Genomic DNA, 55,548 nt, shown 5'->3' with positions numbered 1-55,548 from the left:
CTCCTTCCTGCCACGGCCTGTGGTGCGCGGACCTCGTACCCCGTGCGCGGCGGGCCATGTGGGAGGGGCCGTGCGGGACGCGGGCGGGCCGCGCAACGGCGGGTGGGTGCCCCGCGGCCGGGCCGCGGGGCACCCACCCGGGATGCCGCCGAGTGATTACTCCGCCGTGGTGGCGTTGCTGGTCATGCAGCCCTTGGTCTGGCTGCCCGCACTCGGGAGCAGACCGCCCAGCAGGCCGGGGTTGACGTGCTCGGAGCACATCTGGACGCCCGACTCGGGGCTGGTCGAGGCGGCGGTGGCGGCGGGGGCGGCGGCGAACAGGGCGCAGCAGAGACCGGCACCGACCGCGGACACGCGGACAAGACGACGCATGGGATCAATCTCCTTCGAGACGTTGGGGACTTCCACCGTGACCCCGGCGTGGCCCGGCCGCGCGGCGGCCTGCTGCATTCGGCCCCTCAAGTCACCCGCAAGTATTTGTCGATCTGTCGCTCTACAGCCCTGTCGCCCTACCGTCCTGCCGCCCTGCCGCCCTGCCCGGCGGGCGCCGCGGCGAAGTCCTGCCGGTGGGCCGGGATCCGCGCCGGGCCTTCCCGGTACCGGACGGACGGCGGCCGCCTCGTGCGGGTCCCTTGCGGACCCGCCGGGCGGCACGTCCTCCTCCCGGGCCCGGCTTCCTCGTCCAAGGCGAGCCGGAGTCGGGGTGTCTCGGCTCGTTTGGGGGCCGGCCGGAGAAGGGAGGAGCCGGCGGCCGATCTGTGCGGGGGACGGACACCCGGCCGCCGGCGGCGTCAGCGCATGGAGATCCGCTGACCGATGTGACTCCCTTGCGGGTTGTGTCCTTCGCGTACCCGCCGTTCACGGTCGCACTCATACGGATGGCAACCGGATGCCGGGCGGGCGCCGGGCGGGTGCGGCGGGTCCGCCCGGGCGGCGGCCGGCACCGTCGCGGCGCCGGACCGCCGCCGGGAGCGGGCCAGGGCGCGGCCGCCGGCGGTGTACCACTGCACGGCCAGGACGACGGCCAGGGCCAACTCGACCAGATCGCCGCCGTAGTACATCAGCCGGGCTCCGGTGTGCAGGTCGGCGGGGGCGAAGCCGGTGCCGTACGGGGGCGCGGCGTAAAGGGACTTGGCGAGCGCGGCGTGCGCCGCCCCCGCGCCCAGCAGCGCCGCGCCGCGCCAGGCCGGGCCCCACCGGCGCCGTACCGGGTCGAGCCGGCACACGGCGAAGGTGAACAGCAGTCCCGCGGCCAGGACATGGAAGTGCACCGCCGCCTGGAGGAGGGGCCGGTCGTGGGAGGCGGACCACAGCGGTGTGCGGTACAGCACCCACAGGCCGCCCACGTCCAGCAGCGCGGCCAGGGGCGGGAAGACCAGCCAGGCGGCGGGCCGGGAGTGCGCCGCGGCCAGCAGGGCGCGCCGGCGGCGGCCGGGGGGCAGTACGCGCAGCGCGAGGGTGAGGGGCCGGGCCAGGACCAGCAGCAGCGGCGCGGCCATGCCGACCACCAGGTGCCGGGCCATATGGGCGGTGAACGGGCCGCCGGGCGGTGTGACGACGGCGGCCGAGGCCAGAGCCGCGCCACCGGACGCGAAGCACAGGTCGCGCGCGTACGGCCAGATGTCGCCGCGGTGCCGCAGACGCGTGGCGGCGAGCAGGTAGCAGGCGACCGCGAGCAGCGCGGCGGCGGCGAGCAGGACCGCCGGACCCGGGACCGCACCGGAGGAGTGGACGTGCTCCGGCGTCACCGGGAGGGCTCCGGCGGCTTGGAGGGCCCGGGGCGGCCGGGCGGGCCGGAGGTGCGCCCGGCGCGTACGGCCAGGACCGCGCCGACGCCCAGCAGCGCCAAGCCGAGGCCGTTCCACGCCAGGTCGTAGGGGAGCAGATCGGCGCCGTAGCGGATCTGGTGGATGCGCAGCACCTTGTGGTCGACGATGCCGTCGAAGAGCTGGAAGGCGCCCAGACCCAGAAACAGCCCGGCCCGGGCATGGGCGGGGGAGAGGGTGCCGCGGCGGCGCATGTCGGCGTGGAGCACGAAACCGGCCACCAGGCCCAGCAGCTCCGCGGTGTGCAGCAGCCCGTCGGAGAGAAGCCCGATCGGCGGGGTCGAACGGTCGTAGAAATGGTGCCAGTTGAGCAACTGGTGGAAGACGATCTCGTCGACCGCGGCCATGAGCGCCGCGCCGATCAGCGCGCAGACCGCCAGCGAGCGGCGGGGCCGGAGCGGGGGCCGGGAAGGCGGGGCGGCGGGGTGCGGGGCCGGTTGGGTCATCGTGGTGTGCTGCCCTTTCCGGGAGGGTGCGTGCCGTGCCCGCATACGCGTACCCGCTTTCCCGCGCCGCCCCCGGCCGCCGTACGCCGGCCGTCACGCGCCGGACGAGGAAACCCTTCCGGCGAGCTCGCGCAGCCGGTCCACCGGCACCGCGGGCACCGTACGGCCCAGCCGGCCGGTCGTGGTGACCGCCGCGCACAGGGCGTTGAGCACCGACTCCTCGACCGCCCGGAGGACCGCGCCGAACAGCGGGTCGAGGCAGCGGTCGGGCACCGCCGCCGGCACGCCGCCGCGAAGGGGGGAGGTGCTGAACGCGAGCCCGTAGTCCCCGCTGCCGTGGCCGTAGGAGGCGCCGACCCGGCCCAGCGCGAACACCGCGCGCCGGGCCAGCCGGCCCAGCTGCCGGGCGTCCAGCGCGGCGTCGGTGGCGACGACCACCATGCACGAGCCGTCCTCTCCGGGATCCGGGTCCGCGGGCGGGCCGGCCGGCTCCGGGAGGACGGCGGCACCGGCGATCCGCAGCGTCCCGCCGAAGTTGGCCTGCGTCAGCACGCCCACCCGGACCGCGCCCGCCGGCTCCAGAGAGACCCGCCGGGAGGCGGTGCCGATCCCCGCCTTGAACCCCAGCGCGCAGGTGCCCGTGCCCGCGCCGACACATCCTTCCGCCACCGGCCCGCCCGCGGCCCCCTCGATCGCGGCCAGCACGTGCTCCTCGCGCACCGGCCGGGCCCTGATGTCGGAGAGGTACCCGTCGTTGCACTCGCCGACCACCGGGTTGAAGGAGAGCACCCCGGCGTGTTCGGGGCGGGCGAGCATCCAGCTCACCACGGCGTCCGCGGCGCGGAAGGCGCTGAGGGTGGAGGTGAGGACGACCGGCGACTCCAGCTGCCCCAGCTCGGCGAGCTGGGTGGCGCCGACCAGCTTGCCGTAGCCGTTGGCGGTGAACAGCGCGGCGGGCAGCACGGTGCCGCCGGGCCGGGGCCCGATGCCCGCCGGGACGACGGCGGTCACCCCGGTGTGCACATCGGGCTCCCTGCGGACGGTGGTGTGTCCGACCGCGACGCCCGGCACGTCGGTGATCGCGTTGTACGGGCCCGGCTCGTCGCCGTCCGCCACGATCCCCAGCTCCCGCGCCCGTTGGGAATGCTGGAAATAATGTGCCATGCGCCGTCCTTCCGTCGTCTCCCGTCACGGGGGCCTCGTGCCGCGGGGCCCTCCGTCCGCGGCGATCAGGATGCCATCGGGGAAACCGCCGAGTGCGTCAGCAGCTGCGCGGCTTGGCCCAGGAGCACTCCAGTTCCGCGGGGGGAGTGCCGGGCGGTGCGGAGCGCGGGGCGGCCCGCTCCACGCCGTTCCCGCCGTCCCCCTCCCGCCCGCCGTGCGAGGCCAGGGTGACCGCGACGGCGTCCTCGACGTCCTTCACGGAGGAGGCGAGGTGGTTGTTGAGGACGACGCTGAAGAACATCTCGCGCCCGTCGGCGCCGGTGACGTAACCCGACAGGGACGAGGCGCCGGTCAGCGAGCCGGTCTTGGCGCGCACGTTGCCCGCGGCCGGGGTGCCGCACATCCGGGAGCGGAGGGTGCCGCCCACCATGCGGTCCCTCTCGCAGGCCACCGGCAGGGAGTCGTACCACTGGCCGAACCACGGCTCGTCCCGTACCGACGCCAGCAGCCGCGCGAGCTGCCCGGCGGGCATGAGGTTCATCCGGGACAGGCCCGAGCCGTCCACCTGGCGTAGGGCGGCGGTGTCCAGCCCCTCGCTCTCCAGATAGCCGGTCACGGCCGACAGCCCCGCGCTCCAGGTGCCGCGGCCCGAGGTCTTGTGGCCGATGGCCTTGGTGAGCACCTCCGCGTGGTTGTTGTTGGAGAGCTTCATGAACGGCAGGAGCAACTCCCTCAGCGGCATCGAGCGGTGCTCGGCCACCTCCTTGGCGCCGCGGGGAGCGGCCCGGCCCAGGAGGGTGCCGCCCGAGACGCGCACCCCGTGGTCGGCGAGCGCGTCGGCGAAGACGGCGGCGGCGTAGCCGGTGGGCTCCCAGACGCTGGTCCAGGAGACCGTGGGATCCGCCCCGACGGGTATGTCCCCGTCGACCACGATGGTGTTGCCGCCGTGCTCGCGTTCGATGGAGAGGGTGTCGGGCCCGCCCTCGGCGACGGTGGTGCCGCGTACGTCGACGGTGACGTAGTCGTTGGGCGGCGTCAGGGTGACCTCCGGCCTGTCACCGGGGTTCTCGCCGGGGACGGCGCGGACGCGGACGGTGCCGGCGTCGTAGTCGGTGTCGGGGGCGACGGTCAGCGGGGAGATCTGCGCGGAGTAGTAGGCGGACTCGTCGTCGGCGGCCCAGGCACGGCCCAGGCGCCGGTCGTCGAAGCGGGTGTCGTCGGCGACCAGCCGGCCGGTGACGCGTCTGATGCCCGAGGCGGCGACCTCGGCGGCGAGCCGGTCGTAGTCCTCGGCGAGCATGGTCGGGTCGCCGGTGCCGCGCAGGTACAGGTCGCCGTGGAGCACCGGGCCGTGGCGCCGGCCGTCGGTCAGCACGTCGGTGCGGAAGCGGTACCCGGGGCCGAGCAGTTCCATCGCGGCGGCCGATGTCGCCAGCTTGGCGTTGGAGGCGGGCATCAGCCGGTCGCCGGGCCGGCGCTCGTAGAGGACGCGGCCGGTCTCGGCGTCGCCGACGACCACGCCCGCCGCGGCGCCGGACAGCCGGTCGTCGGCGAGGACGCGGTCGAGCGCGGCTGCCAGCCCGGCGTCGGCGGGGTCCTCCGCTCCGGCCGGGAAGCTCCAGGTGAGGGTCAGGGCGAGGCCTGCGGCGAGCGGCCACCAGCGGGCTTTGGCACGGAGTCGTGTTCCTGCGCTGCGTCTGGTCATGGAGCGAGGATCGCGCAGTTCCCCGGCCCGCGACAGAAGGCCGGAACCGCCCGGCGGGCCGGGCGGTTCCGCGGCGGCCGTCGGCGTGTCGGGGCACGGTGCTGGTGCGCACGGGTGACGCGGCGTGCGAATCCCCCGGTACGGCCGGGGGATGGGGGAGGGTTGGGACACCGGGTCCGTCCCGCGCGGCACGGGCCGTCCCGGCGGAACCCGACCACGAAAGGTGCGGAAGCAACGGTGCGCGGCTCTCGATCCCCCGGAGGGGCGCGGGTGGGCGGGAGCCGGACGAGGGACCACGCCCCCGCGAGGCTCGGCTCCCGGACCCTGGCGGCCCTGCTCGTCGTCGTGACGCTGCTGGTGGTGGTGCCCGACTACCTGACCGACCGGGGTCTCGGGCTGGTCCCCCTGCTGATCTTCCTTCCGGCCTTCGTCGCGGGCCGCGGTACGGCGCGGCAGACCGCCGTCGCCGCCGCGTGGGTCGTCGTCGTCCTGGTGGGGCTGCTGGTCTACGACCCCTTCCAGACGGTCTCCGCCAACATCTCGACGGTCGCCTTCACCGTGGTGCTGGGCGGGCTGAGCGTCGCCGGGGCCTGGCAGCGGAGCCGCAGGGACGAGGAGATCAGCCGGCTGCGTTCGGCCGCCGCCGCGCTGCAGCGCCAGATCCTGCGCCCTCTTCCGCTGCTCACCGACCGGCTCCTGGCCGACGGCGTGTACGAGCCGGTGGAGGAGGACAGCAGGGTCGGTGGCGACATCTACGAGGTCATGCCCTCGCCGTACGGCACCCGGGTGCTCATCGCCGACGTCCAGGGCAAGGGGCTGCCCGCCATCGGGACGGCCTTCGCGGTACTGGGCGCGTTCCGGGAGGCCGCCGGCCGGGAGCCGGAGCTCACCGCTGTCGTGGAGGCACTGGAGAGCGCGGTCGTCCGGCACAACGCCTTCGAGGCGCAGACCGGGGAGCCCGAACGCTTCGTCACCGCGCTCGTCCTGAACGCAGACGGCGGACGGGAGGTCCAGGTGGTGGACTGCGGGCACATCCCGCCGTACCTGCTGTACCGGGAGCGGACCGGGCCGGCGGTCCGGCCGGTCCCGTTGCGGAACTCCGGGGTGCCCCTCGGGCTGGGCTCCCTCGCGCCGGAGTCCCGCACCGTCGAGCGGTTCCCTCTTCCGCCCGGCGCCATGCTGCTGCTCTGCACGGACGGTGTCACCGAGGCGCGTGACTCCGCCGGAGCCTTCTTCCCCCTGGAGGAGCGCCTGGCCGGCTGGGTGGACGCCTCTCCCCGCGAGGTGGCCGCGGGCCTGCTGGACCAGCTGGCGGCCCACACCGGGGGCAGCCCGGCGGACGACATCGCCCTTCTGGTCCTGCGCCGGAGCGCGCCGTCGGCGCCGGAGCGCGAGGACCCCTCCGGCAGCGGCGGGCCCGGCCCCCCGGCCGCCGGTTCCCGTTAGGCGGGGTGCACACCTGCCCGGGCCGCGGCCGGCCCGGAGTCCTCGGGCCGGGGGCCGAACCACTCGCACAGCAGGACCGTCGCGTCGTCCTGGAGCCGGCCGCCGTGGTGGCCGAGTACGGCGTGGACCAGACGGCGCAGGGTCTCGGGCACGGGCAGGCCGTCGGCGTGGTGGCGGATGAGGAAGTCGAGGAAGCGGGAGAGGCCGAACTCGCGGTCGCCCTGTCCGCGGGCCTCGGTGATGCCGTCGGTGTAGAACACCACGCGGTCGCCCGGCTCCAGCTGCTCGCGGCACAGGGTGCTGGCCAGGCCCAGTCCGGTGCCCATCGGATGGGCGGGCGGGCAGCGCAGCAGGGTGGACCAGCGTCCGCCGCGGATGACGACCGGCGGGTGGTGCCCGCGGTTGACCCAGGAGAACACACCGGTGCGGGTGTCCAGGGCGGCCAGGATCCCGGTGGCGTAGCGGGTGTTGCCGAACTGCCGTACCAGGATGTTCTCGATCGCCTCGCCGGTCTCGGTGAGCGTGGCCCCCTGCCGCCGCAGGTTGCGGTAGGCGGCCACGGCCAGAGCGGCGGTGAGCCCGGCCGCGGTGTCGTGGCCCATGGCGTCGAAGACCGACAGGTGGACGATGGGGCCGGCGGTGGCGTAGTCGTAGGCGTCGCCGCTGACGAGGTACGCCGGCTCCAGGGCGGCGCTGATCACCACCCGGCCGTCGGCGTAGGTGCGCGGGGGCATCAGGTGCCACTGCATCTCGGCCGCGACGTTCATCTCCCGGGTGCGCGCCAGCCGGGCGGAGGTGTCGCTGGTCCTGCTCTTGCTGTCCAGCAGGAGCGCCGTCAGGGTCGCCAGCAGCCCCATGTGCTCGTGGGTGCGGTCGTCGTCGAGGGCGGTGCTGACGTTCAGCACCCCCAGGCGTTCGGTGCCGTCCAGCAGGGGGACCCACCACCGGTAGCCGTGCGGCCCGGCTCCGGCGGCGGGCAGGGTCTGGCCGTACTGGAAGGCCCGGCCCGGCACGGTTCCCTCGACGGCCAGTTCCCTCTCCTCGGTGTCCGGGAGCGGTTCGCGGCCCGGCAGCAGGCGCAGCGAGTACTGCTGCAGGTCGGCCAGGTAGATCCGTACGTCCTGGAGTCCGGCGGTCGCCGCGTGCTCGGCCACGGTGACCGGCAGCATCTCCAGGGGAGTCATGTGACTGGCTTTCAGCAGGCCGGCGAGCATGAGGCGGACGGCGGAGTCCCGTTCCGGCACAGTGGCTCCTTACGGTCGTCCGCCCGGCCGTGGGGCCGCTTCGGCGGCGGTGGCGGGCGGTGGGGACGGGCAGCGGTGGCGGGCAGGGGGCCGGGTGCGCCGGGAGCGGCCGGTGACCGCCGGGAGGGGGACCGCCGGCCACCGGTGCGAGGGCGCCCGGGCGCCTGTTCGCGACTCCACCTGTCGGCGCCCGGACGCAACCGTCGCCTACCCCGGGACGCGCGCGGCACGCCTGCGGCCGCGGGGCGCCGGCGCGTGGAGGGGGCGATCGCCCGCCCGGGGGTAATCGGGGTGCGCCGGGGGCCGTGCCGATGCCAGGATGCGCCGTCGTGGAGAGCAACGATCCCGTCATCCGCCGTGCCCGGGCCCGCGACGCCGCCGCGGTGGCCGAGGTGTGGCTGCGCTCCTTCGCCGCGGCGCTCCCCGGTGTCCGCCGGGCGCACGGAGACGAGCAGGTGCGGGCCTGGTTCCGGGATGTGGTCGTACCGTCCCGCGAGACGTGGGTGGCCGTGTGCGGGGGCGCGGTGGTGGGGATGATGGTGCTCGGCGAGGGGGAGCTGGAGCAGCTCCACCTCGACCCCGGGTGGCGGGGCCGGGGGCTGGGCGACCGGCTCGCGGACCTGGCGAAGCGGCGGAGGCCGGACGGGCTGGAGCTGTGGACGTTCCAGGTCAACGGTCCGGCGCGGCGGTTCTACGAGCGGCACGGTTTCGTCGCGGTGGAGTACACCGACGGCCGGCGCAACGAGGAGCGCGAGCCCGACGTCCGGTACGTGTGGCGGCCTTCCCCCGCGGTCCGGGTGCGGGAGCTGACGGCCGACGACTGGGCCGACTGGCGCGGGCTGCGGCTCGCCGCCCTGGCGGAGGCGCCGTACGCGTTCGGGGCCCGGCTCGCGGACTGGCAGGGCGACGGCGACCGTGAGGAGAGGTGGCGGGCCCGGCTGGGTGTCCCCGGTGCGCATTTCACCGCTCTGCTGGAGGGCCGGCCGGCCGGCCAGGTCAGCGGCGTCGCGGAACCGGACGGGGAGGCGGCCGAGCTGATCTCGATGTGGGTCGGCCCGGGTGCGCGGGGCCGGGGCGTGGGGGACGCGCTGGTACGGGCGGTGGCGGGGTGGGCCCGGAAAGCGGGGGCGAGGGAGCTGCGGCTGTCGGTGATGCCGGGCAACGAGCGCGCGGCGGCCCTCTACCGCCGCCACGGTTTCGAGGACCTGGGCCCGGTCGGCGACGAGCTGCCCGACGGCCGCCGGGAGCACATCATGGTCAAACCGCTCGCCTGAGGCCGGACCCGAGGGCGCGGGGTCTCAGCTCCCGCCGCGTGCCGCGGACCGCCAGTGCGCGGGCCGGGCCAGCCGCCGGGGCAGTGCGGTCCGGGCGTCCCCGCGGGCCGCGTCGACCTGCGGCTGGGTGAGGAAGACGCTGCCGGTCAGGTCGGCGCCCCGCAGGTCGGCATCCCGCAGGTCCGCGCCGATCAGGTCCGCCCCGCGCAGGTCGGCGCCGCGCAGGTCGGCGGCGATGAGGTACGCCCCGCGCAGGTCGGCCCCGCGCAGGTCGGCGCCCTTGAGGCGGGCCCCCATCAGATCGGCCCGGCGGTGGTTTCGGCGGCCCCTGCGGTGGCCGGGGGCGGTGGCCCGTACCAACTCGCTGGTGCGCAGCAGCAGTTCGTCGACCCTGCGGCGGACCTCCGGTACGTCCAGGTCCGCGAGCTCCCCGGCGCCGGCGCGGGTGAGGCGCCCGACCTCGTCCAGCGCCCGGCGCAGTTCGCGGCGCAGCGGGCGGGCCGGCGGCAGCTCCAGCGCCTCGGACAGGTACCACAGGAACTCGTGGAGCTGCCGCATGACGGGGAAGACCTCGAACATCCGCCGGGCGGTGCGGGGGTCCTCGCGCCAGTGCCGTCCGCCGAAGGTGACCTGGGAGACCTTCTGGCCCGCGCCGAAGCACTCGAAGACGGTGCAGCCGGAGAAGCCCTCCTGCCGCAGCCGGGAGTGGATGCCGCAGCGGAAGTCCTCCCGCAGGTTCCCGCACGGCTGTCCGGCGTCCTTGCCGACGGCGAAGTCGGCCGAGGGGGCGAAGGGCAGTGCGACGCAGCACAGCGCGAAGCAGGAGCCGCAGTCGGCCCGCAGCTCCGGATCCGGGGCGGGATTCGGAGCGTGGCGGGGTGCGGGCCGCCGGCCTGTGCGGTCCCGGCCGTCGGCGGGCGGCTGCCGCCGCCTCTCGGGTGAGGTTCTGGGGGACACCGGGCGCGTTCTCCTGCCGTGCGGGCGGGCACCGTCTGCCGGGCCCGGGAACGGGCACCATTGTCCCCTGCCGGCAGGGGACCCGCGGCAGGGCGGGCCGCCGTCGTATCCGCCGTACCGGTCACATCGCCCTGATCCGCATGTACCGCACCAGGGAGGGCGCTCCCGCCGCGGCGGTCGCCGCGGCGGCGGCCAGCAGGACGCCCACGGCGACGCGCACCACGGCGGCGGGGATGAAGAGGCCGTTCCTCACCGGTTCACCTCCTTCCCGGTGTTCTCCGTGAGCACTTCCTCCACCAGGGACTCCACCAGCTCGACGGCCTCGCCGACGGCCCGTTGCACGGGTTCGCTGAGCCCGACGGCGACATCCGGTTCGTCGCCGCGCATGCGCACCAGCGGTTCGCAGCCGACGACCAGGACGCGCGGCAGCCCGGCGCCGCCGTCGGCCGCGAGGCGCCGGGCCAGGGCCAGCGTCCTGACCGGGTCCATGGCGTGCACCTCGGGCGCGGCGTGGGCGTCGTCGAAGGCGTCGGCGTCCGGTTCGATGACCGACACCGTGCCGGGCGGCTGCCCGTGGGGCGCGGCGTCGACCAGTACGGCCGTGTCGTACCCCTCCAGCAGCCGGTAGGCCAGGTCCATCCCGCGGATGCCGAAGTCGGCGACGTGGACGCCGCCGGGCAGGGGCCGCTCGCGCAGCGCCTCGGCCACCGCGGGGCCGAACCCGTCGTCGGCCAGGAAGACGTTGCCGATCCCGGCCACCAGGATCCGGGCGCGGGGCGCGGCCGGTTCCCCGGGCGGTCCGGCCGGTTCCAGTTCCTCGGGGGAGAAGAAGAAGCGGTGGCCCACCTGCCCGACGGTGCCGAGGTCGATCCCCGCCGGGTCGTCGTCGAGGACCACCGCGACGTGGAGGCGGCCCTCCATGTCCTCCTCGACCGCGTCGATCTCGGCGGTGCGCCCGGTGAGGGTGAGGTCGAGGATGTCGGCGCCGGGGGAGGGGCGCAGCCGCACCCGTCCGCCCCTTCCCAGCCGTACCCCGCCGACCGGTACCGTCCTGTCCCTCACGCCTCCTCCCCCACGGGCCGGAACTCGCGGATGGTGCCGTGCAGGGCGAGCAGTTCGTCGGGGCCCAGACCCGCGCAGCGGTCCAGGATCTCCCGCGCCCTGGGGTCGCAGGCCCGCGCCTCCCGTTTCTCCTCCTCGGTCAGGCTCATCACACCGAGGATCAGCAGCCGGTCGATCTCCGTGCCGTCGAACAGGTCGCCCGGGCTCTCGGGCGCCACCTCGGGGAAGTCGTACAGGGTGACGGGGGAGGAGAGCACGGTGCGGGCGAACGACCCGTCACCTGAGCCGCCGCTGTCCGCGCCGTCGCCGTCGCCGTCACCGGAGCCGGTGTCGGTGTCGTCGTCCACGAGAACGGGCCAGGTGCCCTGGTTCTCGCACCGCGAGACCGCCTCCCGCAGCCGTCCGGGCGGGTCCAGGAGCGAGACGAAGCGTCCGGTGCGGCTGTGCAGCACGGTGTGGGTGGAGACGAAGGCGTAGGCGCAGGCCGCCTCCCGGGCGCCCCGGTCCACGGGGTCGGGCGCGGGGCAGGGTGTGGTGTTCTCGACGCGCACGGTGAGCCGGAACACCCCGTCCGCGACGGGCTCGGCGCCGACCTCGACCGTGCCCCTCAGCGCGTTCCACCGGCGGACGAGAGCGCCGGCGGCGCGGCCCGACGCGTCCAGGACCGGTTCGCGGTCGGTGCCCGCGGGGACGTCGACGCGGGTGCGCACCGTCCGGCCGAGGACGGTGTCCAGCCGCACGGGTACGGACACCTCGCGTTCGGTCGCCTCCTGCCAGGCGAGGTGGCGCTCGCCGTCCACGGTCAGCTCGTCCACGGCCTCGGGACCGCCGGGTCCCTCCCTGACCACGCCGCGGTCGACGACGTGCAGGAACCGCACGCGTACGGCCACCTCGGTGCGGTCGGCCGGGCGGCCGCCGGTGTCGAGCAGCACCTGGGTGCGCATCCGGTGCGCCTCGCCCAGGGTGTCGGCGCACGAGCGCGGGAAGACCCCGCCGAAGGTCCAGCGCTTGGTGTTCTTCAGCGCGGATCTGCGGTACGGCCAGAGCAGGTAGCCCTCGTACAGGCAGGTGCGCACGATCTTCTCGGCCTTCCCCGCGGGCTCGTCCGTGCGCTCCGCCGGTGTCACGTCGTCCATGGTGCTCCGGTGGTCTCGGGTGTTCTGGAGGTGCTGGGGGTGTCGGAGGGGCCCGAAGCGGCGGGGGAGGGGGCACGGCGGCCGTCCGCCCGGTCCAGCAGGGCGCCGACGGCGTCGTCCAGGGTGCCCAGCGTCAGGCGGGCGCGGTAGGCGTCGAGCCGGTCGTGGGTCTCGCGGGACAGCCGCAGCCAGGGGCTGCCTCCGCAGTAGCGGTCGACCAGCGCGTGCCACAGGGCGGCGGGCAGCCGGTAGCCGGCGTCCTCGGCCCAGGAGATCTGGGCCGTTCTCAGACGGCCCTGACCGCCGTCGAAGAAGACCGTGCCGCTGAAGAGGAAGTCCAGCGGCACCTCCCCGTCGGGGACGGCGCGCAGGTACTTGGTGACGGCCAGTTCGGCGTCGCAGGCGCACGGCACCGTCAGGCCGATCGTGGTGGCCCCGTCGAACGGGGGGACCACCGCCGTGGTCCGGGTCCAGGCCAGCGGGCGCAGGGTGGTGGCCCACCGCTCCGGCTCGCCGAACAGCTCGGCCAGGGCCGCCCGCGCCCGCTGGTCGTAGTGGCGGCGGGTGACGTCGATCCTGATCGCGGTGGTCAGGCTGACCGAGCGGACCGGGCCGCCGCCGGTGCGGGTGATCTCCACGTCGAAGCGGAGTGTGGGCACGGCGGCGTGGCGCTCGGGCTCCGCGCCCGTGACGTCGAAGGAGAGGGCCGGGATGAGGTGCCGGGACGGAGCGCCGGCCGGCTTCGCGTACGGCGCGGTCATGACGGGGAGAGGTTCGGCATCCCGGGCATCACCGGGTCGCGGCGCCCGGCGTTGACGCCCGTCGACCGGCGGGCCGTGGAGCGGTCGCCGGGCAGGAGACCGGGGGTCTTGCGGTAGGAGCCCTTCTGGTTGCCCTGCCTGGTGCCCTTGACGTGGGCCGCCCTGTCGGGCCTCACATCGGCCTTGCCTACGGCGATACGGGCCATGACGCCTCCTTCAGGTGGTGGACGGGGGGTCGGTGGGGGTCGGATCGGTGTGCGGGGGACCGGTGTGCGGACCGTGGGGCGGGCCGGGGGAAAGGCCGCGGAAGAAGTCCCCGACGTGCCGCCACACCTCCGGCCCGCCGCCCAGCCCCTTCCAGTGGGTGCGTACGACGGCCGCCAGGCGGTAGCAGTCGTCCAGCGGGACGATCCACCGCTCCCGCGCGCCGCCCGCCCGGTTGACCAGCAGTGCCTCGACGTCGTCGGCCATCGCCGCGACGGCCGGGTCGGCGGCCTCCACCGCGCGCCAGCGTTCCGCCTCGACGGTGGAGCGCAGCAGACCCAGCGGGCTGGGATAGCCGGCCGTGACCTCGCCGCCCTCACCGTCGCGGGTGAAGAACGCCAGACCGACCGGCACGCCGAGCGAGGCCCACAGCGCGTCGTCGAACCCGTCCTCGTCCAGCCGGGTCCTGCGGAGCGGCAGCAGCCGGTAGTGGGCGCCTCCCGCCTCCTTGCGGTCGAACAGCAGGGAGCAGGCGCGGCAGGCGCAGTCGACCGCGCCGGCGCGGACGTCCAGCAGGTGGCGGTGCGGCTCCGGCAGCGGCTCGGAGCACAGGTCGCACCGCTGACGCCCGGGCGGGCCGCCCTCCGCACCGTCCGCGCCCGGTGCGCGAAGGCGGGCCGGGCGGTGGGCCAGGCGCCGCAGCCGGGGTGTGGTGATGGGTGCGGACACGGCGGCTCACCCGCCCTGCTCGGCGGTGAGGGCGGGGCGGCGGAAGAGGTCGCCGACCGGGATGAGAGGGGCGGGCGGCCGGTTCGGGGCCGTGCCGGCCTCCACCTCCACCCGTTCGATCTCGGGCGCGGCGGCGGCCACCGCCTCGCGCACCGCCTGTTCCAGGGAGCGCGGGGCGGAGGAGCAGCCGTGCCCGGTGCCGCCGAGCCGGATGCGGGCCGTCTCCTGCGAGATCCCGGTCAGCTCCACCGCGTCCTCCCCGAGCCGCCGTTGCGACCTCAGGCCGGCCAGGGCGCGGCGCACCCGGGTCTCCACCGGGTCCGGGTGGAGGCCGTGGACCAGCAGCAGATGGCCGACCAGCTCGTCGCCGGCCAGCCGGCGCACCGCGTCTGCGCCGCCCTCCTCCCGGCCCAGTCGGTCCACGATCCGGGCCAGGCAGTCCCCGTAGAGGCCGACCAGGGTCTGGACGGTGTCGGCGGCGCGGGCGGCCGCCGCGCTGTCCGGCAGCGACTCCAGCGCGGACAGCAGTTCCTCGGCACGGGCCGCCTGCCCGCGCGCGTACTCGTCGTCCCAGGGCATGTCCGGCCGCCCGCTACGAGACCTGGCCGAAGGTCGGCGAGTGGGTCCGGCGCAGGGTGCGCCCGCCGCCGAGGTACATGTGGACGCCGCACGGCAGGCAGGGGTCGAAGCTGCGCACGGTGCGCATGATGTCGATGCCCTTGAAGTCCTCCGGCCCGTTCTCCTCGAACAGGGGGCAGCCCTGGACGGCGTCCTCGTACGGGCCGGGTGTGCCGTAGAAGTCGCGGGGGCTGGCGTTCCAGGGGGTCGGGGGGTAGGGGTGGTAGTTGGCGATCTTCTTGTCGCGGATCACCAGGTGGTGGGAGAGGACGCCGCGCACGGCCTCGTGGAAGCCCACGCCGACGCCCTCCTCGGGGACGTCGAACTCCTGGAAGACCCTGGTGCGTCCGGCCCGCACCTCCTCCATCGCCCTGTCGACGAAGTGCAGGGCCATCGCGGCGGCGTAGGCGACGAAGTACATCCGCGCCCGGTTGCGCTCGATGGTGTTGGGGAAGGGCGGCGGGGTCCACTCCAGCCGCATCTCCGGCATGGCCGGGGTCTTCGGCAGGTCGATCTCGACGCTGCGCCCGGTGGAGCGGACGTAGGGGGTGCGTACCTTCCCGGCCAGGGCGGTGGCCCACAGCCGGGCGATCGGTCCGCCGCCGGTGTCCAGGGCGAGGAAGTCGCCGGTCCTCCTGTCGTACCAGCGGGGGCTCATCACCCAGCTGTACTTCCCGCCGTCCAGGTCGCGCTTCTGGGGGGCGGGCAGGGTGGTCTGGTTCCACGGGTGGCGGGGGTCGACGGGGTTGCCCAGGGGGTCCTTGTCGACGTAGGTCTCCTCGCCGATCCAGTCCTCGTAGTAGGAGCTGCCCAGCAGGATCCGCATGCCCAGGTTGATGTCCACCAGATCGGTGGTGACCAGTTCGCCGTCCACGACGATGCCGGGGGTGACGAACATGGCGCTGCCCCACTCGTTCATCGTCCGGTAGTCGTAGTCGACCGCCTCCGGGTCCTGGAAGGCGCCCCAGCAGCCCAGCAGCGTGCGGCGGCGGCCGACCTCCTCGTAGCCGGGCAGGGCCTCGTAGAAGAAGTCGAAGACGTCGTCGTTCATGGCGACGGCCCGCTTGACGAAGTCCATGCAGCGCATCAGCCGCACCAGGTAGTCGGTGAAGACCTGGGGGGTGGCCACGGTGCCGACGCCGCCGGGGTAGAGCGTGGAGGGGTGGACGTGCCGGCCCTCCATCAGGCAGCACATCTCCCGGGTGAGGCGGCTCATGGTGAGGGCCTCCTTGTAGGTGGCGCCCTCGAAGGGGTTGTAGGAGCGCATGATGTCGGCGATCGTGCGGTGGCCGTGCACGTCGCCGCGCGGGGCCGCGGTCCGCTCGGCGCGCTCCAGGACGGACGGGTTGGTCTCCTTGACCATGCGCTCGCAGTAGTCGACGAAGACCATGTTGTCCTGGAAGATCGTGTGGTCGAACATGTACTCGGCGGCCTCGCCGAGGTTGATGATCCACTCGCCCAGGGGCGGCGTCTTCACCCCGTACGCCATGTTCTGCGCGTAGATCGAGCACACCGCGTGGTTGTCGCCGCAGATGCCGCAGATGCGGCTGGTGATGAAGTGGGCGTCGCGGGGGTCCTTGCCCTTCATGAAGACGCTGTAGCCGCGGAAGACCGAGGACGTGCTCCGGCACTCGACGACCTCCCGGTTGGGGAAGTCGATCCTGGTGTAGATGCCCAGGTTGCCGATGATCCTGGTGATGGGGTCGAACGCCACCTCGGTGAGGGTGCGCTGCTCGACCGGGACGGTCTGGCTGGTCGTCACGGAGCGGTCCTTTCGAGCCTCTCGGGCGTCCTCGGCACCGGTGTGCGGTGCGTCGTCACCGGCCCGACCACCGGGGGTCGTAGCCGGAGGTCAGCTCGGCGCGGTTGTGGCGCCACCTGGGCTCCTTGTTCACCGTGCGGTTGGTGACGGCGCGCAGGGAGCGCACCAGCGGCCCGTAGGTCCGGCTGAGCAGCCCGGAGGAGACGCTGCCTCCGGGCGGCTCGTCCATGAAGGGCATGAACTTGTCGGGGAAGCCCGGCATGGTGCAGGCGATGCAGATGCCGCCGACGTTGGGGCAGCCGCCGATGCCGTCCATCCAGCCGCGCTTGGGCACGTTGCAGTTCACCACCGGGCCCCAGCAGCCGATCTTCACCTGGCACTTGGGGGAGTTGTAGTCCAGCGCGAAGTCGCCCTGCTCGTAGTAGGCGGCCCGGTCGCAGCCCTCGTGGACGGTCTTGCCGAACAGCCAGGTCGGGCGCAACTGGTCGTCCAGCGGGATCGGCGGCGCGAGTCCGGCCGCCTGGTGCAGGACCCACAGCAGGGTCTCCATGAAGTTGTCCGGCTGCACCGGGCAGCCGGGCACGTTGACGATCGGCAGCCCGCCCGCGGAGCGGAAGTCCCAGCCGAGGTAGTCGGCCAGGCCCATGCAGCCGGTGGGGTTGCCGGCCATGGCGTGGATGCCGCCGTAGGTGGCGCAGGTGCCGATGGCCACCACCGCGTACGCCTTGTGCGCCAGGCGGTCGATCCACTGGTTGAGGGTGATCGGCTCGCCGGTGTCGGGGTCGTTGCCCATCGACGTCCAGTAACCGTCCCCGTTGATGTTCTCGTTGGGGACGGAGCCCTCGACCACCAGGACGAACGGCCCCAGCTCGCCGGCGGCCGCCTGGTGGAAGGCACGGGTGAAGCCCTCGCCGGTCTCGTAGGCCAGCACCTTGTTGTGCAGGTGGACCTTGGGGATGCCGGGGATCGCCCCGAGGACGACGTCCTCCAGGCTCGGCAGTGTCGCGGCGGTGACCGAGACCGTGTCGCCGTCGCAGCTCATGCCCTCGGAGGTCCACAGGATGTGGACCTCGTCGACGCCGCCGGGGGCCAGCGTGTCGGTGCTCATGGAGCCTTCCTTCCCTGCGGGTGGCGGGGACCGGAACCCGGGCCCGGGGCGGGCGGCGAGCCGCGTGCTCAGGGCCGCCGACCGCTCCACGAAGCGTGACATTTCCAACAAACCCCTACAACTCAAACGTGCTGTGCCGGGGAAGCGCCCTCCGGACGCGCCGGGGCCTCCGGAGGGCGCCCGCCGCCGGTGGACGGCGGGTGCGGCGCCTGGGCTGTACGGGGGAACTCGCCCGGGGCCCGGACCGGCGGCCCGACGGGGAGCCGGGGCGGATGGCTAGCGTGACCCCCCATGCACGAGCTGTCGATCGCCGCCGCCGTGGTGGAGAGCGCACAGGACACCGCCCGCCGCCACGGCGCCTCCTCGGTGGAGGCGGTGCGCCTGCGCGTGGGCGAGTTGTCCGGTGTGGTCGCCGACGCGCTGCGGTTCTCCTTCGAGGTCGTCACCGAGGGCACGGTGCTCGCCGGCGCCGAACTCGTCGTCGAGGAGGTCCCCGCCCGCGCCCGCTGCACGGCCTGTGCGCTGGAGTTCGCCCCCGGCACCCCGCCGCGGCTGTGGTGCCCGGAGTGCGGGGAGGGCGCGACGGAACTGGTGGCCGGACGGGAGCTGGAGATCGTCGACGTCACGCTCCCCCTGGCCGGCGCGTCCTGCCGGGGTGGTTCGGCGCCGCAGGGGGAACGACAGGAAGGAGCCGCGTGATGTGCCGGGTCGTGGACGTGCGGCAGGCCGTACTGGCAAGGAACGACGGACTGGCGGCCGGACTGCGCCGCGAACTGGACGGCCGGGGGATCACCGCCGTCAACCTCCTGTCCAGTCCGGGCAGCGGCAAGACCGCCCTGCTGGAACTCCTCCTGACCCGCGCCGCCGGGCGCGGTGTGCCGGCGGCGGCCCTCACCGCCGACCTGGCCACCGAGAACGACGCACGGCGCCTGGCCAGGTCCGGCGCGCCGGTCAAGCAGGTGCTCACCGGCGGGCTGTGCCACCTGGAGGCCGCCCAGATGCGCGGCCATCTGCGGGGCTGGCCGCCGCAGGGCACCCGGGTGCTGTTCGTGGAGAACGTGGGCAACCTGGTCTGCCCCGCCGCCTACGACCTGGGCGAGACGCTGCGCGTGGTGCTGATGTCGGTCACCGAGGGCGAGGACAAGCCGGTGAAGTACCCCACCGCCTTCGGTCTGGCGAACCTGGTGGTGCTGAGCAAGGCCGACCTCGGCGAGGCCGCCGGATTCGACGGCGACGCCTTCGCCGAGAGCGTCGAGCGGGTCAACCCCGGAGTCGGGGTACTGCACACCTCCGCCCGCACCGGGCAGGGCGTCGACGAGTTCCTGGACAGGGTGCTGGCCGTGTGCGAGGGCGCCCGCCCCCACCGGCCCCCGCTCGCCGGGCGACACCTGCGCGAGCACGGTCATGAGCACGGTCACGGGCATCCCCGCGACCACGAGCACCCGCACGCGCACCCCGGCGGGGAAGACGCGCCGCCCGCTGCCGGCCTGCCCGCACGGTAGCGGTGGCGGAGAGGAGCGCCATGACGGCCGCCGTCGAGGGCCGGCCGGGGCCGGACGCCGGAGCGGACCGCGTACGGCGGCGTCTGACCGTGCGCGGAACCGTCCAGGGCGTGGGCTTCCGCCCCTTCGTCCACGCCCTGGCCTCGCGGCTGGGGCTGTCGGGCCACGTGGCGAACAACGCCGACGGTGTGGTCGCCGAGGTCGAGGGTGCGCCCGGGGCGGTGGAGGCGTTCTGCCGGGGACTGGTGGAGCAGGCGCCGCCTCTCGCGGCCGTCTCCTCGGTGGCGGCCGAGGACGTGCCCCCGCTCGGGGCCGGTTCCGGCGCCGGCCCGCGCCGCGCGGAGTTCTCCATCCGCCCCTCCGAGCAGGGCGGGGGCCGCACCCGGATCCCGCCCGACACCGCCACCTGCGACGACTGCCTGCGGGAGCTGGCCGACCCGGCCGACCGCCGCCACCGGCACCCGTTCGTCGCCTGCACCCACTGCGGCCCGCGGTTCACCATCGCCACCGCGCTGCCCTACGACCGCGCGACCACGACCATGGCCGCCTTTCCCCTGTGCCCGGCCTGCGCGCGGGAGTACGCCGACCCGGCCGACCGCCGCTTCCACGCCCAGCCGGTCGCCTGCCATGACTGCGGCCCCCGGCTCCGGCTCACCCGTGCCCGCGGCGCGGCTGCGGTCACGGGCGCGGGCCCGGGCGCGGTCACGGGCGAGGAGGCGCTGGCCGGGGCCCGCCGGCTGCTGGCCGAGGGCGCGGTCGTGGCGGTCAAGGGCGTTGGCGGCTACCACCTGGCCTGCGACGCGACCGACCCCGCCGCCGTCGCCGTCCTGCGCGCGCGCAAGGCCCGGGACGCCAAGCCCTTCGCGGTGATGTGCCCCGACGTACGGACCGCCGCGCGGCTCGGCCGCGTCGGCCCCGCCGAGCGCCGGGCGCTGACCGGGCGGCCGCGTCCCATCGTGCTGCTGCGCCGCCACCCGCCCGGCGAACGGCGGGACGGCCCGCTGGCGGACGGCGTCTGCCCGGGCAGCCCGCACGTGGGGGTGCTGCTGCCCTACACCCCGCTGCACCGGCTGCTGTTCGGCCTGCCCGGCGACCCGCCCGGCCCCGAGGTGCTGGTGATGACCAGCGGCAACCGCTCGGGCGAGCCCATCGTGACCGGCGACCGCGAGGCCCTGACCCGGCTGGCGGGACTGGCCGACGCCTGGCTGTGGCACGACAGGCCCATCGCGGCGCCCTGCGACGACTCGGTGGTGCGGGTGCGCGCGGACGGCGGCGAGGTGGTCCTGCGCCGCTCGCGCGGGTACGTTCCCGCCCCCGTCGAGCTCCCCGTGCCGGTGGAGCCCTCCCTGGCCGCCGGCGCGGACCTGAAGAACGCGATCTGCGTCGCCGAGGGGCGCTCCGCCTGGTTCTCCCCCCACATCGGGGACCTGGACGGCCTGGCCGCCCTGCGCGCGCTGGACGGCGCCGAGGAGCGCATGCGCGCCCTCACCGGTGTGGAGCCCCGGCTGCTGGCCGCCGACCGCCACCCCGGCTACCGCTCCACGCGGTGGGCCCGCGCCCGTGCCGGGGGCAGGCCGCTGCACCGGGTGCAGCACCACCACGCGCACATCGCCTCGGCCATGGCCGAGAACGGGCTGGACGGCCGCACCCCGGTCCTCGGCGTCGCCTTCGACGGCACCGGCTACGGCGACGACGGGGCCGTGTGGGGCGGCGAGGTGCTGCTCGCGGGCTACGGCGGCTACCGGCGGCTGGCGCACCTGGCGTACGTGCCCCTGCCCGGCGGCGACGCCGGTGTGGGCAACCCCTGCCGGACGGCACTGTCCCACCTGCGCTCGGCCGGGATCCCCTGGGATCCCGCCCTGCCGTGTGCCGCCGCCTGCCCGCCGGAGGAACGACGCGTGCTGGAGCGGCAGTTGGAGCGCTCACTGGCCTGTGTGCCCACCTCCAGCATGGGGCGGCTGTTCGACGCGGTGTCCTCGCTGGCCGGGGTGTGCCACCGGGCCGGGTACGAGGGGCAGGCCGCCGTCGAACTGGAGGCCGCCGCCGCGGCGGCGTGGCAGGAGCGCGGACCGGGATACTCCTTCGCCCTGCGCCGGCCGGCCCCGGACGGCACGGGCGCGATGGTGCTCGACCCGGCGCCCGTGCTGCGCGAGGCCGTCCGCGACCTGCGCTCCGGCGCCCCCGCCCCGGTCGTCGCCGCGCGGTTCCACCTGGCCGTGGCGGAGGCGGTGGAGGCCGTCTGCCACCGGGCGCGCCGGGACACCGGGGCGGCGGCGGTCGCCCTGTCCGGCGGGGTGTTCGCCAACGCACTGCTGGACGAGGAGTGCGGACGGCGGCTGCGCACCGCCGGGTTCACGGTGCTGCGCCACCACCGAGTGCCGCCCGGGGACGGAGGCCTGGCACTCGGCCAGCTGCTCGTGGCGGCGCGCGCCGGGGCTCCCTGACGGGCCGCGGCGGAATCTGACGGAAGACCGGGGAGAGACCGGCGAACGGACCGGCGACGGACGGAGGACACAGATGTGTCTGGCGGTGCCCGGCAGGGTGACCGGGATCGAGGAACGGGACGGCACGCGCATGGCGCGCGTCGACTTCGGCGGGGTGGCCAAGGACGTGTGCCTGGCCTACCTGCCCGAGACGCAGGTCGGCGAGTACGTGATCGTCCACGTCGGCTTCGCGCTGCAGCGGCTGGACGAGGAGTCGGCCAGGGCGTCACTGGAGCTGTTCGAGCAACTGGGTCTGCTGGACGAGGAGTTCGGCGACGCATGGGAGCGGGCGGCGGCCGAGGCCGGGGAGGACCGGCCGGGGACGGCCGAGGCGGAGGAGGTCACCAGGTGAAGTACGTCGACGAGTTCAACGACCCGGAGCTGGCACGGCGGCTGCTGGAGGACATCCACGCCACCGCCACCCGCCCCTGGACCATGATGGAGGTCTGCGGCGGCCAGACCCACTCGATCATCCGGCACGGCATCGACCAGCTGCTGCCCGAGCACATCGAACTCATCCACGGCCCCGGCTGCCCGGTGTGCGTAACCCCCCTGGAGATGATCGACAAGGCGCTGGAGATCGCCTCCCGCCCCGGGGTGGTGTTCTGCTCCTTCGGCGACATGCTCCGGGTCCCCGGCACCGACCGCGACCTGTTCCGGATCAAGAGCGCCGGCGGGGACGTACGAGTGGTGTACTCGCCGCTGGACGCCCTGGAGATCGCACAGCGCCACCCCGACCGGGAGGTGGTCTTCTTCGGCGTCGGCTTCGAGACCACCGCGCCGGCCAACGCGATGACCGTCCACGAGGCGCGACGGCGCGGCATCCGCAACTACAGCATGCTGGTCTCGCACGTGCGCGTACCGCCCGCCATCGAGGCGATCATGCGGGCACCGCACTGCCGGGTCCAGGCGTTCCTGGCCGCCGGCCACGTGTGCAGCGTGATGGGGACGGAGGAGTACCCGGGACTGGCCGACCGCTTCGGCGTGCCCATCGTGGTCACCGGCTTCGAGCCGCTGGACATCCTGGAGGGCGTGCGCCGCACCGTCCACCAGCTCGAGCGCGGTGAGCACCGGGTGGAGAACGCCTACCCCCGGGCGGTGCGTGAGGAGGGCAACCCCGCCGCGCGGCGGATGCTGGAGGAGGTCTTCGAGGTCACCGACCGCGCCTGGCGGGGCATCGGGGTGATCCCGGCCAGCGGCTGGCGGCTGTCGGAGGCCTTCCGCGAGTACGACGCCGAGCACCGCTTCGAGGTCGGCGCAGTGAGGACCCGCGAGTCCGGGGTGTGCCGCAGCGGCGAGGTGCTCCAGGGGCTGATCAAGCCGAACGAGTGCGCCGCCTTCGGCACCACCTGCACCCCCCGCAACCCGCTGGGCGCCACCATGGTCTCCAGCGAGGGCGCCTGCGCCGCCTACCACCTCTACCGGCGCCTGGGCGGCCCGGCACGCGGCACCGAGCCGGCGAGGGAGGCGACCTCCGTTGGCTGACACCACCGGCACCACCGGCACCACCGCCGAACCCGTGAACCCGGCCGACTGGACCTGCCCGGCCCCGCTGCGCGACCACCCGGTGGTCGTCATGGGCCACGGCGGCGGCGGGGCCCTCTCCGCCGAACTGGTGGAGCACCTCTTCGTCCCCGCCTACGGCAACGACACGCTGGCCGGACTGGCCGACTCGGCCGCCCTGTCGCTGGGCGGCGCGCGCCTGGCGTTCTCCACCGACTCCTACGTGGTGCGCCCGCTGTTCTTCCCCGGCGGCTCCATCGGCGACCTGGCCGTCAACGGCACCGTCAACGACCTGGCCATGAGCGGCGCGCGGGCCGCGTACCTGTCGTGCGCCTTCATCATCGAGGAGGGCACCGCACTGCCGGTGGTCCGGCGGGTCGCCCAGGCGGTCGGCACGGCCGCCGCGGCGGCCGGTGTCACCGTCGCCACCGGTGACACCAAGGTGGTCGACGCCGGGCACGGCGACGGGATCTTCGTCAACACCGCCGGCATCGGACTGATCCCCGAGGGCGTCGACATCCGCCCGCAGCGCGCCGAACCCGGTGACGTGGTGATCGTCAGCGGGCCGGTCGGCCAGCACGGGGTGGCCATCATGAGCGTCCGCGAGGGCCTGGAGTTCGGGGCGGAGGTGTGCAGCGACACCGCGCCCCTGGGCGGCCTGGTGCAGGCGATGCTCGAGGCCACCTTGGACCTCCACGCGCTGCGCGACCCCACCCGCGGCGGGCTGGGCACGGCGCTGAACGAGATCGCCGCCGCGTCCGGCACCGGCGTCGTGCTGGACGAGCGGGCTCTGCCCGTGCCGGAGGCCGTGTCGGCCGCCTGCGGCTTCCTCGGCCTGGACCCGCTGTACGTGGCCAACGAGGGCCGTCTGGTCGCCTTCGTCCCGCGCGAGCACGCCGACGCCGTGCTCGCCGCGATGCGGGCGCACCCCCAGGGCGCCGAGGCCGCGGTCGTCGGGGAGTGCGTGGAGGACCATCCGGGCATGGTCGTGGCCCGCACCGGATTCGGCGGCACCCGCGTGGTGGACCTGCCGCTGGGCGAGCAACTGCCCCGCATCTGCTGACCGGAGGGGACGCCTTCCGTTTTCCGTGAGCCGTGTCGCGGCCGGCACGCCGGCCGTCCGGGGCCGGTGCGGTCCACACGCTCCGCCGCCGCGGGGTACGGACGGCACCGGCCCCCGGGGACCTTCGGCCCTGCCGTGGGGATCGGCGCGGGAGGAGTCTGAAGGTGCCACGACGGCAGGAGGAAACCATGAACCGATCGCAGATCCGTCCCCTCCCGGAGGTCAGGGTCGAGGTCCGGGGCGAGGTGCCCGGGGACGCGGCCGAGTACGCGCGGACCAAGGTGCTGGCGGCCCTGGGCAAGGTCGGGGAACCGGTCCTGGGCACCAGGGTGAAGCTGAGCCAGGCGGCCAGCGCCTCCGTGCGGCACCCGGCGCACGCCCAGGTGAACGTGGACGTCAACGGCCACCTGGTGCGGGCCCACGTCACCGCCGACACCATGCCCGAGGCGATCGACCTGCTGCGCGACCGGCTGGCGGGCCGGCTGTCCCGCGTCCACCGCCGCGGGCACCACGGCGGCGGGCCGCGCCCCGGCTCGCGCATCGGGCAGGGACGCCGGGTCGTGCGCCGCCGCGCCCACGGCCCCGCCCGGCTGACCCCGGCGCAGGCGGTACGGCGGATGGAGGACCTGGGGTACGACTTCCACCTGTTCACCGACGCCGACTCCGGCGTCGACAGCGTGGTCTACCGGGACGGAGAGGGCGGCCAACGGCTGGCCCGCGCCCGCAGGGACGTGGCCGCGCCGGTGCCGTCGGGCCTTCCGCCGGCCGCCCCGCTGGGGATCAGCGGGATCCCGGCGCCCCGTATGGGGGTCGAGCAGGCGGTGTGGCGGCTGGAGACCACCGGCCTGCCGTTCGTGTTCTTCGTCGACACCGCCACCGAGCGCGGAGCCCTGCTCCACCGCCGCCGTGACGGCCTCTACGGGCTGGTCGTCCCGGCCGAGTGACCCGGCGTCCGCCGGCCGGGGCCCCGGCCGGCGGACGTCACACGAGCCGGCGCACGAGCCGGTTCAGCACTTCTTCCAGGCGAGTTCGAACGAGGCCTCGGGTGAAGACCCCGCGCCGTCCGGGGCGGACGGCCTTCGGCTCCGGACGTGGGAGCGCTCCCGTTGTAGGGATGCGCCTTCCGGCGCGGAAGGCGGGAAACGACCTCCCCACTCCGTATGACGAGGGATGGGGGCCGCGGCCGAGCGGACCACGGGCCATGCACGAGACCGCTGCCGACGCCCCCTCCCGGAGCCGGGCGCGGGCATGGGCGGGCGTCGTGTGCGGGCCGTGGTGCGGCGGTGTTCGGAGGCGGCCGCGGCGGGTCGGCCGGGCGTACGGGCGCGCGGTGCCTACCGTCGCGGTATGCCTCTCATCCGGATCGAGCGCCGCACGCACCTCCTGGCCGGGGAGGCGTGGCGTCGGCTGACCACCTGGGAGAACCACGCCCGCCATGTCCCGCTCACCGCGATCACGGTCACCACCGCGCCGCCCACGCGCGTCGGCACGCGCTTCACGGCGCGTACGGGAGCCGGGCGCGCCGGGTTCGACGATCCCATGGAGGTCGTGCGCTGGGAACCGCCGGCCGGAGGCCGTCCCGGCCGCTGCCGCGTGGAGAAGCGGGGCGGGGTGGTGCTCGGCTGGGCCGAGGCGGAGGTGGTCCCCGTCGAGGGGGGATCGCTGGCCGTCTGGCGCGAGGAGGTGCGCGTACGGGGGGTGCCGCGCCTGCTGGACCGGCCCACGGCCTGGGCGGCCCGCCTGCTGTTCGGCCGGGTGGTCACGGGACTGCTGAGGGAGCGGTGACCGCCGCGCCCGGGGGTCCGGACCCGGGCGGCCCGGCCCCTGGGCGGGGCCGCTCACACCTTCCGCCCGCTCACACCTTCCGCACGGTCACGCCGGCCGCCTCCAGAGCGCCGGTCTCGTCCTCGGGGGCGTCCTCCTCCGTCACCACCGCGTCGAGCGCCGAGGCCGGCGCGACGAAGGCGAGGGCGGTGCGGGAGAACTTGGCCGCGTCGGCGACCGCGACCACCCGGCGGGCCGAGGCGATCGCGGCGCGCTTGACGGCGGCGTCGGCCAGGTCGTACGCGGTCAGCCCGTCCGCCGCGTTCAGTCCGCAGCAGCCGACGACGGCGGTGTCGAAGCGCAGCGAGGCCAGGGAGGCCTCGGTCAGCGGACCGGTCAGCGCCAGCTCGCCCGGGCGGGGCTCCCCGCCGGGCAGCAGCAGTTTCAGCCGGGGGGCGCCGGTCAGCGCGTTGGCCGCGTGCAGGGACAGCGGCATGACGGTCAGCCGGCGGCCGGCCAGGACGCGGGCCACCTCCAGGCAGGTCGTGCCGCTGTCGAGGACGACCGACTCGCCGTCGGCGATCAGGGAGGCCGCCTCGGCGGCGATCCGCCGCTTGGCGTGCGGCCTCTCCAGCTCCCTCAGCCCGAACGGGGGCTCCTCACCGCGCAGCAGCAGGCTGCTGGCCCCGCCGCGGTAGCGCTCCAGGACCCCCTGATCCGCCAGGACCTCCAGATCGCGCCGGATGGTCATCTCCGAGGCGCCGGTGAGCCCGGCCAGCTCCGCCACGCTCAGCTGTCCGGCCTCACGTACGGCCTCGGTGATCCGTCTCAGTCGCTCCGCGCTCGCCACGCCGGAATTGAACACGAGAGTTGTGCGAAATTCAATCTATCAAACAGCGATCCTGTTTGTTAAGTTCTGGAACATGAAGAGAACGCTGCGGCTCGCACGGCTGGCCACCTTCGCCTACTTCGGCCTCAACGGCTTCCTGATGGGCATGTGGGTCGTCCACATCCCGGTGGTGGAGGACCGCGCAGGGGTCAGCCACGCCGTCCTGGGCTGGCTGCTGCTCCTGCTCGGGGGAGGCGCCTTCGCGGGCATGCGGCTGACCGGGCCGCTGGCCGACCGCCTCGGCGCCCGCGTGGTGGTGCCGCTGAGCGCGGTACTGTGCAGCGCGTCCCTGGTGCTGCCCGGGCTGGCCGAGGGGGCCTGGACGCTGGGCGCGGCCCTGCTGGTGTTCGGCTTCGGCAACGGCTGCCTGGACGTCGCCATGAACACCCACGCGGTCCAGGTCGAGCGCGGTTACCGGCGGCCCGTCATGTCCGCCTTCCACGCGGTGTTCTCCGTCGGCGGAGTGCTCGCCGCCCTGGTCGGCGCCCGGACCCTCAGCTGGGACTGGAGCGCTGCCGCGACCCTCGCCGGTATGGGCGCCGCCGGGCTCCTCGTCGCCGTCCTGGCGGCCCCCGCGCTGCTGCGCCCCGAACGCCCCGAACTCCCCGGGCCCGCCGGGCCCGGGGAGGAGGCCCCGAGGCCGTCCGCCGGGAGCGGGACCGGGGCCGGGCGCGGGACACCCGCGCGGATCTGGGCGCTGGCCGCCCTCGCGCTGATGCTGATGCTCGCCGAGGGCGTCGCCAACGACTGGAGCACGCTCGCCCTGCAGGACGTCCTGGGCGCGCCCGCGGCCACGGCGGCCCTCGCCTACGGGGCCTTCGCCACCGCCATGACCGTCGGACGCCTGCTCACCGACCGGGTGGCCGCGCGCTTCGGCCCGGTCGCGATCGTCCGCTACGGCGCGCTCCTGGCCGCGGTCGGCCTGTCGGCCGTGGTGGTCTCGCCCTGGATCCCCCTGGCCCTGGCCGGCTGGACGGTCTTCGGTCTGGGGCTGTCCGGCTGTGTGCCCCAGCTCTTCAGCGCCGCGGGCCACGCCGACCCGGAGGCCGCCGGGGCGAACGTCTCACGGGTGGCCGGGCTCGGTTACCTCGGCATGCTCGCCGGACCCGCCGTCATCGGGCCGCTCACCCATCTCGTGCCGCTGAACGTCGCCTTCCTGCTGCCCGTGGCCCTGTGCGCCGTGGCGGCCGGTGTCGCCGGGATCCTGCGGTCCGAGCCCCGGGCGGCCGCCGGGGGAGGGGCCCCCGCCCGGGAGCGGGCGGAGACCCGCAAGGTGCCCGAGGCGGCGGACTGACGGCCGCCCGGGTTCCCCGGGGAAGTGACCCGTGCCATTTCCCGCGGCGCGGCGGGCGTGGATGATGAGGGCGTCCCCGCCGGCCACAGGGCCGGAGAGCCCTCGTCGACCGGGAGTCGGTCCGCCATGGCAGAGCATGTGCACGTTCGCCTCAACCACGGGCTGGAGGTGTCCGAGGAAGGCGATCTGATCGAGCTGTCCCGCTGCCGCTGCGGAGCCACCTGGAGCAGGTCCTACCGCGTGGACGAGGGCGAACCCGAGCGGTGACGCGGGCGGGCGGCGGCGTCAGCGGTCCTTGAGGGGGTCGTGCCCCCAGTTCATCAGGGAGTGCCGCCAGGTGGTGTCGGTGACGTCGCCGGAGGGCCGCTGGGCCAGGTGCCGCTTGATGTAACCGTTGACCTTGCGCATGTGGGCCACGTCGTCGTCGCTGAGGTCGGACCTCGAGGTCCGCAGCAGCTCGACGATGCGGCGGCCGGAGGCGTGACCGGTGCTCTCCCCGCCGCCCCGGTGCTGTCCGGCGGCCTTGGACTCGTCCCGTTCCAGCCAGTCCTGGAGCTGCCGGGGCGTGAGGTTGACCAGCTTCCCGAACTCGGTGACGGTCCCGTCGCGGTCGTCGCGGTGCTCAGCCATCCCCGGGACCCCTCTCGCGGAGGGCGTCGGGGCGGTGGACCGCCCGGCCGCCGGACTTCTCGCTGCGGACCTGGTACCGGGGATCGTCGGGGGAGGCGTCCACGGTGCGCCCGCCCGCCTCGGTACGGGAGGTGATCTCCTTCTCGACCCTGCCGACGGCCTCGCTCCCGTGGCTCTTCCAGGAGACCCTGTCCCCCTTGCGGAACTTCCTCTTCTTCTTCGTCATCTTCCCCTCCCGCGGGGAGTGGACGGATGAAAAGCCCCGTTCGTCCCCATGGTATCGGTGTGGCCGTGTTCCACCACCGCGGAGCCGGGGGCGCAGGGCCCTGCGGCCGGGGACGGCGCCCGGCGCGGTCACCCCTCCCGGCGGCCCCGCGCCTTCGCCGCCCGCCCGGTGCCGTTCCGCCCCCGGTCCCCGGAGAGCGGGCCGGGCAGCTGGGTGGCCGCCAGGCCGCGGTAGAGGGCGTCGCCGGCCAGCAGCTCGTCATGGGTCCCCACCGCTCTGACCCTTCCCTCCTCCATGACCACGATCCGGTCGGCCGCGATCACGGTGGACAGACGGTGGGCCACGACCAGTACGGTCGTGCTCCGGGCGGCGTCGGCGACGGTGTCCCGCAGCGCGGCCTCGTTGGCCGCGTCGAGCTGGGAGGTGGCCTCGTCCAGGAGCAGGAGCCGGGGGGAGCGCAGCAGGGCGCGCGCGACGGCGACGCGCTGCCGTTCGCCGCCTGAGAGCCGGTCGCCCCGGTGGCCGACGGGGGTGTCCAGCCCCTGCGGCAGCCGGGCCACCAGGGCCTCCAGCCGGGTGCGGCGCAGCACCTCCTCCAGATGCCGCCCCCCGGACGGCGGGACGCCGAACAGCAGGTTGTCGCGGAGGGTTCCGGACAGGACGGGGGAGTCCTGCTCGACGTATCCGATGGCGGCCCGCAGTTCGGCCAGCGGCCAGTCCCTCACGTCCCGGCCGTCGAGCAGGACGCGGCCGGTGTCCGGCTCGTGGAAGCGCTCGACCAGGGAGAAGACGGTGGTCTTGCCCGCGCCCGAGGGCCCGACGAGGGCCGTCATGCCCCGTGCCGGGACGGTGAAGCTCACCTCGCGGTGCACGGGCGGCAGCCCGGCCCGGTAGGAGAAGCCGACCCGGTCGAAGACCAGCGAGGCCGGTTCCGGGAGGTCCGTCCCGGCGGGAGCGGGGGCCGGGGCGGAGCCGGGGCCGGCGCCGAGGTGCTCGGCGGGCAGCCGCTCCACCTCCCGCACGCGCAGGGCGGCGGCCGAACCCTCCTGGAAGCGGCCCACGACGTCGACGAGCTGGTGGACCCGCGGGCCCAGCGAGAAGAGGTAGAGCAGGAAGGCGACGAGCGTGGAGACCTCCGTCGCGCCCGAGGCCACCCGCGCGCCGCCCACCCCCAGCACCGCCAGGAACGCCACCTGCACCGCCACGCTCCCGGCGGTGGCGGAGACGGCCTCCCAGCCCGCGGCGCGCACGCCGGCCCGGCGGGCGCCGTCCGCCGCCTCGTGCAGACGGGCGGTCTCCCGCGGCTCCGCGCCGGCCGCCTTGACGGTGCGGAAGGCGCCCAGCACGCGTTCGAGGGCGGATCCCATGGCGCCGACCGCCTCCTGCGCCTGCCGGGCCGCCCGGCCGATGCGCGGCGCGACCGCCGCCACCGCGACGGCGACGAGCACGAGCGCGCCGAGGGTGACGCCCAGCAGCACCGCGTCCAGCAGGCCCATCAGGACGACGGTCGCCACGAGGAGCAGCGAACCGACGACGGCCGAGGCCACCGACTGGACGGCGGTCTGCCGAAGGACGGTGGTGTCGGAGGTGGCACGGGAGATCAGGTCACCGGGCTCGGCGCGTTCCACCGCCGGCACGCGCAGCCGCAGCAGATGCGCGGTGAGCTGCCGCCGGACGGTGTGGACCACGGCCTCCCCGGTCCTCTCCAGGACGTACTGCCCGGCGGCGGCCAGGACGGCGCCCGCCAGCACCAGCACGCTGAGCAGCAGCACCCAGCCGGCCGCCGTACGCCCGCCGCCCAGCTCGTCCACCAGCCGCTTGGCGGCCAGCGGCTGGGCCAGGGAGAGCAGACCGCCCAGCAGGCCGAGCAGCGTGCCCGCGAGGATGCCGGTGCGGTGCGGACGGAGCCGCCCGGCGAGGGCGCGGCGGCCGGAGGGGTCCTTGCCGAGGCGGCCGGCGAGCCGCCGGGGGCGGGCCGGGACGGCCTCCCCGTCCTCCCGCGGTTCCCCGCCGCGGACGGCGCCCGCCCGGGCCGGGGGTGCGGTCTGCGCGGTCAACGGCCTCACCCCACGCTGAAGAAGCGCTGGAAGTAGTCGGCCGGGCAGCCCTCGCCCACCAGTACCCCCTCGGCCTCCACCCAGGCGTGCGCCGCGAAGGGCGGGCTGGTGCGCACCCCCACGCACCACACGGGCCAGCGGCCGCGCATGCGGCACAGCAGCACGGTGGCCAGCGAGCGCGGCAGGCATCCGCGCTGCCCGCCGCAGGCCAGGCTCACCGCGAGCACCGTCTCACGGGCCTTCGCCGCCTCCGCCTCGGTCGCCGGACGGGCGCCGCGCCGCAGCAGGGTGAGGACGGCGCGGATGCGGCCCGGCGGCAGCACGGCCAGCAGATGGGCGCATCCCACGGCGGAACGCGCCGCGAGGCGGTGCGCCAGGGGGACGGATCGGGGATCGTACGGAATCGCTTCGGGGGTCGACACCTTCTCCTCTTCTCCTTCTCTTCTGCCGCGGACTTCTCTTCCCGCGCCGGCCTGCGGCCCGGCCCGTCGCTCCGGCGGCGCCGCGGCCGACGGCCCGTTCAGCCGGAGACGAGCCGCGCGTCGCGCAGCTCGCCGAGGATGCGGAGCACGTCCTCCTCGGCCTCCTCGGGAGCCACGTCGTACTCGCCGGTGAGGGCCGTCGCCGCCTGCCGGGCGGAGCGGCCCTCCAGCAGTGCGCGCAGCACGGCGGCCGCGGTGGGGTTGAGGGTCCAGTACTCGCCGCTCCGCTGGTCGAGCAGCGCCGTTCCGTACTCGGTGTCGGTCATCAGCACACCGGAGCGCAGGGTGAGTGCCATGGGGTCTTCCTTCCGTTCGGTCCGCCGCAGGCGGTCGGGACGATGGATCAGGTGGCCGTCCGCGAGGAGGCGGTGGCGTTCTCACGGGACCGCAGCCACACCTCGCAGGCGACGGTCGGCTGCAGCAGCTCGCTGCCCAGCTCCGCCGACACCGGGAGGTCGCACCACCGGCGCAGCGCGGAGGCGTCGATCAGGCCCAGCCGTTCCAGACGGGAGTCCTCGAACAGGGCCAGCAGCCGCTCGCGGTGGCGGCGCAGACCGAGCTCCGCCTCCATCCCGGCATTGGCCTTGGTGGCCCGTGTACGGCTCTCCTCGGGCACGATGCCGCGCATGGCCTCCACGATCAGCGGCTTGTAACGGAAGGGAGTGATCCGGTCCTGTGGACGCACGGCCAGGCACGTCTCGACGACCCGGTCGTCGTAGTAGGGCGCCTCGCAGGCCACTCCCAGCGGCGCGGCCATCTGGTCGACGTGCCGGGCGAAACGGGAGGTGAGGTCCATGGTGGCCAGCTCCCGGTGCGTCCCGTGGCCCCGGCCCGCGGCCAGCGGCTCCACGGTGGCGGCTTCGGACAGGATGCGCTCGCGCACCGCGTGGACGGCGTCGGGCGTCGTCCACGGCGGCAGCCTGGGCGGCACGCACCACTCCAGCAGGGGCTCCCGCTCCCGCGGCTGGGGCCGCAGCAGGTCCTGCCCGACCCCTTTCAGCCAGGACGGGTAGTCCCGCCGGTCGAGGAGCTGGCGCAGCACCTCCCGCCGGGACCACCCGTACTTGGCGGTGAAGCCCCGCAGACTCCGCAGGGCGGTCCGCGGGTGCGTGCGGACCATCGTGTGCAGGTGCGCGGCACAGCCCATCAGGAGCTCGTCACCGCCCATGCCGGTCAGGTGCAGGGTGGAGCCCCGGTGTGCGGCCAGCTCCAGAAGGCTCATGCGGCGCCGGTGGTCGACGGCCATCAGGCAGGGGGCGTCGAGGCGGTCGTCGAACGTGTCCAGACCGTCGTAGGTCAGGGGGATCCGCTCGGCCGGGACCAGATGGTGCTCCACGTTCCCCAGGGCCGCCACCGTCCGGCGGGCCCAGTGCGCGTCGTCGCCGAGCGGGTCGTGGGTCTCCGCGGTGTAGGCGACCACCCGGGCCGTTCCGCGGGCGGCCGCGCAGCACACCGCCGTGGAGTCCAGGCCGCCGAGGTCCGCCGTCACCAGGGAGCGGCCCCGGGTGCGTACGTCGACGGCGGTGGTCAGCGCCTCCGCTAGCGCCTCGGCGCCCTCGGCCAGGGGCACGGAGGGCTCGGGCGCGGTCCACCGGCGGAACCGCCGCGTGCCCCCTTCCGGGGGGAGGCACAGCCAGTGGTCGCCGGGCAGGCGCTCCACCCCGTCCCACACGGGCTGCCCCGCCAGGGGGTGCAGCAGACTCAGGGTCAGCAGATGGACGGCCAGGCGCCCTTCGTCCAGGCTCCTGCCCGCGAGCTCCGCCACCACGTCCGCGCGGTCGCCCGCCACCGTCACCGGGCCGGAGCCGGCGTGGAAGACGCGCCGGACCCCCACCACGCCCCCCTGTATCCGGACCCGGCCGGCGGCGCTGGCGAGGAGGTGGAAGCTCCCGGGCCACGCCGCGGTGAACCGGTCGAGCGAGGCCAGCGAGTCCCGGGCCGCCGCGGCGGCACGCGCGGCCTCCGCGGCGGTGACCAGGTGCTCGCCGAGCACCGCCACCCGCGCGTCGCCGCAGTCCCCCACCGTCAGCGCTTCCTGCGCCCAGTGGCCCAGGATCCAGGGGCGGCCGGAGGGGTGCGCCACCTTCTGGGAGGCGTGCGCACGCGCCCGTGCGCCGAGCCCGGCGGCGGCGTCGGTGTCGGGGAGGACGACGAACCACGCGGAGGCGGGGGGTGGGGAGAAGGAACCGTCCATCAGTCTCCTATCGAGGGGACCACCGGCCTCAGCCGGTGATGCGGTCGCTCCTGTCGAGGCCGGGTGTGGGGCCGCCCCTGGCGGAGCGGAGGGCGGGGTCGCCCCTGGCGGAGCCAAGGGGAGAATCGCCCCGGCCTGCGGTGACTTCCTTTCGTCCCGCGGGGGACCGTTTCGGGCCGGGCCGTGGCCTCCGGGTGGGAAGCCCCCTCCGGGCGGAGGAGCGGGGCCGTGGACACGCACATCTTCCGGCCGCCGGTGTCCGGAGACGGGCGAGCCGGGTGGCAGCGGCTGCCACCCGGCTCGCCGGCCGGCGGGGAGGGCCGGCCGGGGCTCCGCACCCGTGGCGGGTGCGGAGCGGTCGTGCGGTGGCCGCGTCAGGCCAGGTTCTTGCCGCCCAGCAGGTCCGGGGCGCTCCGACCGGCGAGCCCGGTCGTCTTGCGGAAGCCGCCGGCCTTGGCGAGGGTGGGACGCACGTAAGCGCGCATGATCATTCCCTTTCTGTCGTGGTGTGGTGTGCTCGCGGATGTCCCGCGAGGGCTTCGAAGCCGGCCGGAGCGGGCTGTGCCGTCATCCCGGAGGATGGCGGCGCGTCCGGTCACCCGCACACGACCGGCCTTCGCGAACCTCTCGAAGCCGAAAACCACGCTAGAAATACGAGGACATCACCACAACAGCGCACGGATGCCAACAACAGGCGCGTAGGAAATTTCCTATGTGTACTTGCGTGAAGGCTTCTGCGCTGTTCTGTTGATCTGTGGGAGGCGGTCCGCCGCTCACCGGCGCGGGCGGACGGCCTCGGGCGGGATCCGCCGCCGTGCGGCGGATGGACCGGTCGGGACGCCGTGGACGGGCGTGGGCTCCGCCTGCCGGCCCTGGGCGCGCGGGTACGTGCCGCGGCGGACCCGGGTCCGGGCCCCGGCCGTCCGAATCCGGGCAGCCCTCGCTTCCACGGCTGCGGGGCGGGCCGGAAACCGGCCCGCCCCGCGCGTGTGTGCCCGGCGGCCGGACCGGGCGCGACGGCACCGGCCTGCCGCGCGCCGTGCCATCGGCGCTGCCGAGGCAGGGGCCGCACCCGCGTCACCGCCGCGCGGCCCCTGTACTCCCGTGTACTCCTGCCGGCGGCCCGTGAGGGCCTACTGCTGGCGGGAGTGGGTTCCCGGATTGATGATCTCGTCCAGCACCTCGCGAACCACCGAGAAGACGACGCGGTCGATGTCGGCCGCCGGAGTGCCGGCGCTCCCGTCCGTGCCGGACAGGCCCCCGGTCCCGGCCTCCCGCTCGGCGGCCCAGTCGCGTGCGACCCGGATGCGACGGAGGAGTTCGTCTGCGTCCACGACATCAGTCATGAACGGAACCTACCCGCGGACGCGGCGCGGCAGCCTTCGCCGGGTGTGTCCGTTCTGCGCCGATCCGCTCCGCGCGGCTGCCGGGCCGGTCCCGGAAAGGCGGCGCGGCGGCCGCGCGTACCGGGTGGAAGGCGGGCGCGCCATGCGCAGTGCCCGCCAACTCGCTTGTGAAATCGGGCAGTTGGAAGCGGAGCCCGCTGCTCCGGCGATTCGGGGGTATACGGGCCCCGACGGACGGCGAACGGCCGACGACGACCCGTGGGGGTGACCCGTGCCCGTGCAGAAGACGAGTGTGCTGGTGCTGGACTGCGCCGAGCCCGAGGCGCTGGCGGAGTTCTACGCGAACTTCCTGGAGGCCGAGGTGCGCCGGGGCGCGGACCCGGACTTCATCGAGGTGACCGGGCCGGAGGGGGTCCGCCTGGCGGTCCGGCGCGACCACGGCTTCGCCCCGCCGAGCTGGCCCCGCCCGGACGACTCCCTCCAGGCGCACCTGCACATCCTGGTCCCGCAGGAGGGCATGGACGAGGCCGAGCGCGAGGCGGTCGGCCACGGGGCGCGCCCGATCGACACCAAGGACAACGGCGGCCCGCGCGACGTCCGCCTGTACTCCGACCCGGCCGGGCACACCTTCGCCCTGGTGGCCCGGGAAGGCCGGACGGCGGACTGACGGACGGCGGACTGATGGGCGGAGGACACCGACGGGCGCAGGGGCCCGGGCGCGCCCCTGCGGCACGTCCCTACGGGGTGAGGGGCTCGGTGGTGCGGGTGGCCGAGTCGTAGCTGCGGGCACCGGTCAGACGGCCCCGCACCGGCCCCCGCAGCCCGGCGGGCAGCAACTCCGCGTCCGGCCGGTCCCATGCCGGGCGGCGGCTGCGTCCGAGGGTGATGTGCGGGACCCACCGGCCGGGAGCGTGCAGCGGGTTCATCCCCCCGGCCCCGGGCGAGGAGGCCAGCGCCCGCCAGACCGCCCCGTGCAGCCGCAGCAGCTCCGGACCCGGCCGTACGGCCCAGGCGAGGACGTGCGTACGCCCCGTGAAGCGCAGCAGTCCGTCCAGGCACAGCTCCGCCGGGAGGGCGGCCAGGGCCGCGGCCACCTCCTCGCGCGCCGCGTCCGGGAGCGCGTCGGCGGTGGCCAGGGTGAGGTGGGGGCGGTTGGTCGGATGGGTGTGCGCCTCCTGGCTGGGCATCCCCGCCGCGGCCAGATGGCGCCACACCCGGCGCACGGCCAGGTCGGCGGCGCCGTCCGGAAGCAGCTCCACGGTGCGCACACGGGCCAGCGTACGGCGCGCCCCGCCCGTCCGGCGTACGGCGGCGACCCCGCGGGGCCGGACCTCCGGCCCCGCGAGGGCGGTGGTCACAGGTGCTTGGCCACCACGGCCTCGACGAACCGGCCGACCTCGGCCTCGGGGAGGTTGCGCGCCAGGTCGGCTTCGCTGACCATGCCGACCAGCCGCTTCTCCTCGTCGATGATCGGCACCCGGCGGACCTGGTGCTTCTCCATCGTGTCCAGCACCTTCTCGACGTCCGTGTCGGCGGTCACCGTGAACGTCCGCCCCTGGGCCAGCTCACCGGCGGTCGTCCTGGCCGGATCGCCCCCCGTGGCCAGGCACTTCACCACGATGTCGCGGTCGGTGATGATTCCGTGCAGCTTGTCGTCTTCGCCGCATATCGGCAGCGCGCCCACGTCCAGGTCGCGCATGCGCCGCGCCGCGGCGTCCAGCGTCTCGTGCTCCCCGACGCACTCCGCTCCGGTGTGCATGATGTCCCGGGCAGTGGTCATGGCGGTCTCCTCGAATCGGAAATGCGATGGATCCGGTGAATGCAGAGGATGCGGTGAATGGGGTGAATCAATCCGACGGATTCATTGGATTCGCCGGTTCCGCCGGGCCCGGCGGAACCGGCAGGCCCGGCGGGTCCGGCCGGCCCGGTGGACCGGCTTCGCGGAGAGGCCCCGGGCGCCCAGGCGCCCCGGCGCCTCTGGACACCCGGACCCGGTAGTCCATTCTGGTCCGCTCCGCCCCGTCCCGCATCCGGGCGGCGGGACGCCGCGTCAGGCGGCGCGCCCGCCCGCGGCGGGGACGGTGAAGACCGGGCAGCGGGCGTGGTGGAGCACCCCCTGGCTCACCGAGCCCAGCAGCATCCCGGTGAAGCCCCCGCGGCCCCGGGTGCCCACGACCAGGCCCATGGCCTGCTCGGACGCCTCGGCCAGGACCTGCACCGGATGCCCCCGTACGAACTCCCGGCGCAGCTCCACCTCCGGGTGCGCGGCGGTGCGGCCCGCGACCGACTCCGACAGCAGCCGCCGGGCCTCCTGCTCCGCCGCGTCCTCGTCCAGGGAGCCCAGCAGCGGCGGATGCCACACGTACAGGGCCCGCAGCGCAGCGCCGCGCAGCGAGGCCTCCTCGAAGGCGAAGTCGACGGCCGCGGCGGAGTCCGGACTGCCGTCGACGCCCACCACGAGGTACGGCGGCTGCCGGACGACGTGCTCCGGCTCCCGCAGGACCACCACCGGGCAGGGGGCGTGGGCGGTGAGCGGCAGGCCCACCGCGGCGGAGCCGAACAGCTCCTGTGCCGAGGACAGGTGCCAGGACCCCACCACGGCCATCGCCGCGTTCCGCGTCTCCTCGCGCAGCACCCAGGCGGGGTGCCCCTCCGCCAGCAGCCAGGAGACCTCCACCCGCGGCTGCCGCTCCTCGGCGAAGGAGACCGCGTCCCTGAGCACCCGCTCGCCGGCCTCGTGCAGCGCCCGGTTCCACTGCTCCCAGGACGGCCGCAGCTCCGACGACCAGTAGCCGCCGGTCGGCACGCTCTCGGCGTGCACCACCCGAAGCGGCAGGCCCCGCCGGGCGGCCTCGTCCGCGGCCCAGGCGAGGGCCGACCGCCGGGAGGGGTCGGGGTCCACTCCCACCACGATCGGCCGGCGTCCCTGTGAACTCGTCATAGCCGCCTCCGGGGTAGTCTCCCGCCCCCTCGCCGCCCAGTCTGGCAGCGCCCCGCCGGCCGCGCCCGTCGGGCGGGACGGGCCGCGGACGGCCGGGAGGCGCCGCCTACAGGCCCTGGGCCAGCAGGATCTCGTGCGCGAGCCTGGCCCCGCGGGCCGCCGCCTCGGGCAGCGGGGTGTCCTGGGAGGGCGGCTGCTCCAGGCCCCGGGCGAGGGCCCGGACGGCCTCGGCCAGTGCCTGCACCTGCGTCTCCAGCGCCTGCACCCGGGCCTCCTGCGAACTCTGCGGGCCGTGGCCGGGGGGCTGCTCGTACGGGCTGTTCGCGGTCATGTCGGCACCTTTCGTCCGTCGGACCTCGGACTTCGGGGATCGCCCGGCGGCCGGCCGCCGGCGTCCGGACCGGCGCGGGTCTCCCGGGGCACCGGTCGGCCCACGGCCGCCTCCTTCCGGCCATCCTCTTCCAGTCTGCTCCGGCCCGCGCGCCGGCGGAGGGCTCCGGCCGGACCGGTGCGCCGGTCCGGTCGAGCGCCCCCGAGGGGGTAGGCGGTGCGGGAGGGAGCGGACGACTTGTCTTGTGAGGAGGACCGTATGCCGGCACACCGCGCAACCCGGGAGAGGACCGAGGCGCGGGGGCGGGCGTCCTGGCCCTCCCTGGTGCTGTTCACCGCTCTCGCCTTCGCCGCCGCGCTCAACCTGAGCATCTGGCAGGCGCAGACCTGAGGTTCCGGTGCGGGCGCCGGGCCGGCCCGGCGCCCGCACCGGAACCGGTCAGCCCGGCACCACGTGGAAGAAGTGGGTCGGGAGCTGGACGGCGACGGACTCGTGGACCACCGCGCACACCGCCGTGCCCCCGGGCTCGTCGAAGGTCCCCGGCGGCGGCTCCGCGACCTTGATCACCGAGCGCTCGGCGTCCAGGAGCACGGCGGCCATGGCGAAGTCGCCGACCAGCGCGCAACCGGGCGCCACCTGCCGGTGCCGGCAGACCATGACGCCCTCGCGGGCGAGGTCGGCCAGCAGGCTGCCGGAGCCGACCAGCTGCCCGTAGTAGTCACGGGGGTTGACCATCACCGCGTGCCCGGTCCCGCCGGTCTGCTCGATCTCGTCGAAGGCGGCGAGCAGCCCGGCGGCGTACGAGCCCCGGTAGGGCAGGGACGCCACGTCCGGATGGCGCAGCACGTCCTGGGTCAGCGCCCGGTTCTCCGCCGTGCCCAGCCGGACCATCAGCCGCCGGTCCACGAAGGCGGCCAGCGCCGCCGGTTCCCCGGCGAGCCCGTCGGGGATCCGCACCCAGGCGGTGATCGGTGCGACGCGGTGGTCGGCCGGGGAGAACAGGAACGACTCCTCGCGCAGCCGCCCCTCGCGGGCCGGCACGTCCCCGGGCGGTCTGGTCTCGAACCAGGTGCGCACCGTGCCGGAGCCGGCCCGCTGCCTGCGGAACAGATGGCGGGCCGTCAGCCTGTGCCGTTCCTTGCCCGGCTCGAAGGCATCGGTGATGGTGAAGCCGAAGTGGACCTCGGCCCTGTCCGGCGCCTCGGTGAAGGCCCGGGCGAACTCCTCGCCCGGCGAGGGCGCGGCGGCCCGTGCGGTCGCGGCGGGCGGCGGGCCGCCTCGCCCGGTGACGGTCGCGGTGACGCTCATGGTCGGGTTCCTCCTGGTCCTGGGTCCGCCGGCCCCGGGAGTGCGGGGTCCGCGGGGCCTGTCGCGGGGTGTGTCACAGGGCGTGCTCGATCAGCCGCTCGTAGTACGGCAGATGGTGCTCGTGGAAGGAGCGCAGCCGCTCGTCGTTGTCGACGGTGACGGCGTACTCCCGTTCCGGCGCCCGGAAGGCCGAGCTGGCCATGACGTCCAGGTGCCAGCGCCGGTTCGGCCGCCACTCGGCGCGCTCGCCCGGCTGCCAGTTCAGGGCCTCGGGTACGTAGGGCAGCCCGACCCGCTCGCAGTACGCCGAGACCACCCCCGCCGGATCGGCCAGCAGCCGTTCGGCACGGATCACCACCGGGCGCTCGCCTGTGGTCTTCCAGGCCAGCTCGAACAGGTCCCACTGGTGCTCGTAGCCGATCTCGGAGCAGGTCACCTCGGGTTTGACCGCGTGGTGCGAGGCGATGGCGCGCGCCGGGTCGCGCACGATGAAGGTGTGCCGGAAACCTGCGATCCGCTCCGGATGGTCGAACAGGTGCTGGTAGTGGTACTCCAGGGTGTCCTTGAAGAACACCGGCCGCTCCTCGCCCAGCGCCGCGAGGTGGGCCAGTAGCTCGCCGGGGGAGCGGAGCACGACCGTGCTCCCGTCCGGGCCGGGCACGGACACCTCGCCGTGGTCGGTGAGCAGCACCAGCGGCTCGTGCACCACGGTCACGTCGCCGCGTTCGGCCATCATGCGCAGGAAGGCGGTGGAGACCGCCCTGGGGTGCGCCCACATGGCTATGACGGTCACATCGACCACTCCGTCGGGCGGCGGTCCCAGCGGTGGCCGCGCAGCTCGTCGAGCAGGGCGCGCTCCAGCCTCCGGCCGTCGGAGACGGCCAGGTTGGCGCGGACGTGCTCCGGTCTGCGCATGCCGGGGATGACGGTGCTGACGGCCGGGTGGTGGAGGATGAAGCGCAGCGACAGCTCGGGCAGTGTCATGCCCTGGGGCAGCACCTTCTTCAGCCGCTCGGCGCGCTCGACCGTCGGACCCAGGTTCTCGGGGCCGAAGTAGACCGCCCGCCAGTCGTCCTCGGGGAAGACGGTGTCGTGGGTGAGCTTCCCGGTGAGGCCGCCCTCGTCGAAGGGGACGCGGGCGATGATGCCGATGTCGTCGAGCAGCGCGCGTTCGAACAGCTCGTCCTCGGGAGCCTGGTCGAAGATGTTGTAGATGACCTGGACGACGTCGACCAGGCCGGTGTCGATCGCCCGCAGGCAGTTCTCCGGCTCCCAGCGGTTGACGCTGATGCCGAACCCCTCGATCACGCCCTCGGCCTTGAGGTCGGAGATCACCCGCTGCCAGCGTTCGTCATCGCTCCACCGGTCCTCCCAGACGTGGAACTGCAGCAGGTCGATGCGGTCGGTGCCGAGGTTCTCCAGGCTGCGGTGGACGTACTCGCGCACATGGCCGGGCGGGAAGACGTCGTCGAGGGTGTCGCCGGGGCGCGGCGGCCACTCCCGGTTCAGCGGCGGAACCTTGGTGGCGACGTACAGCCGGCGGTCGGAGTGCCTGCGCAGCAGGTCGCCCAGCATCCGCTCGCTGACACCGCGGCCGTAGACCCAGGCGGTGTCGAAGAACGTGCAGCCGAGGTCGACCGCCAGGTCCAGGCAGTCCGGCGCCGTGTCGTAGTCCCAGCCGGTGAAGCCCCCGGGGCCGCCTCCGATGCCCCACATGCCGTAGCCGATCTCGCTGACGTCCCAGCCGAGCCGGCCCATGCTTCGGTAGCGCACTGTCGTCCTTTCGGTTCGTTCTCTCGGAACTCTCGTTGTTTCGGTGTGTTTCGGTGTGTTCGGCGCCCGCCGCGCCGTTCAGGCGGTGAGCGTGGCGCGGTAGGCGGCGACCGCCGCCTCCAGCGGCCCCTCGCGCAGGCCGTGGCGGGCGTCGAGGGCGGCGCACGCGTCCCTGGTGAACAGGCCGGGATTGTCCGACAGCAGGCGCCGGAAGTCCGGTGTGCCGCCCGGCACGGCCGACGGCAGGGCCGTCAGCAGGGCGTGCAGCACGGCAGCGGCCGAGTCCCGGTCGTCGTCCGCCGCCTCCCGCAGCGCCGCCGCGAACTCCTCCGCCGGCACCGTGCGCAGGGCGCGCGCACCGCCCGGAGCGGCCAGGTCGAGCGCGGCGAAGTCCACGCCGCCGGGGCGGAAGACGTGGTAGACGCCGTGGCCCGGTGGCCCGGGCGGCGGCTCGGAGAGCGCGGCGACCAGCCGGGCGGCCGTCTCGTCCACGGGCGTGTAGTCGGAGACCATCGGCACACCGGGCCGCACGCCCAGCTGGAGGAAGGCGGACAGCAGCAGGTGGGTGAGCGCCGCGGGGTTGGGCACGCCGTTGTCGGCCGCCGGCATCACCTCGCCCAGCCGGTGCACCACCACCGGCGCGCCCAGCCGCCGCGCCGCGAGCACCATGCGCTCGGCCACCCACTTGGACCGGCTGTAGCCGCTGGCGGGCAGGGCCGCGTCGCGGGGGTCGAAGTCCTCGCCCACCGGCTCCGCCGCGCCGGCCGCGTGCCGGTCCAGGACGCCGAGGGTGGAGATGTGGTGCAGCGGCTTGGGCCGCCCCGACAGGGCGAAGCGCAGCACCTCGGCCGTGCCGCTGACATTGGCCGGGCGGTGGGAGCGGTAGTCCAGCAGGAAGTTGACCAGGCCTCCGATGTGCAGCACGGCGTCGCACCCGGTGGTCAGGGACTCCCACTCCGGGCGCGGCCAGCCGAAGCGGGGCCGTTCCAGGTCGCCGCGGCGGGCCTCGACGCGCGCGGCGACGTCCGCGTCCCACAGCCCCTGGGAGCGCAGGGTGCGCGCCAGCCGCTCCCGGGCGTGCGCGTCGTCGCGGGCGCGTACCAGGCACACCGCACGCGCCCCGGTGGACGTCACCAGCCGGTGCACGGTCCGGGCCCCGACGAAGCCGGTGGCCCCGGTGACCAGGACGGTGCGCGGCGGCACGGCCGGGACCGCACCCGCCGCCCGCCGCGCCAGGCGGGTCAGGTCCGCCGGGAGCCGGGCGTCGCGCTCCATCGACAGCGCCTCGTCCCCGCCGGGCGCCCCGTGCTCCCCGCCGCCGTGCGCGCCGGGTCTGCCCAGGGCCGCGGCGAGCCGCTCGGGCGTGCGGTGCTCGTAGAGGTCGGACAGGCTCAGGGAGGCGCCCACGGCCTCCCGGATCCGCAGTGTCGCGCTCATCGCGGACAGCGAGTCGCCGCCGCGCGCCAGGAAGTCGTCGCCGGTGCGGAAGTCGGGCAGGCCGAGCACCGAGCCCATCACGTGCGCGATGCGCTGGGCGGGGGTCCGCGCGCCCGCAGGGCCGCGCACGGCCGGTCTCGCCTCGGACTCCAGCTTGTCCTCCACGATCGCGCGCAGCGCGCGCAGGTCCACCTTGCCGTTGTCCGTCAGCGGCAGGGACTGGAGCACGAAGCAGTGGCGCGGCACCTGGATGCGGGGCAGCACGGACGCCAGGTGGGCGCGGAGCGCCGCCGGAGTGGTGCCCGGCTCGGCGGCCGCCGCGACCACCAGCCGGTTGCGCCCGGCCCGCCGCACCGTCATGGCCTTGGCCTGGACGACACCGCGGCAGCCCTCGGCGGCGGTCTCGATCTCGGCCGGCTCGATGCGGACGCCGTCCACCTTGGCCTGCCGGTCGCGCCGCCCGGCGAAGCGCAGCAGCCCCCGCTCGTCGTACCAGCCCAGATCACCGGTGCGGTACAGCCGCTCGCCGGGAACGGAGGGGAAGGGGTTGGGCACGAACGCCCGCTCGGTTCGCTCCGGATCGCCCAGGTATCCCGCCCCCACGCAGGCCCCGCCGACCAGGATCTCGCCGGTGGCGCCCGCGGGCAGGGGCCGCAGCGCGTCGTCGACGACGAGGGCGTGGCAGTTGTCGATGGGCCGCCCGAGCGGTATGTGGTCGCCCTCGTCGCCCCGGACGCGGTGGAAGACCATGCCGATGGCGGTCTCCGAGGGGCCGTACCCGTTGCTGATCTCCAGGCCGGGGACCATCTCCCGCAGCCGGTGGACGGCGTGCGGCACGATCTCCTCGCCGCCGACCACCAGGTGCCGCAGCGAGGAGACCCTGCGCACGGCCGCGGGGTCGGACTCCAGCAGGGCCACGAGCATGCCCAGGATCGCCGGGACGAAGTCGGTGACCGTGACCCGGTGGCGGTCGATGGCCTCCACCGTCCGCTCCAGGTCGAGGAACTCGCCCTGCTCGGGGACGACCGTGCGCCCGCCGGTGGTCAGCGGCCACAGCAGCTGCCAGATGGCGGAGTCGAAGGTGTGGCGGCTGTTCTGGAGCACCACCTCCCGCCCGGTGGCGCGGAAGTGGCGGGTCATGAAGCGGAACCGGTTGGCCAGCCCGCCGTGCAGGTTGAGGGCGCACTTGGGGGTGCCGGTCGTGCCGGAGGTGAACACCCCGTAGGCGACGTCGCCGGGGCCGGGGAGCGCGCCGGGGCGCTCGGTGCTCGGCGTGATCCCGGCGGCGCGCACCACCGTCGCGGACCGGCCGGCGCACACCGGCGGACCGGAGGTCAGGACGAGCGGCGGGTCCAGCGTCCGCAGCACCGAGCGCAGCCGCTCCTCCGGCCACACCGGGTCGCACAGCGCGAACGCCGCACCGGTCTTCATCAACGCCACCATGCACAAGGGGAGTTCGACGCTGTTGCCCACCACCACGGGCACCACCGCGCCGGGGCCCGCACCGGCCGCCGACAGCCGCGCGGCGAGCCCGTTGGCGAGCGCGTCGAACTCCGCGTACGTCAGGGTCCTCTCCTCCTGTGCCCCCCGCCAGACCAGGGCGGGGCGGTCGGGGGTCCGGTCGGTCTGTTCCTCGATGAGCGCGGTCACGGGCCGGTAGGGGCCGTGGTCGACGCTGCCGCCGGCGGAAAGCCGGAGGGTGTCCGACGCATCTGTCGACATATCTGTGCACTCCCTGCTGGTGACGGGATGGCGCGCTGGAGGGGAGCCGTGCGGGTCACGGACGGGGGGTCAGGTCCGGGACCAGGGGGGCGAGCGCGGGTGGCGGCCCGTCCCCCACGGCGAGGGCGGCGAGCAGGGCACCCGCCGCGGGAGCCGTCTGGATTCCGTATCCGCCCAGCCCGGCGAGCCAGTGGAAGCCGGGCACACCGGGGTCCGGGCCGATGACGGGCACGTCGTCGCCGGGCGAGGTCCGCAGCCCCGCCCAGGCGTGCCTGACGTGCCGGAGGCGGAGGGCGGCCACCGCCTCGAAACGGTGGACGGCGACGGCCACGTCGAGGTCGTCGGGCCGTACGTCGCCGGGCGGGACGGGGGCCGCGTCCACCGGGGACAGCAGAAGCCCGCCCGACTCCGGCTTCGCGTAGAAGGTGTCCGCCACGTCGCAGACCATCGGCCAGCGGGACGCGTCGAGACCCGGCGGCAGCTCGGCGACGGCGGCGGTGCGGCGGCGCGGGACCAGTCCCGCAGGTGCCGCGCCCGCCAGCCGGGCCACCTCGTCGGCCCAGGCCCCGGCGGCGTCGACCACGGCGGGGGCGGAGAACTCACCGGCCGGCGTGGCCGCGTACCAGCGGCCCCGCCGCCGTTCCAGGGAGCCGACCCGGGCCCCGGTCGCGACGGTTCCGCCCGCCGCGCGCAGACCGCGCAGGAAGCCCCGGTGGACGGCGTCCACGTCGATGTCGCACACCCCCGGGCGGTACAGGGCGCGGCCGAAGGACTCCGGGCGCAGCACCGGGCACAGCTCCAGGGCGCGGGACCGGTCGATCTCGACGGCCGGTTCGGGTGCGTCCGCCCCCGCCGCCAGGGCCTGTTCGAACAGACCCTCCCTCCCCGGGGTCTCCAGGGCCAGTACGCCGCGCGGACGCAGCGGTGCGGCGGCGGAGAAGCCCTCGGGAGGATCGGTGTAGAAGGCGCGGCCGGCCGAAGTCAGGGCCCGTACCACCGGGCCGCCGTAGTACTCGGAGAACACCGCGGCGGACCGCCCGGTCGAGTGCGCGCCCGGTACGCGCTCGGCCTCCAGCAGCGTCACCCGGCCGTGCCGGGCGAGGAACCAGCCGGCCGCGGCGCCGGCGATGCCGCCGCCGACCACCAGGAAGTCGTCCACACCGCTCACCCCTCGTCCGGCACGGCCGTGTTCGCGGCACCGGCCGTGCGCCCCGCCGTTCCGGTCCTCACGGCGCCCCCGGCGTCCGTGGCACTCCCGGCATCCGCGGCACCCCCGGCGCTCGCCGTGCCGGAGGCGGACTTCCCGGGCACGGCGACGGCCGCCGGCAGCAGCGACAGCGCGGTGACCGCGGCCGCCGCGAGGAAGCCGTGTGCGATCCCCGAGGACAGCGCCGCGTCCGCCGCCTCCGTCCCCGTGTGCCCGGCGGTTCCGGCCGCCGCCCACACGACGGCGCCGAGTACGGCCAGCCCCGTCGCGCCGCCGATCTGCCGGGCCATGGTGAGCAGCCCCGACGCCGCCCCCGAGTCCTCGTCGGCCACGTCCGCCAGGGCGGCCAGCGTCAGGGGGACGCCGGTGACGCCGAGCCCCGCGTAGACCAGCACGGTCGGCGCGAGCATCCCGGTGGCGTAGCCGCCGGACTCCCCGATGCGCGACAGCCACGCCATTCCGGCGGCGGCGGTCAGCAGACCGCAGCACACCAGCGCACGGGCCCCCACCAGGGCCACCAGACGCGGGCCGAACCTGGCCCCGGCCACCAGCAGACAGGTCAGCGGGAGGTAGACGACCGCGATCCGCAGGGCGCTGTACCCCCACACCCGGCTGAGGAAGAGGGTGAGGAAGAAGAAGACGCCGAACATGGCGGTGCTGGTCAGCGCCAGCACCGCGTAGACGCCCGCCCGCCGTCCGTCGGCGAACAGCCGCAGCGGGACCAGCGGCTGCGCCCCGCGCCGCTCGACCGCCACGAAGACCGCCAGCAGCACGGCCGCGGAGCCCAGCGCGACGAGCACCTCAGGCCGCGTCCAGCTGCCGTGCCCCGAGGAGCCGGAGGAGCCGGAGGAGCCGGAGACCAGTCCGTACACCAGCAGCAGCGCCGCCAGGGTGCCGGTGACGGCGCCGGAGGCGTCGAACACCCCGGAGCGCCGGGGCGTCCTGGGCAGCACCCGCCGGGTGACGGCCAGGAGCACCACCCCGATCGGCACGTTGACCAGCATCACCCAGCGCCAGGAGAGCCAGGCGGTGATCACGCCGCCGGCCAGCAGACCGAGGCCGCCGCCGGCCGTGGCCACCGCCGTGTACCAGCCGATCGCCCGGTCGCGCTCCGGCCCCTGCGGAAACGTCACGGCGATCAGCGACAGCGCGGCGGGCGAGGCCGCGGCGGCGCCCGCCCCCTGCGCCGCGCGGCACACCACCAGCAGCCACGGCTCGGAGGCGAACCCGCCCAGCAGCGAGGCGCAGGTGAACAGCGCCAGCCCGGCCGCGAACATCCGCCGCCGGCCCAGGATGTCCCCGGCCCGCCCGCCCAGCATCAGCAGGCCGCCGAAGGCGATGGAGTACGAGGCGACGACCCACTCCAGGCCCGCGCCGTCCAGCTCCAGAGAGCGCTGGATGCTCGGCAGCGCGACGTTGACGATGGTGGCGTCCAGCAGGAACATCAGCTGCGCCGCGGAGATCACCGCCAGCGCGACCGACCGCCGGCGCGGGGTCCGCCCGCGCGCCGGGGTGTCCGCCGCGGCCTGCGCCGCCGCCGTCATCGGCGCACGGCGCGTTCGTACTCGATCTCCAGACGGCGGCGCAGCGGATGGCGCAGGATCTTGCCCAGCGAGTTCCTGGGCAGCTCCCACACGAACTGCACCCGGTCCGGCCACAGGGCCCGGGCCACCTTCTCCTCGGACAGCAGCGCGTGCAGCGCCGCGAGGGTGGGCGGCTCCTCGCCCGGCACCACCACGGCGCACACCAGCTCCGCGCCGGGCACCTCCGGGTCCGGGTAGCCCACCAGGGCGACCTCCCTCACCAGGGGGTGCCGCACCAGCACGGACTCCACGTACAGCGTGGAGACCTTCATGCCGTTGGCCCGGGTGATCTGGTCGGCGCTACGGCCGGTGATGCGGATGCCGCCGCGCCCGTCGTCGCGGGCCAGGTCGCTGGTGTCGAACCAGCCCTCCTCGTCCAGGCAGGCCTCGTACACCTCGCGCTGGCCGAGGTAGCCCAGGCACTGGGAGGCGCCGCGCACCAGCAGCCGGCCGGTGTCGTCGCCGGGCTCGGCGTCGATGCGCACCTCCATCGACGGCTCGGGGCGCCCGTCGCTGTGCGCCGCCCAGCCCTCGGGGTCGTCGGCGCGGGTCACGGTGACCGCGCCGTTCTCCGTCATGCCCCACAGGGCGCGCACCGGGATGCCGAAGACCTCCCGCATCTCGGCGATCAGCCGGGGCGCGATCGGCGCCGAGCCGGAGACGACCTGCGCCACGCTGGAGGTGTCGCGCGGCTCCTTGCGCTGTGCCTCCAGCATCGACACCAGGAACGCCGGGGGGACGTACGCCCAGGTGACGCGGTGCGTGGCCATCAGGTCCAGCAGCAGCTCCATGTCGCGGCCCGCCTCCTGCATCACGCAGGTGGCGTGCAGCAGCAGCGGCATGTAGCAGGCGTAGGTCAGCCCGGCCATGTGGGTGGCGTAGTTGGGGATGGAGACGACGTCGTCGGCGGTGAGCCGGTGCGGCACGGAGACCGCGAGCACGGCCGCGTACAGGGTGTTCTGGCTGTGCACCACGCCCTTCATCCGGCCGGTGGTGCCCGAGGTGTACAGCAGCAGCGACGGGTCGTCGGGCCCCAGCCGGTCGGCCGCCTCGACGGTGCGGCGCTCCTCCCAGGGCGTGCGGACGAAGAACTCCTCGAAGTCGACCGCGCCGGTAGCGGCGGCGTCGCCGATGACCACCCGGTGCTTCAGGGAGCCGGGCGCGGCCTCGGCCAGACGGGCGCCGTAGTCGGTCCCGTCGATGCGGTCGGCGGTCACGCAGACCTTCGCCCCGCTGCGGGTGAGCACGTCCGACAGCTCCCGCACGTCCAGCGCGGGGATGACCGGGCAGCCGACGGCGCCGACGCGGTGGCACGCCAGGTACAGGGGGGTGAGCATCCAGCGGTTCGGCAGGTAGAGGGCGACCACGTCACCGCGCCCCACGCCGAGTTCGGCCAGGGCGGCGGCGAAGCGCTCGACCAGGCGCCGGAGTTCGGCGTAGTCGATGGTGCGCGAGCGATCCCGGCCCTCGTAGGCGATGATCGCGGGGTGCCCGCCCCTGAGGCGCGCGGCCTCGTCGAGGTCGTCGAGGAACGTCTCCTCGCGCCACCAGCCCGCGGCCCGGTACCCGGCGGCCTGTTCGGGTTTCGGCCTGACCAGCGTCTCCCAGTCGCCCACAAGCGGTCCCTCTCGTACTCGAGCACGAATCCGGCCGCCGAGCCTAGAGGACGGGGAGGGGGTCGCGGTACCCCCTCCGAATAACATCCTGTTCGGCGGCCGTGTAATCCACGTAAACGTGTCGCAAAAGCGACAGGAGCGGGCATGGCGGCCCATCGGGGAGCAACGGTCTTTCCCTGTGGTAGGGGATTTGATGCCTTGACAAATGAGAAGTGGCGGAGTCAGGCTGCGCCGTGCGTCCGACACTGTCTGTAGCGCACGAGAGCGCTTCTGGAGGCACCGTGAAAATTGGCCTGCTCGGGTGGGACTATTCCGGGATCGACCCCGACGGAACGAGTCTGGTGGAATACGGGCGGGAGCGCGGTCACGAGACCTCCTTCTTCACGCTCGAGGAGATCGCGTACCACCCCGGCCCCGAAGGGGTCGAACTCACGCTGAAGGGGGAGCCGGCCGGTTCGTTCGACGCGGTGATAAACCGTTCGAAGCTCTACGGGGACGACTGGCGAGACCGGGTCGAGCGGCTGGCCATGCTGAGCAACGTCCCAGGTCCGAGGGTCTTCGACCCGGTGGACGTATGGCTGACGGGCTACAGCAAGTTCCTCATGGCGCAGAAGCTCGCCGCCGCCGGGCTGCCCGTTCCGCCGATTCGCTCCGCGGTTTCGCTCGCGGATGTGGAGAAAGCCTTCGAGGAATGGGGCGACATCATCCTCAAGCCCTCCTACGGATATCGGGGGCAGGATGTCGAGCGAATCCACGATTTCGGTGCGCAGAAAGAGGTGGCAGAGGATCTGCTGACGCGTTTCTCCACCGTTCTGTGTCAGCCGTACTATCCGACCGAGGGCGGTGAGTACCGTATCAGCGTGGCAGGGGATGTCACGCCGATAAACATGCTCAAGCTCCCGCCCGTCGGCTCCTGGCGCTGCAAGACGCTGGAGGGCGCGAGTTTCGAGCGGATCGATGCGCCGGACGAACTGGTCGACCTGTCGATCCGTGCCACCCGGGCCCTGGGAATGACCCTCTCGGGACTGGACGTACTTCCCCATGAGGGCGGTTACATGATTCTCGAGGTCAATCCCGTTCCCGGTTTTCTGAGCGTCCTGGGCGCGGAACAGCACCGGCAGGTGCTGGCCGGCGTCTACGACTGGGTGGAGCGGAAGGTCCAGGAGGGCCCCTCCGCCTGACGGCGGACCGCCGAACCCCGCTCCGGCCGCCGCCGGCCGGAGCACCGGCCGTACGACACCGAGCACCGGGAGAGCCATGCGCTACACGACCTTCGGACGGAACACGGGGCTGCGGGTCTCGGAGTTCGCCCTGGGCACCGCCAACTTCGGCGCCGCCTACGGCAGCAACCCCGACGGCGCCGACCTGATGTGGAGCAGACGGGGCGACGGCGCCGAGCGGGAGGAGGCCCGCAGGATCTTCGAGCGATTCGCCGAGGCCGGCGGCACCCTGATCGACACCGCCGACTGCTACCACTTCGGCCAGGCCGAACGCCTGCTGGGCGAGTTCCTGGCCGCCGACCGCGACCACTTCGTCGTGGCCTCGAAGTACAGCGGCGGGGACTCCCGGAGTCCGGGGATCTCCGACACCGGCAACAGCCGCAAGAACATGATCCGCTCGGTCGAGGGCAGCCTGCGCCGCCTGAACACCGACCACATCGACCTGTACTGGGCGCACTTCCCCGACACCCTCACCCCCACCGAGGAGATCCTGGCCGCCGTCGACCACCTGGTGCGCAGCGGCAAGATCCTCTACGCCGGGCTGTCGAACTTCCCCGCCTGGCGCACCTCCCGCGCCGTCACCATCGCCGAACTGCGCGGCTGGTCGCCCGTCATCGGCATCCAGACCGAGTACAACCTGCTCAACCGCACCGCCGAGCGCGAACTGCTCCCCATGGCCGAGGGGCTCGGTCTCGGGGCGGCCCTGTGGTCGCCGCTGGGCGGCGGACTGCTGACCGGCAAGTACCGCCGCACCGAGGCCGGCTGGGTCAGCGACGAGAACCGCCGCCACCCCCGGAACAACACCGACCGGATCGCGGCCGTCGTCGACGCCGTACGGGAGGTGGCGGGCGAGGCGGGCACCGCGCCGGCCCGGATCGCGCTCGCCTGGCTGCGCGCCCGCGCCGCACGCTCCACCACCGCGCTCGTCCCCGTCATCGGCCCGCGCAGCACCGCCCAGCTCGAGGACTACCTCGCGGCGCTCGACATCGCGCTCACCGACGAGCAGACGCGCCGCCTGGACGAGGCGGGAGAGATACCGCTGGGCACGCCGCACGAGATCAACGCACTGGTGCGCCGGTCCGTGCTCGGCGGAGACCCGGACCGCATGGCCGCCCGCGCCGTCCCCGTGGCCTAGCGGCATCGGCTCAGGCACCGGTCCGCCTCCCGGAGCGGGGGGCGGACCGGGTCACCGCGGCCAGGAACGGCGCCCGGTACGGCGCGGTGGACACCGGGGAGTCGCTGATCAGGTGCGCCGCCAGCGGACGCTCCGGGTCCGCGCCGGGGCCGGAGTAGGCCAGGACGAGGGTGGGATCGCCCAGAGTGCGCAGGGAGAGCACCAGGTCCGCCTCGTCGTGGCCGTCCGGGTCGCCGAACTCCTGGGAGGGGACGGCTGTGAAGCCCATACCGGTCTTGAAGTGGAACAGGCCCGGCTGGGTGAGGTGGCCCAGCAGGTTCGGCTCGTTCCCCAGCGTCACCCGGGCGTAGCCCTTGGCCCGCGCTACCCGCATCGCGGAGAAGTACAGGGCGCGGGCCAGACTGTGCCTGCGCCACTCGGCGCTGACCGCGGAGAAGCGCACCACCGCGGCGTCCCTCTCGGGCAGCTCCAGCACCAGGCAGCCGCCGACCAGCTCGTCCCCGGCGTACGCGAAGACCCCGCAGAACTTCTGCGGTCCGCGCAGTACGGCGTCCCGGTACCCGAGGGCGAAGGGGACGCCGAAGCGCATCCGCGCCACACGCTCCTCGTACAGGGCGAGGAACGCCTCCAGGGTCCGCTCCGACACCGGTTCCTCGACCACCTCGCGCAGCCCGGCCGCCTCGGCCCGGCGCCTGGCGCGCCGCACGTCCTGTCGCGCCTTGGTGTCCAGCCGGGCCAGGAACTCCTCCTCGCCGGAGCCCAGTTCGGCCACCCAGGTGAGGGTGGCGGGCTTGCGCAGGAAGCCCCGGCCGGCCAGTTCGCCCCACAGCGCGGCGGGCGGGCGCTCCATCCTGACCACGTCCACGCCCGCGTCGGCATCCGCACCCGCGCCCCGCCCGGCCGCCGCGGTCCAGGGCTCGGCGGCCAGTTCGTGCGGCTCGATCAGGGCGAGCGACAGGCCGTATCTGTCCACGATCTCCATGCACCACTCCCCGGGCCGGACGGTTGGCTGCTGCCGGGCGCCGTGCCGGCCCTCCCGCCCGGGAGGGCCGGCACGGCGCGCTGTCCCTCGTCGTTCCGCTCAGGCCTCCCGGGCCAGGCGGTCCCCGAAGCACTCCAGCGCGCGGGACCAGTTGCCCGCGTACTCGGCGACCAGCTCCACGAACTCGGCCGCCCGAGTGTCGTCGTCGACCAGGCTCGTCATACCGGTCTCGTCGTCGCTGACCTGCTGGGCGTGGACGGTCTCCGCCTTGATGTGGGCGTCGATCCAGGCGAACTGGTCCTTCTCGGTGAAGATCCGCCCGCCGTCGGCCAGGACCTTCGCGTACATGCGGCGGAAGCCCACCGCGATGTCCAGGGCGATGGTCTCCACGACCCGCAGCTGCACCGCCGCGCCCAGCGGCGAGGCCGCCAGGCGGTCCATGTTCTCCAGCAGGTCCCGCACGGGGGCGGGGAGTTCGGCGGCGGCCCGCCGCTCCTCCTCGGAGACGTGCGGCAGCAGCGGGGCGATGACGGTGTCCTCCCACCACACGTAGTGGATGCCGGCCGGCCCGCGCGGCGCCACCGCCCGGAACTCCGGGGCGGCGTTGTCCAGGTCGTCGCCAATGACCTGGTACACCGTCTGGAAGGCGCCCAGGACCTCGCGGGAGGGGTTGCCGCCCGCGAAGGAGCGGGCCATCACCCCCAGCCCGGCCAGGGTGGTGAACATGAAGCCCTTGGTCATCGCGCGCCACCACTCGGCGACGGCGAGCCCGGCCTGGGGGCTGACGGCCTCGACGCTCCGCGCGGTGCCGAAGAAGCCGTTGTCCGCACGCCGCAGGCGCGCCTTGTCGATCTCCTCCTCGACCCGCTCGTCGAGCGTGCTGCGGTCGGCGGGCGAGAACTCCGGGGCAATGGTCACGAGATCACTCCAGGGGGTCCGACTGGTGGTGTACGGGTGGTGCGCTGAAGAGGGCGTTCGGACACGGACGGCGCGGAATCCCACCGCGGGGGCTCATGGCGGGGCCTGCCGTCGGACGCGGCCGGGCCGGGGGAGGGGCCTAGACGCCCAGCCGCTCCTTCACCTCGGCGAAGAACGGCACGTACCGGTAGTCCCGGGCCACCGGGTCGTAGTCGGTGTACCGGTTGGTGAACTCCAGCAGCCGCTTGCGGACGGCCTCCACCGGATCCCGGTGGATCCCGGCCTCGATGCGCTGGATCTCGCCGAGGAACTCGGCCAGGACCGTGGGGACCGCCGCACCGAGCTCGATCACGCCGTCCCTGACGCGGATGCCGCCGTGCTCGCCGAGGTAGCCGAAGAGGAGCTGGGACGCCACCGCGTCGTAGTTGGGGCGCGGGATGCCCTCCACGGCGTAGCGCAGCAGCCGTTCCGCCAGGATGTACTCGTAGGCGGTGTGCGCCTCCTCGCGCGGCAGCGCGCGGTCGTTCAGCAGGGCCAGCATGGCGGAGACGTCCACGCGCAGCTCCTCCAGGCCCGCCAGCGGCTTGTACTTCTTGGCCGGGAGGAACTCGGGGATGGGCATGTCGCCCTGCCGGTGGTGGTATTCGTGCAGCCGCACCCACCAGGACGAGGCCTGCCGGATCCGCTCGTCCGGCGCGCCCTGGATGCGCGGGAAGCTGCCCTCGGCCATCACCGCGTCGATCATCTTCCGCGTGATGCGGTTGTGCCGTTCGACGAACTTGTCGATGAAGTAGAAGATCAGGTCGTCCGGCCGCTGGAGGCCGTCGATGTGGTTCTCCGGGAAGAGCGCCACCACCACGCGCGAGGTGAAGCCCTGCGACCGCCCGGTGATGACGACCGGGGCCGTCGGGCTGGCGTAGCGCTGGGCCAGGTGGGGATCGGCGGGCAGCTCCTCGTAGGTGAGGTAGTCCAGCGACAGCTTCGGGAAGTAGGAGGCGTCGAAGAGCGAGAAGAGGTGGTTGTCGCGGCGGCCGTTGATGTGGCCCTTGACGGCGTCCAGCCGGTCGCCGGGGGTGAAGGAGCCGATGTCCTCCAGGAAGGCCCGCACCACGGGCCTGCGGGACAGTTCCGGGGACCCCTCGATCCGTTCGGCCAGGATCTTGAGCGTGTCCCTGTCGCGGAACGAGGAGCGGTCCGGCAGTTCCCGGCGGATCGCGTCCACTTCCGTGAACACCGCCTCCATCCCTTCGTCCGGAGCTCTCCCGCCGGTCTTCTCGTTCCTGCCGCTGTCGTGCCTCACACAGCCTCCCGGGCGCCGGCGGTCGAAGCCGGCACGAGTCGCTGATCGAACTCCCGCGGCGGACCGGTGGGGTCCGGCCGAGGGGATGGTCCGGCCGGCCGGGCGGTCGGGTGACGACGCCGGTCGACGCGCGTTGAAGCGGGGGACGCCCCGGCGTCCGCCGATTCCTCTTCCTCGCAGGTGTTCAGGTGTTCGGGTACGTGTTCGAGCCGGCGCCCGAGCAGGACGGGGCCGCGGTGGCCAACGGGAGCCGGTGGCCACGCAGGAGCGTAGCCACGATCATGTGACCTGACCAGACGTTCGATCACGCGAGTGCCGACGTTCTTCCGGAGGCGGGGCGCCCGGGGCGGGCAACCGTGACATCGCCTCAGGATCCCCGCGGGACAGGGCGGAACAGCGCATTCCGGCGATGGATGAACCAGCCCTGCCAGGGGAAGGGACAACCGGTGACCCGTCACAGGGGAGGGGAGGACGTGGACGACCCGTCAGGCGCCGCACGCGCACTGTGGACCCTGCTCGAACCGGTCCACGCGGTGACCTACTTCGCGCCGGAGGCCCGGGACGCCTTCGAGGACGCGGGGCTGCGAGGCTTCTGGCGCGGCTACTTCGCCGGACGTGCCGCGCCGCTGGGGGAGACCGGGCCGGAGCCGGTCACGGCCGCGTTCTTCGGCTTCGCCCCGGCCATGGTCGCCCGGGCCCTGCCCGGCCTCTGGGCGGTGGCGACGCCCGGGCGCGCCCTGGAGGCGCGCCGGGCCGGAGCCGGCGCGGCACTGCGGCGCCTGCTGGCCGGGCACGGCCGGCAGGCGGAGGAGGCCGCCGCCCTGCTGCTGCCCGTGGTCCGGGACCTGGACTGCGCCGGGCGGGTGCTGGCGGCCGCCAACCGGGCGTTGCCCGTTCCGGCGGACCCTCTGGAACGCCTGTGGCACGCGGCGACCGTACTGCGCGAGCACCGCGGCGACGGCCATGTCGCCGCCCTGGTCGCCGCGGGATTCGACGGCTGCGAGATCCTCGTCCTGCGGGCGGGCATCGACCTCCCCCGCGGCGAACTCCAGCCCTACCGGGGCTGGAGCGACGACGAGTGGCGGGCCGCCGGGCGCCGGCTGGCCGCTCGCGGCCTGCTGGATCCCGGCGGCAGGGCGACGCCGGAGGGACGGCTGGCCCACCGCGCCGTCGAGGAGGCGACCGACCGCGCCGCCGCGC

At 74.8% G+C, this 55,548-nt stretch carries 56 protein-coding genes and 1 pseudogene (1 of these 57 running past the window's edge); 18 read left to right on the top strand and 39 right to left on the bottom strand.

Annotated features, from left to right (window positions below):
- Positions 1 to 156: 156 nt before the first annotated feature.
- From BMY40_RS11190 to dacB, 5 genes are all read right to left on the bottom strand, one after another.
- Entirely contained in the window at positions 157 to 372 is a 216-nt protein-coding gene (locus BMY40_RS11190; RefSeq protein WP_143071764.1) for a hypothetical protein, read from the bottom strand.
- Between the two features lie 419 nt (positions 373 to 791).
- Positions 792 to 1,748: a cytochrome c oxidase assembly protein gene (locus BMY40_RS11185; RefSeq protein ID WP_093658209.1), complete on the bottom strand. Its 957-nt coding sequence runs from the start codon at positions 1,746 to 1,748 to the stop codon at positions 792 to 794.
- Positions 1,745 to 2,272: a DUF2243 domain-containing protein gene (locus BMY40_RS11180; RefSeq protein WP_093658207.1), complete on the bottom strand. Its 528-nt coding sequence runs from the start codon at positions 2,270 to 2,272 to the stop codon at positions 1,745 to 1,747. The genes BMY40_RS11185 and BMY40_RS11180 overlap by 4 nt, the downstream gene beginning before the upstream one ends.
- A gap of 93 nt (positions 2,273 to 2,365) precedes the next feature.
- Entirely contained in the window at positions 2,366 to 3,436 is a 1,071-nt protein-coding gene (locus BMY40_RS11175) for a P1 family peptidase (protein ID WP_093658205.1), read from the bottom strand.
- Positions 3,437 to 3,533: 97 nt separating this feature from the next.
- Positions 3,534 to 5,141, bottom strand: coding sequence for a D-alanyl-D-alanine carboxypeptidase/D-alanyl-D-alanine endopeptidase (dacB, locus tag BMY40_RS11170; protein ID WP_093658203.1), 1,608 nt, complete (start codon positions 5,139 to 5,141; stop codon positions 3,534 to 3,536).
- Between the two features lie 237 nt (positions 5,142 to 5,378).
- Between dacB and BMY40_RS11165 the strand changes: the two genes are divergently transcribed.
- Positions 5,379 to 6,587 (top strand): PP2C family protein-serine/threonine phosphatase, encoded by a 1,209-nt coding sequence (locus BMY40_RS11165; RefSeq protein WP_245770006.1) that lies wholly within the window; start codon positions 5,379 to 5,381, stop codon positions 6,585 to 6,587.
- Here the strand turns inward: BMY40_RS11165 and BMY40_RS11160 are convergent.
- Positions 6,584 to 7,801, bottom strand: a complete 1,218-nt coding sequence (locus BMY40_RS11160) for a PP2C family protein-serine/threonine phosphatase (RefSeq protein WP_093658588.1) — start codon at positions 7,799 to 7,801, stop codon at positions 6,584 to 6,586. The genes BMY40_RS11165 and BMY40_RS11160 overlap by 4 nt on opposite strands.
- Before the next feature lie 359 nt (positions 7,802 to 8,160).
- Between BMY40_RS11160 and BMY40_RS28560 the strand changes: the two are divergent.
- Positions 8,161 to 8,613 (top strand): annotated as a pseudogene (locus BMY40_RS28560) (N-acetyltransferase family protein); the annotation flags it as partial.
- Positions 8,602 to 9,105: a GNAT family N-acetyltransferase gene (locus BMY40_RS28555; RefSeq protein WP_342745071.1), complete on the top strand. Its 504-nt coding sequence runs from the start codon at positions 8,602 to 8,604 to the stop codon at positions 9,103 to 9,105. The pseudogene BMY40_RS28560 and the gene BMY40_RS28555, both read left to right, overlap by 12 nt.
- Before the next feature lie 24 nt (positions 9,106 to 9,129).
- Here BMY40_RS28555 and BMY40_RS11150 read toward each other — a convergent pair whose 3' ends face one another.
- The 10 genes from BMY40_RS11150 to BMY40_RS11110 form a co-directional block, all read right to left on the bottom strand.
- Positions 9,130 to 10,062, bottom strand: coding sequence for a pentapeptide repeat-containing protein (locus tag BMY40_RS11150; protein WP_093658197.1), 933 nt, complete (start codon positions 10,060 to 10,062; stop codon positions 9,130 to 9,132).
- Positions 10,063 to 10,183: 121 nt separating this feature from the next.
- Complete coding sequence (locus BMY40_RS28945; RefSeq protein WP_281250763.1) at positions 10,184 to 10,315, bottom strand: hypothetical protein; 132 nt, start codon at positions 10,313 to 10,315, stop codon at positions 10,184 to 10,186.
- Positions 10,312 to 11,124, bottom strand: coding sequence for a hydrogenase maturation protease (locus tag BMY40_RS11145; protein WP_245770005.1), 813 nt, complete (start codon positions 11,122 to 11,124; stop codon positions 10,312 to 10,314). Before BMY40_RS11145 ends, BMY40_RS28945 begins: the two co-directional genes overlap by 4 nt.
- Positions 11,121 to 12,260: a hypothetical protein gene (locus BMY40_RS11140; RefSeq protein ID WP_093658195.1), complete on the bottom strand. Its 1,140-nt coding sequence runs from the start codon at positions 12,258 to 12,260 to the stop codon at positions 11,121 to 11,123. Before BMY40_RS11140 ends, BMY40_RS11145 begins: the two co-directional genes overlap by 4 nt.
- A complete protein-coding gene (locus BMY40_RS11135; protein ID WP_177213961.1) occupies positions 12,248 to 13,021 on the bottom strand; it encodes a DUF6084 family protein in 774 nt (257 codons plus the stop codon). The genes BMY40_RS11140 and BMY40_RS11135 overlap by 13 nt, the downstream gene beginning before the upstream one ends.
- Entirely contained in the window at positions 13,018 to 13,227 is a 210-nt protein-coding gene (locus tag BMY40_RS11130; protein ID WP_093658193.1) for a hypothetical protein, read from the bottom strand. The genes BMY40_RS11135 and BMY40_RS11130 overlap by 4 nt, the downstream gene beginning before the upstream one ends.
- A gap of 10 nt (positions 13,228 to 13,237) precedes the next feature.
- Positions 13,238 to 13,954, bottom strand: a complete 717-nt coding sequence (locus BMY40_RS11125) for a DUF5947 family protein (RefSeq protein WP_177213960.1) — start codon at positions 13,952 to 13,954, stop codon at positions 13,238 to 13,240.
- A 6-nt stretch (positions 13,955 to 13,960) separates the two neighbouring features.
- A complete protein-coding gene (locus BMY40_RS11120; RefSeq protein WP_093658191.1) occupies positions 13,961 to 14,533 on the bottom strand; it encodes a NifU family protein in 573 nt (190 codons plus the stop codon).
- Positions 14,534 to 14,546: 13 nt separating this feature from the next.
- Positions 14,547 to 16,334 carry a nickel-dependent hydrogenase large subunit gene (locus BMY40_RS11115; RefSeq protein WP_093658190.1) on the bottom strand — a complete coding sequence of 596 codons (1,788 nt, stop codon included), beginning with the start codon at positions 16,332 to 16,334 and terminating at the stop codon, positions 14,547 to 14,549.
- 55 nt (positions 16,335 to 16,389) lie between these two features.
- Entirely contained in the window at positions 16,390 to 17,442 is a 1,053-nt protein-coding gene (locus BMY40_RS11110) for an NADH-quinone oxidoreductase subunit B family protein (RefSeq protein WP_093658188.1), read from the bottom strand.
- 291 nt (positions 17,443 to 17,733) lie between these two features.
- Here BMY40_RS11110 and hypA point away from each other — a divergent pair, with 291 nt between their 5' ends.
- The 8 genes from hypA (at position 17,734) to BMY40_RS11070 (ending at position 25,778) form a co-directional block, all read left to right on the top strand.
- Positions 17,734 to 18,141: a hydrogenase maturation nickel metallochaperone HypA gene (hypA, locus tag BMY40_RS11105; RefSeq protein WP_093658186.1), complete on the top strand. Its 408-nt coding sequence runs from the start codon at positions 17,734 to 17,736 to the stop codon at positions 18,139 to 18,141.
- Positions 18,141 to 18,944, top strand: a complete 804-nt coding sequence (gene hypB / locus BMY40_RS11100) for a hydrogenase nickel incorporation protein HypB (RefSeq protein ID WP_093658184.1) — start codon at positions 18,141 to 18,143, stop codon at positions 18,942 to 18,944. The genes hypA and hypB overlap by 1 nt, the downstream gene beginning before the upstream one ends.
- Before the next feature lie 20 nt (positions 18,945 to 18,964).
- Positions 18,965 to 21,388: a carbamoyltransferase HypF gene (hypF, locus tag BMY40_RS11095; protein ID WP_093658182.1), complete on the top strand. Its 2,424-nt coding sequence runs from the start codon at positions 18,965 to 18,967 to the stop codon at positions 21,386 to 21,388.
- A gap of 73 nt (positions 21,389 to 21,461) precedes the next feature.
- The gene (locus BMY40_RS11090) at positions 21,462 to 21,779 is read left to right on the top strand and encodes a HypC/HybG/HupF family hydrogenase formation chaperone (protein WP_093658180.1); all 318 of its coding nucleotides are present in this window, start codon (positions 21,462 to 21,464) and stop codon (positions 21,777 to 21,779) included.
- Positions 21,776 to 22,912, top strand: a complete 1,137-nt coding sequence (hypD, locus tag BMY40_RS11085; protein ID WP_093658179.1) for a hydrogenase formation protein HypD — start codon at positions 21,776 to 21,778, stop codon at positions 22,910 to 22,912. The genes BMY40_RS11090 and hypD overlap by 4 nt, the downstream gene beginning before the upstream one ends.
- Positions 22,905 to 23,993: a hydrogenase expression/formation protein HypE gene (hypE, locus tag BMY40_RS11080; protein ID WP_425443099.1), complete on the top strand. Its 1,089-nt coding sequence runs from the start codon at positions 22,905 to 22,907 to the stop codon at positions 23,991 to 23,993. The genes hypD and hypE overlap by 8 nt, the downstream gene beginning before the upstream one ends.
- A gap of 188 nt (positions 23,994 to 24,181) precedes the next feature.
- Positions 24,182 to 24,937 carry a sigma 54 modulation/S30EA ribosomal C-terminal domain-containing protein gene (locus tag BMY40_RS11075; protein ID WP_093658176.1) on the top strand — a complete coding sequence of 252 codons (756 nt, stop codon included), beginning with the start codon at positions 24,182 to 24,184 and terminating at the stop codon, positions 24,935 to 24,937.
- A gap of 403 nt (positions 24,938 to 25,340) precedes the next feature.
- Complete coding sequence (locus BMY40_RS11070) at positions 25,341 to 25,778, top strand: Immediate-early protein 2 (protein ID WP_093658174.1); 438 nt, start codon at positions 25,341 to 25,343, stop codon at positions 25,776 to 25,778.
- Positions 25,779 to 25,848: 70 nt separating this feature from the next.
- On the opposite strand, the gene BMY40_RS11065 is transcribed toward BMY40_RS11070, so the two are convergent.
- Complete coding sequence (locus BMY40_RS11065; protein ID WP_093658582.1) at positions 25,849 to 26,607, bottom strand: DeoR/GlpR family DNA-binding transcription regulator; 759 nt, start codon at positions 26,605 to 26,607, stop codon at positions 25,849 to 25,851.
- 73 nt (positions 26,608 to 26,680) lie between these two features.
- Between BMY40_RS11065 and BMY40_RS11060 the strand changes: the two genes are divergently transcribed.
- Together BMY40_RS11060 and BMY40_RS28020 are read left to right on the top strand one after the other, a co-directional pair.
- Positions 26,681 to 27,940 carry an MFS transporter gene (locus BMY40_RS11060; protein ID WP_093658172.1) on the top strand — a complete coding sequence of 420 codons (1,260 nt, stop codon included), beginning with the start codon at positions 26,681 to 26,683 and terminating at the stop codon, positions 27,938 to 27,940.
- A 126-nt stretch (positions 27,941 to 28,066) separates the two neighbouring features.
- Positions 28,067 to 28,207, top strand: coding sequence for a hypothetical protein (locus tag BMY40_RS28020; RefSeq protein WP_177213959.1), 141 nt, complete (start codon positions 28,067 to 28,069; stop codon positions 28,205 to 28,207).
- 18 nt (positions 28,208 to 28,225) lie between these two features.
- Here the strand turns inward: BMY40_RS28020 and BMY40_RS11055 are convergent, their stop codons facing one another.
- The 8 genes from BMY40_RS11055 to BMY40_RS11025 form a co-directional block, all read right to left on the bottom strand.
- A complete protein-coding gene (locus BMY40_RS11055) occupies positions 28,226 to 28,570 on the bottom strand; it encodes a DUF3140 domain-containing protein (RefSeq protein WP_093658170.1) in 345 nt (114 codons plus the stop codon).
- The gene (locus BMY40_RS11050; RefSeq protein WP_093658168.1) at positions 28,563 to 28,796 is read right to left on the bottom strand and encodes a hypervirulence associated TUDOR domain-containing protein; all 234 of its coding nucleotides are present in this window, start codon (positions 28,794 to 28,796) and stop codon (positions 28,563 to 28,565) included. The genes BMY40_RS11055 and BMY40_RS11050 overlap by 8 nt, the downstream gene beginning before the upstream one ends.
- Positions 28,797 to 28,924: 128 nt before the next feature.
- Positions 28,925 to 30,682 (bottom strand): ABC transporter ATP-binding protein, encoded by a 1,758-nt coding sequence (locus BMY40_RS11045; protein WP_245770031.1) that lies wholly within the window; start codon positions 30,680 to 30,682, stop codon positions 28,925 to 28,927.
- A gap of 176 nt (positions 30,683 to 30,858) precedes the next feature.
- On the bottom strand, positions 30,859 to 31,275 hold the full coding sequence (locus BMY40_RS11040; RefSeq protein ID WP_107436757.1) for a lasso peptide biosynthesis B2 protein: 417 nt from the start codon (positions 31,273 to 31,275) through the stop codon (positions 30,859 to 30,861).
- Positions 31,276 to 31,373: 98 nt separating this feature from the next.
- Entirely contained in the window at positions 31,374 to 31,631 is a 258-nt protein-coding gene (locus BMY40_RS11035; RefSeq protein ID WP_093658165.1) for a lasso peptide biosynthesis PqqD family chaperone, read from the bottom strand.
- Between the two features lie 47 nt (positions 31,632 to 31,678).
- Positions 31,679 to 33,529, bottom strand: coding sequence for a lasso peptide isopeptide bond-forming cyclase (locus tag BMY40_RS11030; RefSeq protein WP_093658163.1), 1,851 nt, complete (start codon positions 33,527 to 33,529; stop codon positions 31,679 to 31,681).
- Between the two features lie 374 nt (positions 33,530 to 33,903).
- Positions 33,904 to 34,014 carry a keywimysin-related RiPP gene (locus BMY40_RS28550; RefSeq protein WP_245770004.1) on the bottom strand — a complete coding sequence of 37 codons (111 nt, stop codon included), beginning with the start codon at positions 34,012 to 34,014 and terminating at the stop codon, positions 33,904 to 33,906.
- Between the two features lie 648 nt (positions 34,015 to 34,662).
- Complete coding sequence (locus BMY40_RS11025) at positions 34,663 to 34,875, bottom strand: hypothetical protein (protein WP_093658161.1); 213 nt, start codon at positions 34,873 to 34,875, stop codon at positions 34,663 to 34,665.
- 271 nt (positions 34,876 to 35,146) lie between these two features.
- Between BMY40_RS11025 and BMY40_RS11020 the strand changes: the two genes are divergently transcribed.
- The gene (locus BMY40_RS11020) at positions 35,147 to 35,542 is read left to right on the top strand and encodes a VOC family protein (RefSeq protein WP_093658159.1); all 396 of its coding nucleotides are present in this window, start codon (positions 35,147 to 35,149) and stop codon (positions 35,540 to 35,542) included.
- Positions 35,543 to 35,612: 70 nt separating this feature from the next.
- Here the strand turns inward: BMY40_RS11020 and BMY40_RS11015 are convergent, their stop codons facing one another.
- From BMY40_RS11015 to BMY40_RS11000, 4 genes are all read right to left on the bottom strand, one after another.
- The gene (locus BMY40_RS11015) at positions 35,613 to 36,143 is read right to left on the bottom strand and encodes a 2'-5' RNA ligase family protein (protein WP_093658580.1); all 531 of its coding nucleotides are present in this window, start codon (positions 36,141 to 36,143) and stop codon (positions 35,613 to 35,615) included.
- A gap of 86 nt (positions 36,144 to 36,229) precedes the next feature.
- On the bottom strand, positions 36,230 to 36,655 hold the full coding sequence (locus tag BMY40_RS11010; protein ID WP_093658157.1) for a CBS domain-containing protein: 426 nt from the start codon (positions 36,653 to 36,655) through the stop codon (positions 36,230 to 36,232).
- A gap of 270 nt (positions 36,656 to 36,925) precedes the next feature.
- On the bottom strand, positions 36,926 to 37,816 hold the full coding sequence (locus BMY40_RS11005; RefSeq protein ID WP_093658155.1) for a universal stress protein: 891 nt from the start codon (positions 37,814 to 37,816) through the stop codon (positions 36,926 to 36,928).
- A gap of 106 nt (positions 37,817 to 37,922) precedes the next feature.
- Positions 37,923 to 38,147 (bottom strand): hypothetical protein, encoded by a 225-nt coding sequence (locus BMY40_RS11000; protein WP_093658153.1) that lies wholly within the window; start codon positions 38,145 to 38,147, stop codon positions 37,923 to 37,925.
- Between the two features lie 258 nt (positions 38,148 to 38,405).
- On the opposite strand from BMY40_RS11000, the gene BMY40_RS28940 reads away from it, so the two are divergent.
- A complete protein-coding gene (locus BMY40_RS28940) occupies positions 38,406 to 38,537 on the top strand; it encodes a hypothetical protein (RefSeq protein WP_281250762.1) in 132 nt (43 codons plus the stop codon).
- Positions 38,538 to 38,585: 48 nt separating this feature from the next.
- On the opposite strand, the gene BMY40_RS10995 is transcribed toward BMY40_RS28940, so the two are convergent.
- The 7 genes from BMY40_RS10995 to BMY40_RS10965 form a co-directional block, all read right to left on the bottom strand.
- Positions 38,586 to 39,455: a family 3 encapsulin nanocompartment shell protein gene (locus BMY40_RS10995; protein ID WP_093658151.1), complete on the bottom strand. Its 870-nt coding sequence runs from the start codon at positions 39,453 to 39,455 to the stop codon at positions 38,586 to 38,588.
- 73 nt (positions 39,456 to 39,528) lie between these two features.
- On the bottom strand, positions 39,529 to 40,248 hold the full coding sequence (locus tag BMY40_RS10990) for a sulfotransferase-like domain-containing protein (protein WP_093658149.1): 720 nt from the start codon (positions 40,246 to 40,248) through the stop codon (positions 39,529 to 39,531).
- A complete protein-coding gene (locus BMY40_RS10985; RefSeq protein WP_093658147.1) occupies positions 40,245 to 41,228 on the bottom strand; it encodes an aldo/keto reductase in 984 nt (327 codons plus the stop codon). The genes BMY40_RS10990 and BMY40_RS10985 overlap by 4 nt, the downstream gene beginning before the upstream one ends.
- A gap of 78 nt (positions 41,229 to 41,306) precedes the next feature.
- The gene (locus BMY40_RS10980; protein ID WP_093658145.1) at positions 41,307 to 44,387 is read right to left on the bottom strand and encodes a non-ribosomal peptide synthetase; all 3,081 of its coding nucleotides are present in this window, start codon (positions 44,385 to 44,387) and stop codon (positions 41,307 to 41,309) included.
- Between the two features lie 55 nt (positions 44,388 to 44,442).
- Complete coding sequence (locus tag BMY40_RS10975) at positions 44,443 to 45,555, bottom strand: NAD(P)/FAD-dependent oxidoreductase (RefSeq protein ID WP_093658143.1); 1,113 nt, start codon at positions 45,553 to 45,555, stop codon at positions 44,443 to 44,445.
- Positions 45,552 to 47,138: an MFS transporter gene (locus tag BMY40_RS10970; RefSeq protein WP_093658141.1), complete on the bottom strand. Its 1,587-nt coding sequence runs from the start codon at positions 47,136 to 47,138 to the stop codon at positions 45,552 to 45,554. The genes BMY40_RS10975 and BMY40_RS10970 overlap by 4 nt, the downstream gene beginning before the upstream one ends.
- Entirely contained in the window at positions 47,135 to 48,793 is a 1,659-nt protein-coding gene (locus tag BMY40_RS10965; RefSeq protein ID WP_177213958.1) for an AMP-binding protein, read from the bottom strand. The genes BMY40_RS10970 and BMY40_RS10965 overlap by 4 nt, the downstream gene beginning before the upstream one ends.
- Before the next feature lie 281 nt (positions 48,794 to 49,074).
- On the opposite strand from BMY40_RS10965, the gene BMY40_RS10960 reads away from it, so the two are divergent.
- Complete coding sequence (locus BMY40_RS10960; RefSeq protein ID WP_093658137.1) at positions 49,075 to 49,974, top strand: ATP-grasp domain-containing protein; 900 nt, start codon at positions 49,075 to 49,077, stop codon at positions 49,972 to 49,974.
- A 76-nt stretch (positions 49,975 to 50,050) separates the two neighbouring features.
- Positions 50,051 to 51,148 carry an aldo/keto reductase gene (locus tag BMY40_RS10955; protein ID WP_093658135.1) on the top strand — a complete coding sequence of 366 codons (1,098 nt, stop codon included), beginning with the start codon at positions 50,051 to 50,053 and terminating at the stop codon, positions 51,146 to 51,148.
- 10 nt (positions 51,149 to 51,158) lie between these two features.
- On the opposite strand, the gene BMY40_RS10950 is transcribed toward BMY40_RS10955, so the two are convergent.
- The 3 genes from BMY40_RS10950 to BMY40_RS10940 form a co-directional block, all read right to left on the bottom strand.
- Positions 51,159 to 52,130, bottom strand: coding sequence for a GNAT family N-acetyltransferase (locus BMY40_RS10950; protein WP_093658133.1), 972 nt, complete (start codon positions 52,128 to 52,130; stop codon positions 51,159 to 51,161).
- Between the two features lie 99 nt (positions 52,131 to 52,229).
- Positions 52,230 to 53,048: a DUF6202 family protein gene (locus BMY40_RS10945; protein ID WP_093658131.1), complete on the bottom strand. Its 819-nt coding sequence runs from the start codon at positions 53,046 to 53,048 to the stop codon at positions 52,230 to 52,232.
- A 139-nt stretch (positions 53,049 to 53,187) separates the two neighbouring features.
- On the bottom strand, positions 53,188 to 54,348 hold the full coding sequence (locus tag BMY40_RS10940) for a DUF6421 family protein (protein WP_245770003.1): 1,161 nt from the start codon (positions 54,346 to 54,348) through the stop codon (positions 53,188 to 53,190).
- A gap of 473 nt (positions 54,349 to 54,821) precedes the next feature.
- Here BMY40_RS10940 and BMY40_RS10935 point away from each other — a divergent pair, with 473 nt between their 5' ends.
- Positions 54,822 to 55,548, top strand: partial view of an SCO6745 family protein gene (locus tag BMY40_RS10935; RefSeq protein WP_093658127.1) — the 5' portion only. The gene runs 134 nt beyond the window's last position; 727 of the gene's 861 nt are visible here — the first part of the coding sequence; the start codon lies at positions 54,822 to 54,824; its stop codon lies off the right edge, out of view.

Origin of the sequence: Streptomyces radiopugnans (assembly GCF_900110735.1) — a bacterium.
GTDB classification, from domain to species: domain Bacteria; phylum Actinomycetota; class Actinomycetes; order Streptomycetales; family Streptomycetaceae; genus Streptomyces; species Streptomyces radiopugnans.
This window is presented reverse-complemented; position numbering and strand designations above follow the sequence as displayed.

Coding starts and splice junctions, on each gene's coding strand:
- BMY40_RS11190 (WP_143071764.1), bottom strand. CDS start 372: ATGCGTCGTCTTGTCCGCGTGTCCGCGGTCGGTGCCGGTCTCTGCTGC.
- BMY40_RS11180 (WP_093658207.1), bottom strand. CDS start 2,272: ATGACCCAACCGGCCCCGCACCCCGCCGCCCCGCCTTCCCGGCCCCCG.
- BMY40_RS11175 (WP_093658205.1), bottom strand. CDS start 3,436: ATGGCACATTATTTCCAGCATTCCCAACGGGCGCGGGAGCTGGGGATC.
- dacB (WP_093658203.1), bottom strand. CDS start 5,141: ATGACCAGACGCAGCGCAGGAACACGACTCCGTGCCAAAGCCCGCTGG.
- BMY40_RS11160 (WP_093658588.1), bottom strand. CDS start 7,801: ATGCTCGCCGGCCTGCTGAAAGCCAGTCACATGACTCCCCTGGAGATG.
- BMY40_RS11140 (WP_093658195.1), bottom strand. CDS start 12,260: ATGGACGACGTGACACCGGCGGAGCGCACGGACGAGCCCGCGGGGAAG.
- BMY40_RS11135 (WP_177213961.1), bottom strand. CDS start 13,021: ATGACCGCGCCGTACGCGAAGCCGGCCGGCGCTCCGTCCCGGCACCTC.
- BMY40_RS11130 (WP_093658193.1), bottom strand. CDS start 13,227: ATGGCCCGTATCGCCGTAGGCAAGGCCGATGTGAGGCCCGACAGGGCG.
- BMY40_RS11120 (WP_093658191.1), bottom strand. CDS start 14,533: ATGCCCTGGGACGACGAGTACGCGCGCGGGCAGGCGGCCCGTGCCGAG.
- BMY40_RS11110 (WP_093658188.1), bottom strand. CDS start 17,442: ATGAGCACCGACACGCTGGCCCCCGGCGGCGTCGACGAGGTCCACATC.
- hypA (WP_093658186.1), top strand. CDS start 17,734: ATGCACGAGCTGTCGATCGCCGCCGCCGTGGTGGAGAGCGCACAGGAC.
- hypB (WP_093658184.1), top strand. CDS start 18,141: ATGTGCCGGGTCGTGGACGTGCGGCAGGCCGTACTGGCAAGGAACGAC.
- hypF (WP_093658182.1), top strand. CDS start 18,965: ATGACGGCCGCCGTCGAGGGCCGGCCGGGGCCGGACGCCGGAGCGGAC.
- BMY40_RS11090 (WP_093658180.1), top strand. CDS start 21,462: ATGTGTCTGGCGGTGCCCGGCAGGGTGACCGGGATCGAGGAACGGGAC.
- BMY40_RS11075 (WP_093658176.1), top strand. CDS start 24,182: ATGAACCGATCGCAGATCCGTCCCCTCCCGGAGGTCAGGGTCGAGGTC.
- BMY40_RS11070 (WP_093658174.1), top strand. CDS start 25,341: ATGCCTCTCATCCGGATCGAGCGCCGCACGCACCTCCTGGCCGGGGAG.
- BMY40_RS11060 (WP_093658172.1), top strand. CDS start 26,681: ATGAAGAGAACGCTGCGGCTCGCACGGCTGGCCACCTTCGCCTACTTC.
- BMY40_RS28020 (WP_177213959.1), top strand. CDS start 28,067: ATGGCAGAGCATGTGCACGTTCGCCTCAACCACGGGCTGGAGGTGTCC.
- BMY40_RS11055 (WP_093658170.1), bottom strand. CDS start 28,570: ATGGCTGAGCACCGCGACGACCGCGACGGGACCGTCACCGAGTTCGGG.
- BMY40_RS11050 (WP_093658168.1), bottom strand. CDS start 28,796: ATGACGAAGAAGAAGAGGAAGTTCCGCAAGGGGGACAGGGTCTCCTGG.
- BMY40_RS11035 (WP_093658165.1), bottom strand. CDS start 31,631: ATGGCACTCACCCTGCGCTCCGGTGTGCTGATGACCGACACCGAGTAC.
- BMY40_RS11030 (WP_093658163.1), bottom strand. CDS start 33,529: ATGGACGGTTCCTTCTCCCCACCCCCCGCCTCCGCGTGGTTCGTCGTC.
- BMY40_RS28550 (WP_245770004.1), bottom strand. CDS start 34,014: ATGCGCGCTTACGTGCGTCCCACCCTCGCCAAGGCCGGCGGCTTCCGC.
- BMY40_RS11025 (WP_093658161.1), bottom strand. CDS start 34,875: ATGACTGATGTCGTGGACGCAGACGAACTCCTCCGTCGCATCCGGGTC.
- BMY40_RS11010 (WP_093658157.1), bottom strand. CDS start 36,655: ATGACCACTGCCCGGGACATCATGCACACCGGAGCGGAGTGCGTCGGG.
- BMY40_RS11005 (WP_093658155.1), bottom strand. CDS start 37,816: ATGACGAGTTCACAGGGACGCCGGCCGATCGTGGTGGGAGTGGACCCC.
- BMY40_RS11000 (WP_093658153.1), bottom strand. CDS start 38,147: ATGACCGCGAACAGCCCGTACGAGCAGCCCCCCGGCCACGGCCCGCAG.
- BMY40_RS28940 (WP_281250762.1), top strand. CDS start 38,406: ATGCCGGCACACCGCGCAACCCGGGAGAGGACCGAGGCGCGGGGGCGG.
- BMY40_RS10995 (WP_093658151.1), bottom strand. CDS start 39,455: ATGAGCGTCACCGCGACCGTCACCGGGCGAGGCGGCCCGCCGCCCGCC.
- BMY40_RS10980 (WP_093658145.1), bottom strand. CDS start 44,387: ATGTCGACAGATGCGTCGGACACCCTCCGGCTTTCCGCCGGCGGCAGC.
- BMY40_RS10970 (WP_093658141.1), bottom strand. CDS start 47,138: ATGACGGCGGCGGCGCAGGCCGCGGCGGACACCCCGGCGCGCGGGCGG.
- BMY40_RS10955 (WP_093658135.1), top strand. CDS start 50,051: ATGCGCTACACGACCTTCGGACGGAACACGGGGCTGCGGGTCTCGGAG.
- BMY40_RS10950 (WP_093658133.1), bottom strand. CDS start 52,130: ATGGAGATCGTGGACAGATACGGCCTGTCGCTCGCCCTGATCGAGCCG.